55 protein-coding genes and 2 pseudogenes are annotated in these 56,323 nt (G+C 41.6%); 25 read left to right on the top strand and 32 right to left on the bottom strand.

The genetic code is table 11. The annotated features are described in order from the left end of the window. Positions 1–102, bottom strand: a pseudogene (locus PWQ49_RS02170) (dimethylamine corrinoid protein 3); the annotation flags it as partial. 303 nt (positions 103–405) lie between these two features. Between PWQ49_RS02170 and PWQ49_RS02165 the strand changes: the two are divergent. Genes PWQ49_RS02165 through PWQ49_RS02155 form a run of 3 tightly spaced genes read left to right on the top strand, consistent with a single transcriptional unit; the run spans position 406 to position 3,735 of the window. Continuing rightward, complete coding sequence (locus PWQ49_RS02165) at positions 406–1,137, top strand: winged helix-turn-helix domain-containing protein (RefSeq protein ID WP_300607175.1); 732 nt, start codon at positions 406–408, stop codon at positions 1,135–1,137. Positions 1,138–1,144: 7 nt separating this feature from the next. Continuing rightward, complete coding sequence (locus PWQ49_RS02160; protein WP_300607172.1) at positions 1,145–3,331, top strand: histidine kinase dimerization/phosphoacceptor domain -containing protein; 2,187 nt, start codon at positions 1,145–1,147, stop codon at positions 3,329–3,331. Between the two features lie 8 nt (positions 3,332–3,339). Further along, positions 3,340–3,735, top strand: a complete 396-nt coding sequence (locus tag PWQ49_RS02155) for a response regulator (RefSeq protein ID WP_300607169.1) — start codon at positions 3,340–3,342, stop codon at positions 3,733–3,735. A 5-nt stretch (positions 3,736–3,740) separates the two neighbouring features. Here the strand turns inward: PWQ49_RS02155 and PWQ49_RS02150 are convergent, their stop codons facing one another. From PWQ49_RS02150 to PWQ49_RS02100, 11 genes and pseudogenes are all read right to left on the bottom strand, one after another. Continuing rightward, positions 3,741–3,890, bottom strand: a complete 150-nt coding sequence (locus tag PWQ49_RS02150; protein ID WP_300607166.1) for a 30S ribosomal protein S27ae — start codon at positions 3,888–3,890, stop codon at positions 3,741–3,743. Positions 3,891–3,907: 17 nt separating this feature from the next. Continuing rightward, a complete protein-coding gene (locus tag PWQ49_RS02145; protein WP_300607163.1) occupies positions 3,908–4,231 on the bottom strand; it encodes a 30S ribosomal protein S24e in 324 nt (107 codons plus the stop codon). Then, the gene (locus PWQ49_RS02140; RefSeq protein WP_300607192.1) at positions 4,221–4,757 is read right to left on the bottom strand and encodes a GTP-dependent dephospho-CoA kinase family protein; all 537 of its coding nucleotides are present in this window, start codon (positions 4,755–4,757) and stop codon (positions 4,221–4,223) included. The genes PWQ49_RS02145 and PWQ49_RS02140 overlap by 11 nt, the downstream gene beginning before the upstream one ends. A gap of 41 nt (positions 4,758–4,798) precedes the next feature. After that, positions 4,799–4,984, bottom strand: coding sequence for a transcription elongation factor subunit Spt4 (gene spt4 / locus PWQ49_RS02135; protein WP_300607160.1), 186 nt, complete (start codon positions 4,982–4,984; stop codon positions 4,799–4,801). 18 nt (positions 4,985–5,002) lie between these two features. Further along, positions 5,003–5,569 (bottom strand): DNA-directed RNA polymerase, encoded by a 567-nt coding sequence (locus PWQ49_RS02130; RefSeq protein ID WP_300607157.1) that lies wholly within the window; start codon positions 5,567–5,569, stop codon positions 5,003–5,005. Between the two features lie 72 nt (positions 5,570–5,641). Beyond that, positions 5,642–6,010: pseudogene (locus PWQ49_RS02125) on the bottom strand (DNA-binding protein). Continuing rightward, positions 6,007–7,236 (bottom strand): translation initiation factor IF-2 subunit gamma, encoded by a 1,230-nt coding sequence (locus PWQ49_RS02120; protein ID WP_300607155.1) that lies wholly within the window; start codon positions 7,234–7,236, stop codon positions 6,007–6,009. Before PWQ49_RS02120 ends, PWQ49_RS02125 begins: the two are co-directional and overlap by 4 nt. Before the next feature lie 136 nt (positions 7,237–7,372). After that, complete coding sequence (locus PWQ49_RS02115; RefSeq protein WP_300607153.1) at positions 7,373–8,461, bottom strand: hypothetical protein; 1,089 nt, start codon at positions 8,459–8,461, stop codon at positions 7,373–7,375. Between the two features lie 11 nt (positions 8,462–8,472). Further along, positions 8,473–9,588 carry a hypothetical protein gene (locus tag PWQ49_RS02110; protein ID WP_300607151.1) on the bottom strand — a complete coding sequence of 372 codons (1,116 nt, stop codon included), beginning with the start codon at positions 9,586–9,588 and terminating at the stop codon, positions 8,473–8,475. Then, positions 9,585–11,966: an RND family transporter gene (locus tag PWQ49_RS02105; RefSeq protein ID WP_300607148.1), complete on the bottom strand. Its 2,382-nt coding sequence runs from the start codon at positions 11,964–11,966 to the stop codon at positions 9,585–9,587. Before PWQ49_RS02105 ends, PWQ49_RS02110 begins: the two co-directional genes overlap by 4 nt. Then, positions 11,963–12,343 (bottom strand): MarR family transcriptional regulator, encoded by a 381-nt coding sequence (locus PWQ49_RS02100; protein ID WP_300607145.1) that lies wholly within the window; start codon positions 12,341–12,343, stop codon positions 11,963–11,965. Before PWQ49_RS02100 ends, PWQ49_RS02105 begins: the two co-directional genes overlap by 4 nt. A gap of 342 nt (positions 12,344–12,685) precedes the next feature. On the opposite strand from PWQ49_RS02100, the gene xseA reads away from it, so the two are divergent. The 3 genes from xseA to PWQ49_RS02085 all read left to right on the top strand — a co-directional run bounded on the left by xseA (position 12,686) and on the right by PWQ49_RS02085 (position 15,578). Continuing rightward, positions 12,686–13,903: an exodeoxyribonuclease VII large subunit gene (gene xseA / locus PWQ49_RS02095; protein WP_300607142.1), complete on the top strand. Its 1,218-nt coding sequence runs from the start codon at positions 12,686–12,688 to the stop codon at positions 13,901–13,903. After that, positions 13,903–14,139 (top strand): exodeoxyribonuclease VII small subunit, encoded by a 237-nt coding sequence (locus PWQ49_RS02090; RefSeq protein WP_300607139.1) that lies wholly within the window; start codon positions 13,903–13,905, stop codon positions 14,137–14,139. Before xseA ends, PWQ49_RS02090 begins: the two co-directional genes overlap by 1 nt. Before the next feature lie 74 nt (positions 14,140–14,213). Further along, the gene (locus PWQ49_RS02085; RefSeq protein ID WP_300607136.1) at positions 14,214–15,578 is read left to right on the top strand and encodes an ATPase domain-containing protein; all 1,365 of its coding nucleotides are present in this window, start codon (positions 14,214–14,216) and stop codon (positions 15,576–15,578) included. Here PWQ49_RS02085 and PWQ49_RS02080 read toward each other — a convergent pair whose 3' ends face one another. Both PWQ49_RS02080 and PWQ49_RS02075 read right to left on the bottom strand, forming a co-directional pair. Continuing rightward, entirely contained in the window at positions 15,579–15,821 is a 243-nt protein-coding gene (locus PWQ49_RS02080; protein WP_300607134.1) for a MarR family transcriptional regulator, read from the bottom strand. A gap of 91 nt (positions 15,822–15,912) precedes the next feature. Then, positions 15,913–16,563 carry a YggS family pyridoxal phosphate-dependent enzyme gene (locus PWQ49_RS02075; protein WP_300607131.1) on the bottom strand — a complete coding sequence of 217 codons (651 nt, stop codon included), beginning with the start codon at positions 16,561–16,563 and terminating at the stop codon, positions 15,913–15,915. A gap of 451 nt (positions 16,564–17,014) precedes the next feature. Between PWQ49_RS02075 and PWQ49_RS02070 the strand changes: the two genes are divergently transcribed. Further along, complete coding sequence (locus PWQ49_RS02070; RefSeq protein WP_300607128.1) at positions 17,015–17,812, top strand: ATP-binding cassette domain-containing protein; 798 nt, start codon at positions 17,015–17,017, stop codon at positions 17,810–17,812. A gap of 172 nt (positions 17,813–17,984) precedes the next feature. After that, positions 17,985–18,542, top strand: a complete 558-nt coding sequence (locus PWQ49_RS02065; RefSeq protein WP_300607125.1) for a cytochrome c — start codon at positions 17,985–17,987, stop codon at positions 18,540–18,542. A gap of 281 nt (positions 18,543–18,823) precedes the next feature. Here the strand turns inward: PWQ49_RS02065 and PWQ49_RS02060 are convergent, their stop codons facing one another. From PWQ49_RS02060 to PWQ49_RS02040, 5 genes are all read right to left on the bottom strand, one after another. Next, entirely contained in the window at positions 18,824–19,114 is a 291-nt protein-coding gene (locus PWQ49_RS02060; protein ID WP_300607123.1) for a winged helix-turn-helix domain-containing protein, read from the bottom strand. Between the two features lie 40 nt (positions 19,115–19,154). Continuing rightward, on the bottom strand, positions 19,155–19,322 hold the full coding sequence (locus PWQ49_RS02055) for a hypothetical protein (protein ID WP_300607119.1): 168 nt from the start codon (positions 19,320–19,322) through the stop codon (positions 19,155–19,157). Positions 19,323–19,436: 114 nt separating this feature from the next. Beyond that, entirely contained in the window at positions 19,437–19,661 is a 225-nt protein-coding gene (locus tag PWQ49_RS02050; RefSeq protein ID WP_300607117.1) for a hypothetical protein, read from the bottom strand. 147 nt (positions 19,662–19,808) lie between these two features. Continuing rightward, the gene (locus PWQ49_RS02045; protein WP_300607113.1) at positions 19,809–20,300 is read right to left on the bottom strand and encodes a hypothetical protein; all 492 of its coding nucleotides are present in this window, start codon (positions 20,298–20,300) and stop codon (positions 19,809–19,811) included. Between the two features lie 329 nt (positions 20,301–20,629). Beyond that, entirely contained in the window at positions 20,630–22,081 is a 1,452-nt protein-coding gene (locus tag PWQ49_RS02040; protein ID WP_300607110.1) for a replication factor C large subunit, read from the bottom strand. Between the two features lie 80 nt (positions 22,082–22,161). On the opposite strand from PWQ49_RS02040, the gene mtxX reads away from it, so the two are divergent. The 6 genes from mtxX (at position 22,162) to PWQ49_RS02010 (ending at position 27,481) form a co-directional block, all read left to right on the top strand. Further along, the gene (gene mtxX, locus PWQ49_RS02035; RefSeq protein WP_300607106.1) at positions 22,162–23,004 is read left to right on the top strand and encodes a methanogenesis marker protein Mmp4/MtxX; all 843 of its coding nucleotides are present in this window, start codon (positions 22,162–22,164) and stop codon (positions 23,002–23,004) included. A gap of 3 nt (positions 23,005–23,007) precedes the next feature. Then, positions 23,008–23,595 (top strand): tetrahydromethanopterin S-methyltransferase subunit A, encoded by a 588-nt coding sequence (locus PWQ49_RS02030; protein WP_300607103.1) that lies wholly within the window; start codon positions 23,008–23,010, stop codon positions 23,593–23,595. A 14-nt stretch (positions 23,596–23,609) separates the two neighbouring features. Then, complete coding sequence (gene mtrH / locus PWQ49_RS02025; protein WP_300607101.1) at positions 23,610–24,542, top strand: tetrahydromethanopterin S-methyltransferase subunit H; 933 nt, start codon at positions 23,610–23,612, stop codon at positions 24,540–24,542. An 822-nt stretch (positions 24,543–25,364) separates the two neighbouring features. Continuing rightward, positions 25,365–26,150 carry a basic amino acid ABC transporter substrate-binding protein gene (locus PWQ49_RS02020; RefSeq protein ID WP_300607098.1) on the top strand — a complete coding sequence of 262 codons (786 nt, stop codon included), beginning with the start codon at positions 25,365–25,367 and terminating at the stop codon, positions 26,148–26,150. A 109-nt stretch (positions 26,151–26,259) separates the two neighbouring features. Continuing rightward, the gene (locus tag PWQ49_RS02015) at positions 26,260–26,775 is read left to right on the top strand and encodes an amino acid ABC transporter permease (protein ID WP_300607096.1); all 516 of its coding nucleotides are present in this window, start codon (positions 26,260–26,262) and stop codon (positions 26,773–26,775) included. After that, positions 26,759–27,481 (top strand): amino acid ABC transporter ATP-binding protein, encoded by a 723-nt coding sequence (locus PWQ49_RS02010; protein WP_300607093.1) that lies wholly within the window; start codon positions 26,759–26,761, stop codon positions 27,479–27,481. Before PWQ49_RS02015 ends, PWQ49_RS02010 begins: the two co-directional genes overlap by 17 nt. A 266-nt stretch (positions 27,482–27,747) precedes the next feature. Here PWQ49_RS02010 and ilvD read toward each other — a convergent pair whose 3' ends face one another. Further along, a complete protein-coding gene (gene ilvD / locus PWQ49_RS02005; RefSeq protein WP_300607090.1) occupies positions 27,748–29,409 on the bottom strand; it encodes a dihydroxy-acid dehydratase in 1,662 nt (553 codons plus the stop codon). Positions 29,410–29,468: 59 nt separating this feature from the next. Between ilvD and PWQ49_RS02000 the strand changes: the two genes are divergently transcribed. Then, the gene (locus PWQ49_RS02000; RefSeq protein ID WP_300607086.1) at positions 29,469–31,190 is read left to right on the top strand and encodes a radical SAM protein; all 1,722 of its coding nucleotides are present in this window, start codon (positions 29,469–29,471) and stop codon (positions 31,188–31,190) included. A gap of 206 nt (positions 31,191–31,396) precedes the next feature. Here PWQ49_RS02000 and PWQ49_RS01995 read toward each other — a convergent pair whose 3' ends face one another. Together PWQ49_RS01995 and PWQ49_RS01990 are read right to left on the bottom strand one after the other, a co-directional pair. Continuing rightward, complete coding sequence (locus PWQ49_RS01995; RefSeq protein ID WP_300607083.1) at positions 31,397–32,557, bottom strand: NDP-sugar synthase; 1,161 nt, start codon at positions 32,555–32,557, stop codon at positions 31,397–31,399. A 48-nt stretch (positions 32,558–32,605) separates the two neighbouring features. Next, positions 32,606–33,013, bottom strand: a complete 408-nt coding sequence (locus PWQ49_RS01990) for an OB-fold nucleic acid binding domain-containing protein (RefSeq protein WP_300607080.1) — start codon at positions 33,011–33,013, stop codon at positions 32,606–32,608. Positions 33,014–33,319: 306 nt separating this feature from the next. Here PWQ49_RS01990 and PWQ49_RS01985 point away from each other — a divergent pair, with 306 nt between their 5' ends. Further along, positions 33,320–35,404: a vitamin B12-dependent ribonucleotide reductase gene (locus tag PWQ49_RS01985; protein ID WP_300607077.1), complete on the top strand. Its 2,085-nt coding sequence runs from the start codon at positions 33,320–33,322 to the stop codon at positions 35,402–35,404. A gap of 334 nt (positions 35,405–35,738) precedes the next feature. Here the strand turns inward: PWQ49_RS01985 and clpB are convergent, their stop codons facing one another. The 3 genes from clpB to groES form a co-directional block, all read right to left on the bottom strand. After that, positions 35,739–38,354, bottom strand: coding sequence for an ATP-dependent chaperone ClpB (gene clpB, locus PWQ49_RS01980; RefSeq protein WP_300607074.1), 2,616 nt, complete (start codon positions 38,352–38,354; stop codon positions 35,739–35,741). A 153-nt stretch (positions 38,355–38,507) separates the two neighbouring features. Beyond that, the gene (gene groL, locus PWQ49_RS01975; protein WP_300607071.1) at positions 38,508–40,115 is read right to left on the bottom strand and encodes a chaperonin GroEL; all 1,608 of its coding nucleotides are present in this window, start codon (positions 40,113–40,115) and stop codon (positions 38,508–38,510) included. Between the two features lie 13 nt (positions 40,116–40,128). Continuing rightward, positions 40,129–40,404, bottom strand: coding sequence for a co-chaperone GroES (gene groES, locus PWQ49_RS01970; protein WP_300607069.1), 276 nt, complete (start codon positions 40,402–40,404; stop codon positions 40,129–40,131). 165 nt (positions 40,405–40,569) lie between these two features. On the opposite strand from groES, the gene PWQ49_RS01965 reads away from it, so the two are divergent. From PWQ49_RS01965 to PWQ49_RS01950, 4 genes are all read left to right on the top strand, one after another. Next, on the top strand, positions 40,570–40,977 hold the full coding sequence (locus PWQ49_RS01965; RefSeq protein WP_300607066.1) for an ArsR family transcriptional regulator: 408 nt from the start codon (positions 40,570–40,572) through the stop codon (positions 40,975–40,977). Positions 40,978–41,370: 393 nt separating this feature from the next. After that, positions 41,371–42,399, top strand: a complete 1,029-nt coding sequence (locus tag PWQ49_RS01960; RefSeq protein WP_300607063.1) for an AI-2E family transporter — start codon at positions 41,371–41,373, stop codon at positions 42,397–42,399. A 66-nt stretch (positions 42,400–42,465) separates the two neighbouring features. Next, positions 42,466–44,370: a threonine--tRNA ligase gene (locus PWQ49_RS01955; RefSeq protein WP_300607061.1), complete on the top strand. Its 1,905-nt coding sequence runs from the start codon at positions 42,466–42,468 to the stop codon at positions 44,368–44,370. Between the two features lie 21 nt (positions 44,371–44,391). Beyond that, positions 44,392–44,673 carry an acylphosphatase gene (locus PWQ49_RS01950; RefSeq protein ID WP_300607058.1) on the top strand — a complete coding sequence of 94 codons (282 nt, stop codon included), beginning with the start codon at positions 44,392–44,394 and terminating at the stop codon, positions 44,671–44,673. On the opposite strand, the gene ftsA is transcribed toward PWQ49_RS01950, so the two are convergent. Then, the gene (ftsA, locus tag PWQ49_RS01945) at positions 44,674–46,023 is read right to left on the bottom strand and encodes a coenzyme F390 synthetase (protein WP_300607056.1); all 1,350 of its coding nucleotides are present in this window, start codon (positions 46,021–46,023) and stop codon (positions 44,674–44,676) included. Between the two features lie 17 nt (positions 46,024–46,040). After that, positions 46,041–46,250, bottom strand: coding sequence for a hypothetical protein (locus tag PWQ49_RS01940; RefSeq protein WP_300607054.1), 210 nt, complete (start codon positions 46,248–46,250; stop codon positions 46,041–46,043). A 241-nt stretch (positions 46,251–46,491) separates the two neighbouring features. Here PWQ49_RS01940 and PWQ49_RS01935 point away from each other — a divergent pair, with 241 nt between their 5' ends. Further along, complete coding sequence (locus tag PWQ49_RS01935) at positions 46,492–46,827, top strand: toprim domain-containing protein (RefSeq protein WP_363321789.1); 336 nt, start codon at positions 46,492–46,494, stop codon at positions 46,825–46,827. Positions 46,828–46,843: 16 nt separating this feature from the next. On the opposite strand, the gene PWQ49_RS01930 is transcribed toward PWQ49_RS01935, so the two are convergent. Next, positions 46,844–47,005, bottom strand: a complete 162-nt coding sequence (locus PWQ49_RS01930; RefSeq protein ID WP_300607051.1) for a hypothetical protein — start codon at positions 47,003–47,005, stop codon at positions 46,844–46,846. 499 nt (positions 47,006–47,504) lie between these two features. Here PWQ49_RS01930 and oadA point away from each other — a divergent pair, with 499 nt between their 5' ends. Genes oadA through PWQ49_RS01910 form a run of 4 tightly spaced genes read left to right on the top strand, consistent with a single transcriptional unit; the run spans position 47,505 to position 52,301 of the window. Further along, positions 47,505–49,229, top strand: a complete 1,725-nt coding sequence (oadA, locus tag PWQ49_RS01925; RefSeq protein ID WP_300607048.1) for a sodium-extruding oxaloacetate decarboxylase subunit alpha — start codon at positions 47,505–47,507, stop codon at positions 49,227–49,229. A 21-nt stretch (positions 49,230–49,250) separates the two neighbouring features. Continuing rightward, complete coding sequence (locus tag PWQ49_RS01920) at positions 49,251–50,747, top strand: acetyl-CoA carboxylase biotin carboxylase subunit (RefSeq protein ID WP_300607045.1); 1,497 nt, start codon at positions 49,251–49,253, stop codon at positions 50,745–50,747. 40 nt (positions 50,748–50,787) lie between these two features. After that, a complete protein-coding gene (locus PWQ49_RS01915) occupies positions 50,788–51,756 on the top strand; it encodes a biotin--[acetyl-CoA-carboxylase] ligase (RefSeq protein ID WP_300607042.1) in 969 nt (322 codons plus the stop codon). 8 nt (positions 51,757–51,764) lie between these two features. Further along, a complete protein-coding gene (locus tag PWQ49_RS01910) occupies positions 51,765–52,301 on the top strand; it encodes an S-layer protein domain-containing protein (RefSeq protein WP_300607039.1) in 537 nt (178 codons plus the stop codon). Here PWQ49_RS01910 and PWQ49_RS01905 read toward each other — a convergent pair. From PWQ49_RS01905 to PWQ49_RS01890, 4 genes are read right to left on the bottom strand one after another with little or no spacing between them, the layout of a single operon-like run. After that, positions 52,291–53,208, bottom strand: coding sequence for a phosphoserine phosphatase (locus tag PWQ49_RS01905; protein ID WP_300607037.1), 918 nt, complete (start codon positions 53,206–53,208; stop codon positions 52,291–52,293). The two genes, PWQ49_RS01910 and PWQ49_RS01905, sit on opposite strands and share 11 nt — an antisense overlap. Beyond that, a complete protein-coding gene (locus tag PWQ49_RS01900; protein WP_300607034.1) occupies positions 53,205–53,846 on the bottom strand; it encodes a hypothetical protein in 642 nt (213 codons plus the stop codon). Before PWQ49_RS01900 ends, PWQ49_RS01905 begins: the two co-directional genes overlap by 4 nt. A gap of 15 nt (positions 53,847–53,861) precedes the next feature. Next, positions 53,862–54,152 (bottom strand): DUF424 family protein, encoded by a 291-nt coding sequence (locus tag PWQ49_RS01895; protein ID WP_300607031.1) that lies wholly within the window; start codon positions 54,150–54,152, stop codon positions 53,862–53,864. A 10-nt stretch (positions 54,153–54,162) separates the two neighbouring features. Beyond that, complete coding sequence (locus PWQ49_RS01890; RefSeq protein ID WP_300607187.1) at positions 54,163–56,292, bottom strand: minichromosome maintenance protein MCM; 2,130 nt, start codon at positions 56,290–56,292, stop codon at positions 54,163–54,165. Positions 56,293–56,323: the final 31 nt, after the last annotated feature.

Genomic DNA, 56,323 nt, shown 5'->3' with positions numbered 1-56,323 from the left:
TGCACTGAGTTTGCCACGGGCTTTCTCAACAGCTGCTATTACAGCATCTTTTTTACAGCTGACGATAGCATCTGCTAATTCTTTGTATAATTCTTCGTTTGTCGTATTACAACCTCCTTTCCATTTAAGATTGAAATTGGATCTTTGAAAAGATCACTAAAATCGAGATGTAGCAATTCATATATAACACAAATCTCATCGAATCTTCCAATGGCATTAGTATTTTCCAATTGCTTTAGTATATTCCAAAGATATTAGCTATATTTTATATGAAAAAATGAACATATGAAGGGAAAAGAAGATAAACAAAGCTTTCAAAACAATAGGAATCGTGATTAAATGAAATCTTCCCTGAGTGATACAATTTGGCTTTCGGAAAAAAGAAAACGCCTATTGTTACTATTAATGGAGGGACCACGTGACATAGAGCAGATCAAAAAGGCTCTTAATGTTACTTCAAAATCCATGATGCCACAGATTAAGATATTGATGGATCATAATCTCATTCAGGAAGAAGACAGGGTGTATTCCCTTTCAAACATTGGTAAAATCATAGTAGACAATATGAATCCATTGTTGAATACGATTGAAGTAATTGAAGAAAACCCTGAATATTGGGCCACAAGAGACTTGTCACCAATACCTGCAGAATTCAGGCAAAAGCTGGGTGAACTTGGGGACTGCATGGTGATTGAACCTGACATCAATCATTTGTTTGATCTTCCAGAGGAATTCACAGAGAACCTGGGCAAATCAGATAAAGTAAAAACTATGCTTTCTTACTTCCACCCACTCTATCCCAGAATATATCATGACATTCAAAAAAAAGGCATCAAATTAGATCTGATTTTCACAGAGAAGGTATATAATAGGATGATAGAAGAGTGTTATGAAAAAATTAACGACATGGCTAATGCGCAAAATACTAACCTCTATGTCCTGAGGAACGGCATAGGCACTACAATTACAGTAACAGATATGTTCATATATTTGTGCTTGTTTAACAAGAACGGTATATATGATCACAAGAAAATAATGAGCTTTGATGATACTACTATCCTTTGGGGGGAGCGTATTTTTGACCATTACAAATCAAAGGCTGAATTAATAAACAAGAGGTTAAAAGGCGGAGTATAAAAGCAACATGAAGTGGAAACGAGACAACATAACGTGGAAAAAAGTTCCACTGAAATCCAAACTCATGCTTTTTATCCTTGTAGGAGTTGTTTTAGTACTCATTTCTTCGACTGCTGTTATTGTCTCCACCGTAACCACCCAAGAAGAAGAATTGGCATATGAACAATCAATAGAAAAAGCACGTAGCTATGCCAACCAGTTTGATATTGATATGAGATCAAATCAGGCTATTGGGCAAACGATGGCATCATTTCTTAGCGAGTATGAATCTAATAATCGTGATGAAGTAAATAATATGTTACTTCGGCTTTTAAATGATAATCCCCATCTCGTCGGAACTTACGTATGTTATGAACCTAACGCTTTTGATGGGAACGATAGCCAATTTATAAACACATACGGCCATGATGAAACAGGAAGGTTTATCCCTTACTGGAACAGGCTGCATGGTCAAACCGTTCTTGATCCATTACTGAATTATGATACTCTTGATTATTATCAGGTACCAAAAAATACCAAAAATGCAGTTCTCACAGAACCCTATTACTATGAAGGAGTTTTTATTGTAAGTTTTGCATCACCCATCCTAAAAAATGGAGATTTTGTCGGAATTGCTGGAGTAGACATATCGCTTAACTATATTGACGAAATTGTCAATCAAGTAAAGGCTTTTGATAACGGGTATGCATTTATGACCGGAAGAACGGGCATTCTTATCTCCCATCCTACAAACAAAGACTGGATTGGTTCAAAAACACTTTATGATTTTAATGTCCCGGAAATTGATGCCATGGCAGAGGAAATCCGCAATGGAAACAGTGGATATATTAAAACCATTGATCCTATTACAAAAAAAAAGTGCGTCATGTTTTATGAACCTGTCAAGACTTCAAACTTTTCTTTCATACTCGTAGTACCTGAAGATGAGATGCTTGCTGGAGTTGATGCAGTAAGAGACCGGCTTATATTTATTTCCTTCATTTCAATAATTTTCATGGGTGCTATTGCGGCATTTATTAGCCGTACAGTTACACGCCCAATCAATGAAATTGTAGAAGATTTCAAATACATATCTGGTGCTGCTGTAAGAGGTAAACTAAACATCCGTGCAGATACCGATGTCGATATTGATTTCAAGAAAATACCGGAAGGTTTGAATGATATTATGGCAGCGCTCGAAAATGCTAAGCAATTAACAAAAGAGATGGAAAATGTTGTAAATAATAGCCCTGTTATTGTCTTCAAGTGGAAAGCCGAAAAGAACTGGCCAGTAGAATTTGTATCAGAGAACATATCACAATTTGGATACTCATCTGAAGATTTCAAAAATGGAAGTATCACCTATGGAGATATAGTCTTACCGGAAGATCTTGAAATCATTGAATCAAAACTTGCTGAAGCTATTGAAAATGGGGATGCTGAATTCACATATGAATATAGGATAATTACTAAGGATGGCGATATTCGATGGGTGGAAGAACGAACATTCATTGGAAGATACGGCGAAGGCCATGTCAAAGTATTGCAGGGCATAGTTGTAAACATCGATGAACGTAAGCGCGCGGAAGAAGCCCTTATCAGGATTGAAGACATACGCAAGAAAGAAATTCATCACCGTATTAAGAACAACCTGCAGGTCATTTCCACCCTCCTCTTCCTAGAATCTGAGAAATTCAAGGATGCAGATGTAATTGATTCATTCAAAAACAGCCGGGACAGAGTTAGAGCAATGGCACTAGTCCACGAAAAATTGTACCAGTCTGATGATATGGAAAGCATAGATTTCGCGGATTATAGCAAAAATCTTATCAATTATTTGTCTCAATCATATGTCCTCAGTACAAGTGATGTAAAGATAGAACTCGACATTGAGGATGCATTCCTCAGCGTTGATACTGCCGTGCCCCTTGGAATAATAATCAATGAACTGGTTTCAAATTCTTTGAAATATGCATTTGAGGATAACAAGGGACAAATCAAAATCAAACTTAATAAATCCGGCTCCAAGTATAAGTTAGTAGTATCTGACAACGGTGTGGGGTTGCCTGATGATTTCAATCTGGAAAATATGGACTCATTGGGACTGCAACTTGTCTACACGCTTGTAGAACAAATTGATGGAGAAATAAATCTGGATACAACAAATGGAACTAAATATACCATAACATTTAAAGAAGACAAACAAACCGGGTGATTCAAAATATGGCCAGAGAAAAAATCCTAGTAGTTGAAGATGAAAAAATTGTCGCACTGGGGATTAAACGTATGCTTAAGAATATGGGCTATATCGTCCCCAGCATTGCATCATCCGGAGAAGAAGCTATCAAAAAAGCAGAAATCACGTTCCCTGACCTAATACTGATGGATATTATGCTAAAAGGAGAAATTGACGGAATTTCCGCTGCAAAAATCATTTCCGATGATATGGACATCCCTGTTGTCTATCTTACAGCTTATTCGGATAACAAAATAATACAGAAAGCAAAAGAAACCAAACCCTATGGTTACATCACAAAACCATTTGAGGAAGCTGATCTTCAAATTACAATAGAGGCTGCGCTGAGCAAATATAAAGCAAAAAATAAAAAAGATAATTGATAAAATTATTTCTTAAACTCGGTGTAACCGCATTTACCACATGAAAGCCTGTCTTTATGATCTGCCAGAAAAACGCCTTCTCCACAGCGTGGGCAGAACGGATTGAGCCTTTCAATACTGTCTCCGCTTACTTTATAATAGTCTTTTACAGCCATTTAAACCACCTAATTCTTCATTCCTCTGGAGCGGCTTCTTCAGCTGCCTCCACTGGTTCTTCTTCCGGAAGCTCATTCCTCTTAAGGACGTATTCTTTTTCAATCTCTTTCATACGATCTTCGGAATCGTAAATTTTAGCATAACCGAGGACTTCTTCCTTACCATACAAGTTGTTAAGGCTCTGTATAATAACAAGCTGTGGGGAGCAATTTAACAGTGCAGCCATTTTGAGTTTGACATCTTTCCTGGAAGGTGTCGGACCTTCAAAAGTTACGTTGAAGTGCACCTCACGCCTGTTGAGAAGAGAATTAAACTTGTCTTCAGTGATATTAATATCCATAAAGTTTCCTCCGAATAGAATCCAATTGATTATCTTCCTGTTCGTTGATGATTTGATCCATTATCTGTTTCATTTCAAGCTTTTTAGAGGATGTGATTCTTACGAACATCATACCCTTATCAGGTTGTCCATACATGACTACAGAGTTATCCGGCGCCATGATTATAGCTGGCAACGCTGCAAGGTCCTCTTCGCCCTTTACAAATATACGATAGCGCTGGTCCGATGACATGGCATCGGCAAGGGCATCCAGCAAGTCTTCGGTGATGGTACCAGGCGGATTGTAAACTTCAAGTTCCTTAAATCCACTATATTTGGTACCCTTGATTACCTTTTCAGATGCAGGCCCGCGGTGTGTCCTGTCATCAATTATTAGTATATCCGGTACAATCCCAGATTTGAGCAAGTGGAAGGTAGTAACATCACCCACAGATATAAGTTTTGTGGGATTCCCAAGATCTTTCGAGATCTTATTAACTATAACGTCCCCGGGTCCTTCATACAAAACACCAAACTGCTTTCGCATAATTGGACGAAGCGATTCCGGAAGAGTCAAACAAAACAAGTTTATCGCACCTTTAATGCATACCTATCAGCTACATTGACACCAATTTTTTTAGCAATTTCAGACTTTTCCGGATCTATTATAATTACAAGCCCACTCCAGTCTGAACTGAGATTACTGGTACCACATATTGGACATGTTTGCCCCGAAATTATACGATGGCATTCTCTACAAACCTGATCTGCCATATCAATTCACTCCTAAATTTATTCTGCCTGCTCGGATTTGGGACGACGCTCTTCCTCGAGCCATTCTATTTTCCCGAGTGCATGCTGTCTCATTGTCAAACCAATTTTAGTCTCGCGAGGGTCACGTTCATTGATGCTTACAGCAACAATCCGGCTTCTTACACGATCACCCTCTGCAAGAGATCTGTTGCCGTTTTTGCTGATAAGCCTGCCGTTTTTTCCATCATAAGACATGAAATCATCAGTGATCTGGCTCACATGCAAAAGTCCGTCCATGGAACCTATACTCACAAAGGCCCCGAACTCAACGGTTTCCACAACTTCGCCTTCAATAACTTCCTGAAGAAGCGGAACAAAGACAATTGCTTCAAAAGTAACATCGTAATACACAGCCCCATCGCCTACAAGGATGCGTCCTTCACCTACTTCATCAATACCAGTAATTGCCACAACTGAACCGATGTTCTTGTCCACCCTCCCCTCAAGTTTAGCTTTCAGAGCATCTTTTACGCTATCTCTGATATCCTCCCCTAAAAGCGTGGGATCTACACGGACAGTATCAACAAGTTTCATCCTCTTATACATGACTACATCTCCACAATGATCTCAGACTATCTCAGATAACGCTCTCTTATATATCATTTTGGTATTGTGTATCTACCATGTTTGCTCCAGTCGATTTCTCTGCCGAAGACGAATAATAGGTACTTCACACTTTTGCAACCTTTTTTGCAGACCAATGTCATTTGTAAGAACGGGCAATTTCAACCTGGATGCCAGATCCAAAATAACATCATCAGCTACACCCGATTTATCTATTATATTACAACGCTTACAAAGGGAAAGAGCTACTTTGGAAGCTGCTTTTTGATCTCCATGAGAGCGTTTGATTAGCATATTGAGCTCATCAACAACTGCCGAAGGCACAATGAATTCATTATATCCCATGCGCTAGAGCTCGTCGAAAATGTCAACCCCAAATTGTACCGGGATCATCAATCCATTGGTATCTATAATTACTTTCAATCTTCAATTACCCCAACACCTATTAATCTCCAGCGTGAACCGACCCGACGGCTAATTGCAACAGTCGACCCAACTTCTGCACAAACAGGACGTTTCAGCTTTATTTCGGCAACGTCGCCCCTTGCACTTGTTACAACACCCACGGTTGTTGCAGTGCCTACATTTAGCATGAGAGGTTCACTGGTTTTGATTTTCCCGATATCGTCATCTCCATCTGAAACACCAACAACCCGCTCAAGCAGGTGAAGCCTCAGGGTAAATATATCGTAAGTTGGCGGTAGTGTTCCGGGAACACCTGCAACCTGCCCGGTTAATGAATCGCTTTTCGTGAGGTTTGGATCAAGACTTGTGCCTACCGCAAGCAGACCTCCCGGAGTGGCTTCTTTCACTGTTTCATTTCCTGCAACAATACGTTCGATTTTTGTGTAAATTGGATCCCAGTGAACAGCATTTTCGCTTTCCACTTTTATACCGGGACGGATTTCCAGTTCATCTCCTTCATGAAGGACACCTTCTGTAAGAGTTCCGCCAATTACGCCCCCTACCATTTTTTTGATGGAAGTTCCAGGCTTATTTATGTCAAAAGATCTGGCAATCAGCAATCTTGCATCTTTGTCAAGCTTATGTGAAGGTGTAGGAATGCGTTCTTCCATTGCATTTATCAGGACATCGATATTGATGTTTTGCTGTGCAGAAACTGGAATAATTGGAGCGTTTTCAGCAACAGTACCTTTCACAAATTCCTTAATCTGATGATAATTTTCAATAATCTTATCTTTTGAAACAAGATCAATCTTGTTTTGTACAATAATCAGATTCTCAATCCCAATGACATCCAAAGCCATTAGGTGTTCTTTTGTCTGTGGCTGAGGACAATCCTCATTTGCTGCAATAACAAGAATAGCTCCATCCATGATGGCTGCTCCTGAAAGCATAGTAGCCATCAATGTTTCGTGACCGGGGGCATCTACAAAAGAAACAGTTCTTACTTCTACTGTTTTTGTTCCACAGTACTCACACTTCTTTGATACGGTATAAGCCTGAGGTTCGGAACAAGACGGACATTTCCTGAAAGTAGTATCTGCATATCCAAGGCGGATGGATATACCTCGTTTCAACTCTTCGCTGTGTTTATCCGTCCATACACCGGACAGTGCACTTACCAAAGTGGTTTTTCCGTGGTCGACATGACCTACCATGCCGATATTAACACAAGGCTGACTCAATTTTCGCTTTCCTCCCTTCAGCGGGCTAGATAAAAATGTAGTATATAACTCTAATGCATCACTGGATATAATTAATAACGTAAATACCTTCCTGTTAAAACCGGAGTTAAGAACAAATAAAGGATTGCGAAAAGTATTACTCTTCGCCTTTCTCTTCTGATCCGAATCTTCTGTATGCAAAGTATGATCCTGCTGCAATAACTACCACAGCACCAATCAAAGCAAAAGCGTTTCTGATGGGAAAGCCTGTGCTTTTAGGCTCAACAATTTCTGTGCGTATTTTGATATTATCAGAGATCCGGCTGCGCCCATCCTTGTCATCATACCTGACTTCGCTGTTTATAGCGTATGGTTTTGCAATTGCCGTGTCATCCACCTTAAGCTTGAAGATAGCAACTGCGCTATCACCGGGTTCAAGGGTACCAAGATATGCCTGATCGTCAGTCGTACTGAAAGGATCAGCCGCGCTTATCCTGACAGTTGCATCTTCTGCAACTTCCTCTCCTATATTGGTGTAAGTCACATAAAGCATACCTTCCTCACCTGCTACAAGATGACTGCTTACATTTACAACCTCGAATTCCGCGGCATCTTTCACATAGATAGGGAAGGTTATGTTCTGTGATCCCACATCATACCATATCCCAACATCCATGTTTGTAATTCCTAGATCAGTTTCATCATCACCAGAGACTTCAATATTTTTCTGATAACCATAATACAGGCTCAGAAGCATGGGATATTCCCCCGCATGAGCGTTTTCCGATATTTCAATATTGAACTTAACCGGCGAACTGGTTTCATCTCCGGAAGCAAGAGTTCCTGCTTCCTGTGGACCAGATTTTACATCAATTGCCGGATCAAGAGAAGTAAGTACAGCAACAACACCAATTGCAGTTGTTCGCTGAGACTCATAAGACATCTCAGCCTGCTGGAGTTTTTGCTCCAGAGTATCCAGATCATCACCATCCGTTTCCGACCGGAATCCCGTAATAACACCCTTGTTCATCAAATTGATATTCAATACTACTGAATCCCCGCGATAGAACTCATCATCTCCCACAAGAGTAGCACTCAAATCTGGCCCACCATATACAGTATAGTAATTTTCATCAAACCTGAAATGCTCTGGAAGGGCATTATTTTCTGCTACAGATTCTGCCTGTGCAGGCATTACAAACAGAAAAATGCACAACATGAAAAAACATGTGTATATAAGTTTCATTTGCATAACGATCACTCCTCTTTGTCATCAGTATTGTCTTTTCTTTTTCGTATCGTATCAATAATAATATAGAAAGCCACAAGAAAAGTTCCAGCCAGAGATGCACGACCTATGTCAATACCCTCCTCGGAAGCACTCATAGGTACCTCCAGCTTTAGATTGTTTGAAAATGCGACATCACCGTTTTCATCAATATATCTGAGTTCGCTGTCAAGGCCATAATTCTTGACAACCGCTTCTGAGGACGTATCAATTGTAAATGAAGCAATTCTTGTTTCGCCTGGATCCATGTCACCCAGAGAAATCACAGATTTAGAAGTACTAAGGGGCGTCATGACTACTACCCTTGCAATAACGTCATGTGCAGGAAGTTCACCATCGTTTTTGTAGGTGACATTGATTGTAGAAGATTTGCCCGCAACCAGTTCCCCATCAATATCCTCAACTCTGAAAAGAGGAGCTTTCTTAATGGTTATTGGAATCGGGAGTGTCGTGTTTGCTTCCTTGTAGTAAACAGCATGATCCATATTGGGAAGTCCAATCTGCACAGTACTTCCTCCTGTCATCCGGACATCATTCTGGAACTCATAACTTACAGGCAGCATTAACACATAGTCTCCTGCAGGAATATCTTCTGAAATATATATTGTAAATGTAAGAAGCCGTGCGGGCAAATCTCCCGGAATTAGCTTTTCAAGAGTCTGGACACTTGTGAGCGGATCCACATCAATCATTTCCGTAGGGGAAACAAGTGTTGCCTTTATGCCATATGCAACCGTTCTTGCAGATTCATATTCAAGTTCGGCAAGTGCAAGCTTTTGTTCACTTTGACTGCCTTCAACACTGGTCACTGACTTAAAACCATGAAGTACACCCCTGTTTGAAAGCATTATTTTTAAATTTGCAGTTTCACCTCTTTCAAATTCAGTGTCACCGATAACTGAAGCATAGATATCAGGGACACCATAACCTTCGTAGTAGTTGGTCACATATCCATAAGAAGGCTGAATAAATTCTTTAGAGCTTACAGGTGTTACTGTAACGAACAATGCAGCTGACATGATCATAAATATCATGAAAGCATAGGAAATACTGAACATCCCGGATTTCCCGGATAAGATAGTCATTGGGCATCAACCCCTGCTTTTTTCTTAAGTTTGCTGTTAATTAATGATTCAAAAAATCCTGTTGTCCCTAACTTTCGCCTTTCCCTGAAATTATCCAGCAAGACAATAACCGGCGGGAATATGACGAAAGTGGCAAACAGTGCCAGTCCTACATCTATTACCGTAACTAACCCAAAATTGCTTATAAGCGAAAATGGAGATGCAATCAACGCACAGAAGCCAAACAGTGTTGTCAACCCTGAAGTTACGACGGCTTTTCCGATTTTCACACTGGCTTCGGACATTGCTTCCTCCGGACTGAAACCTTTCTCTCTTTCTTCGAAATAACGTTCCATCATGAGAACCGCATATTCTGACCCCACACCAAGAATGAGTGCCCCCAGTGTGGCGGTCATGGGGGTATATTCCAGACCGGAATAATACATAATGCCTCCATTCCACCCGATTACCACAAACATGGTTGCAACGGGAATAAAAGCCTTAAGCCAGTCTCTATAAATTAAAAGCAATCCCAAAAAAACAAGAGAAAGCCCTAAATAAGTCATGAAAACCCTGCCAGAAGTCAGCGCATCAAGCACTTCGATGAAAACAACCGAATGACCTGTTATCGTAACACTCATGCCGGGAGGCGCTGCCCTCCAATTGATGTCTTCACGAACGACGTTTGTAAGAGATTCAATACCTTCAAGGCCAAGATCCCCCATGGCATCACCTATATTCAGGTTCAGAAGGAGGATATTGTTGCCGTGGATGTAAGCATCCTGTGTATCTTCAGGAACCCTTGAAAGCAAATTATTAATTTCTGCTTCATCATTCGGAAGTTCGCCATTGTTCATGGATTTCAGAACAGAAACAATGCTATCTGAAGCGTAGATCTTATCCCTTGATTCCACTTCATGGCTGCTGAAATCATCAACCCATTGTAAGACAGCGGGATCCGTAACATCATCTGTTTTCACAATAACGTTAATCTGGTCATCACTACCGATAACATCACCATAATGCTTCAAATCCAAAAGGGCAGGCATATCCTGTGGAACAAACGTTTCCGTATCTGAGTTGATAGGAACCATTGGATCTACATACAGGCCATTTAAGCAGAGCAAAAACGCAATTAACAGTACAGGGAATGGGTGTTTTACAGCAAAGGAGGAAGTAGAATGCAGTACTTTTTCAAGTGCATCAGGTCCTTTCTGCTCCTTTCCTACAAGCCTCTGCTTTGATCTGAAACGACGAACCTTGAGCCGGTGGCGTAATGTATCGATCCTCTTTTTTTGATATTCATATTTCTTGCCAAAGGAGTCCAGAATGTAAAGCACTGTCACCCCTACGAAAAGAGAGGCAAGGAAGCACATTACTATGCCTATCAACAGCAGTTTGGCAAAATCCTGTATCATCGGAACACTTGATGTTAGAAGAGACAAGAAACCAAGGGCGGTTATGGTAAGTGCAATAAGAACCGCAGGACCCATGTGTTTGATGGTATCAACAACTGCTTCACGGGGAGTTTCACCGCGCTCAAGTTCTTCTTCTATCCTGTTATGGAACTGAATGGCATAATCTATTCCCAGACCTATAAGTACCGGAAAAGCAGCCATAGAAACCATTGTCAATGGGATTTCCAGGAAACCCATTGCTCCAAATGTGTAAACTATACCTAGAAGAACTATAGCAAGTGGCATGAGTCTCCAGCGCACATGACGGAATACCAGATAAAGCACAACGACCATTAAAAATGCGGACAACAGAAGCAAGAACCCCATACTTCCCATCATTTCATCATTCATTGCAACCTTAAATGCCGGATCTCCGGTTACAATTATCTCATAACCCGGAGGAAATTGTACAAGATCCGCAGAGAGTTCTACCTCCCGAAGAATATCCTGTTGCTGGACATCAGTGGAATCTCCTGCCATCTCTACATAAAGCAGAGCGTGAGTATCATCCGGCATCAGGGAACTGGGTACAGTATCCGCAATAGATGAGAGTTCTGATTTGCTTTCAGGAATAGCGTATCTCCCGTTCAGTTCCAGATTCCTCTTTTTCACCACAGAAGCCGGACTAATTGTACTCACAACACCAGGAATTCCCTGCGATGTACTTTCAAGCCTGTCAAGGGCTTTTAGCAATTCAACATCCTGAACAGAGTCCCCTTCAACCATCACTACAATGGCTTCTTTGCCGAAAAGATCCATATACAGATGATCATAATCCTGATACAGAGTAGACCCCTTATCAACAAATGTCTCAGTTCCTGATTTCATCTCTATGGACTGGGCACCCTGAATTGCTGTAATTACCAGTAATACGGCTATGATAAGAACCGGAAAACGATTGTCTTCTACAAAAACACCAAGTTTTTCAAAGAAATTTTTCATTCCAATCTTCTCCCGGAATCTTGTTTAAACGGCTTATTTTGCCCTTCCAAAAGCCGGGCTTCAATCCTGCGTTCAATTTCAACGATTTTTCTCATGCTGGACAGGAGTTCCTCATACTCCGAGTCATCAACATATTTTGTGACTTCTTCAACTATATTTTCAATCCATGTATCCAGAAATTCCAGATGTTGTCTCCCTTCAGAAGATAACGATATAAGACATTTTCTGTGGTCATCCGGGGCAATATTGCGAATGACAAAGCCAGCCTTTTCAAGAGAATCTATTATGCTTGTCACGCTGCTTTTGTTCAGGTTGAGATAGTGGGAAAGTGAGGTAGGCATCACCGGACCTTCTTTTGCAATAATAAGGAGAGCCATGCCCCTATTCTTAAAATATTCTAAATTTTCACATTTGTCGGGAATAAGAGACTCTATGATAGTGTGCTAAATTTTTCTGGATACAGGAAATGATTCCAGATTCAAAAGTGCAAGTTCTTTTTTGTTTTCCATCACATGCCTCAATTAGTTGGATTTTCAAACTATTAGAGTCCTAACACATATACTCTTATATAAATGTATGGTGGATGAATCCACCCCTGCAAAAATACGAATAGAGAAGGCAGCGCATCCCCAGATGATAAAATAAAATAGTTTCACGGAACTTGCACCAAAGTATAAAATATCACATGGTCTGATAATTTCCCTTTGGAGCAGAATATAATGGCCATTTACACCGTTTCCGAGCTGAATAAACACGTGCGGGAAGTTCTCACATACGAACCAACTCTGCAGCATGTGTGGTTGCAGGGGGAAGTTTCCAATCTCACCAAACACAGTTCGGGGCATTACTATTTTACACTGAAAGATGAAAACAGCCAGATCAGTTGTATCAGTTTCAGGTCCGTCAATCGTAGCCTTCGATTTGAACTTGAAAAGGATATGAAACTGCTTGTATTCGGTAATGTTGATCTATATACAGTAAGAGGACAGTACCAGTTTCAGGTTCTTGATATGCGGCCTGACGGGATAGGAGAACTGTACAAAGCCTACGAGCAATTGAAAAAGAGACTGGAAAAGGAGGGGCTTTTTGATCCCGCAAATAAACAACACCTGCCACCCTTTCCCCGAAAAGTGGGAGTTGCAACATCTCCCACCGGAGCAGCTGTTCATGATATTATTAATGTCCTCCAGAGGCGCTATCCCATGGAAATACTGCTTGCACCAACTATTGTGCAGGGAGAACAATCTGCCGACAGCATTGTCAAATCACTGGAAATGCTCGAGCGTGCAGGTGTGGACGTTATTATTCTGGGGAGAGGTGGAGGGTCCCTTGAGGATTTGTGGTCATTTAACGAGGAAAAAGTCGCACGTGCAATTTACTCATGCCGGATTCCAATAATTTCCGCAGTGGGACATGAGACCGATTACACAATTGCGGATTTTGTTGCTGATGTGAGAGCACCCACGCCTTCAGCTGCCGCCGAGATTGTAGCACCGGACAGGGAAGAAACAAGACGATGGATCAAAAAACTCGAAAAAACGCTTGATAATGAGATGATGCATCTGTTGCACACTCGTCGACAAACTCTGGAAAGTCTCAAAAGACATATTGAACCTTCCAAGCTGGAACGTCTTTACATGCAACAATGGCAGCACTTTGACGAGATTTCCGGGCGCTTGCTGGCAATTATGAGTTACAAAATAGAGAAAAAAAAGTCTATGCTTTCATCTGCTGCCGGACGATTGAATGCGGTCAGCCCATTGAGTACATTGGCAAGAGGTTACGGGATTGTGCGTGAAGAGGATGGAGCCATCATAAACACAATAACAAAGCTTGACAAAGGCAAATCCATAGAAGTGGTCCTTAAAGATGGGAAAGCCGGATGCATAGTAAAAAATGTTAAACATGAACTATTGAAAACTGATGGGGAAAGATAATGACAAACACAGATAACCCTGATGAACGTAGCTTTGAAGATCACCTCCATGAGCTTGAAGAGATCGTATCCCAACTCGAAGAAGGAGATCTATCACTGGAAGAAAGCATGGAAATGTTTGAACGAGGAATGCAACTTGCAGTGGCATGCAGCACCAAATTAAGCCAGATGGAACAAAGGATCAAAGTTCTTGTAGAAGAGGGTGAAAGGCTTCTGGAGAAATCATTGCAGGATTGAAAGAATGCAACCAATTCCAATGCATATCGAAACCAAGAAACTATAAGTAATCTTAATTTCATATGGAAAATGCAATGAGCGAACTGCAGAATGTCCCTTGTTATATCGAGGGAATGGACGATATCCTGGGGGGATTTAAGTCACCGGCCGTTATTCTCATCGCCGGTAGTGCAGGAGTTGGAAAAACAACAATGGCGCTTCAGATGCTGGCAAATGCCGCTAAAGCCGGAGAAAAAACCCTGTACATACCTCTTACTACAGAAAGTGGTGAGAGGTTCAAGCTCTTTCTTTCAACATTCAAATTCCTTGACGATTCAGTGGAAGTACACGAAGTTAATCGTGCCACCGCTGAAAAAGATCCGCTGAGCACACTTATTGATATCGGAAATGTTATCAATTCCGTAAACCCTGACAGGCTTGTCATTGATCCCATAACCCCAATTGGCTTTGGTTTTGTTGAACAAGAAAGAAGACGCTTTTTCTACACTCTTGATTCAATGATTCGGGAGTCAAATGCATTGACTTTGCTGACCGGTGAACTGGAAAAAGACGAAATACACAAAAATGTAACTAGCCACCTTGCGGATGGAATTATCTATCTTTCAAAATCCAGCCGTGATTCTTACTCATATCAGGAATTTGAAATTCTGAAAATGATGGGAGTGGAGCCACCATACAGTATCGGTTGCATGATACAGAAATTTAATTATTCTGTAAACCCCGAAAAATTCAGAGTATTCCCAGAGATAAGGGATAATGGGAAAATTGGCAAAGGAGAGGTCATATCTTCCGGAATAGAAGGCTTCGACGAGATGATTGCCAATAAACTGATATCAGGAAGCTCCATGCTTGTCGCAGGTGCGCCCGGCAGCGGGAAGTCAATCTTTGGATGGCAATTCATAAACAAAGGTCTTGAGAACGGGGAAAAATGTGTTATTCTTACTTTTTATGAAACAATTGATCAGATAATTGATAATGCTGCTTCCTTTGGATGGGATTTCACGAAATATATTGATTCAGGGGATTTGATTGTTGTAAGCGATGGTTTGCAGGACATCTGTTTTGCAAGGTATTCCAACATTATCAAGGATAATATTGAGCAATTCGATGTAAAACGTGTGATGATTGACGGGCTATCGAATCTTGAACTATCAATTCCAGATCCCATAAACCTCAGAAGCTCCCTTCATTCTCTCACAAATTATCTCAAAGCAAACGGTGTAACTTCACTTTTCACTACTGAGATGTCAGGTTCGGGATGGGAGAAAATAAATAGCCTCGAAGCATCTTTTATTATGGATATTTTGGTCATACTCAGGAATGCTGAAGAAGAAGGCACTTCAAAAAGGCTCCTTCAGGTAATGAAAGCACGGGGGATTCCCAGCGATCTTACATTGAAAGAGTATCAGATAGGCGAAAAAGGAATAACGTTAGAATAATCAGATATTCTGAATTTTCCTTTCAATCGCAGTTCCTTCTTCGGTGAGAGTATAGGAGCCATTGTTCTCAGAAAGAAGACCCTTCTCTTCAAGTTCGGAAACCATTTTTTCCACCGAAGGCTCTATCACATGCATGAATTTGGCAATCTGTTTTACATCCATCTCCCCTTTGGAACCCAAAAGTGTCAAAAGCTTCTGTCTGTTATTGTTTCCTGTAACAAAACCCATGAGTTCTTCTTCCATAAAATATCACCAATTATCGATATGAGCAGTATCCTATAAACCACTTGCTAAGGTTTTCTGATTAATAAAGAAATCTTCAGAAGGCTATTGCTTAGTATTTCCGATTACCAAAAATGGCTGAACCAATGCGCACCATCGTTGATCCTTCTTCGATGGCTATTCTGTAATCGCCTGACATTCCCATTGAGAGTTCCTGAATATCGATGTTGTCCCGTTTTTCCTTCTTAATCTCATCAAAAAGTGTTTTCATCTTCCTGAAATAGGATCGTGCTTCTTCAGGTGGTACAAATGGGGGTATACACATGAGACCTTTCACTTTAATATTTTTGAATGACGGAATTTCGGACACTACAGAACCTATTTCATCCAGATAAAAACCATATTTCTGCGGCTCTTCCCCTATATTTACCTGAAGAAATACTTCCTGAACCTTGCCAATAGCTTCGGCTTTAGTGTTAATGTCCTGTATAAGTTTCAGGGAATCAACTGACTGTATAACATCAAAAAGACGAACCGCCCTTTTAACCTTGTTAGACTGCAAATGACCAATAAGATGCCTTTCACAGGGAAGGATTTCAGCGCATTTGTCCTCAAATTCCTGAACCCTGTTCTCACCTATTATAGTAGCTCCGGCTCTGATGGATTGGTTAATCCTCTCAGGGTCGACTGTCTTGGTGACGCAGACGAGTTTTGTGTCCCCAATTTCCTTTAGGATTGCTTTTGTCTTTTCAGCGACTGTCATCGTGTTTCCAGAGATATTTTGTTGATAATAAGATGGGTTTTATGATCCAGATTTGAGGGGTTATGGAGCATGAATAGTGATTTGTATATAAAAAGGTTATTTGGATCTGGGCCTAAGATAACCAAAAAGAAATTCTTTCAGTGGGCGGTCTTTTTAGGTTCAACGTCAGACAAATATGTCATCGTTGCAATGCTAACATTTGAGCATAACGATTTTATTGTCATCGAGATAATCAAGACACTTGTACTCTTCGTTGGGTGCAAAATTAGTTAATGGCATGATTATAAATTAATTATATAAATCATCACGTGGGAGTTAATCGACTCAGGACACATGTGAGGATGATGCGTATGAGGAGAGTTTTTCTGTAGTGTAACTGCAAAGAAAAATAAAAGCACATACAACTATACCAATTAAAAGGTTAAAATATAGTGATGGTTATTTTTGTAGCATGGATTTGCAATCCCAATCTCCCTTAATTGAAATTCGCAATGTTTCCGTATCCAAACATGGAAAACTTATTCTTGATTCCCTGAATCTCCGGATTGAAATAGGAGAAAATGTTGCCATCATCGGTCCAAATGGCTCGGGAAAATCGTCTCTCATACGTTTGATTACAGGTGAATACCACCCTCTTTCTTCAAAGGCTGATTCTTCACTCAGGATTGCAGGTAGGGATAGATGGAACCTTTTTGAATTACGAAGCCTGTTGGGGATTGTATCGGATGATCTGGAAAATGAATACATGCGAAGTATTAAGGGAATTGATGTGGTCATCTCCGGCTTTTTCAGCAGTATCGGGCTTTACCAGAATCATGTTGTATTGCCGGAAATGAGGAAAAAGAGCTATGAAATACTGGATCTGCTTGACATCGGGCATCTCGCATTAAGGAATTTCACGGAACTTTCCGCAGGTGAAGCCCGCAGGCTCCTGATTGCCCGTGCACTTGTGCATGATCCGCAGGCTCTCGTGCTGGACGAACCAACAAATAGTCTTGATATGAAAGCAAAGCACAAATTCCGCATGACTCTTAAAAAAATAGCATCTAAGGGGAAAAACATCATCCTTGTAACCCACTCGCTGGAGGATCTTATTCCCGAGATAAATAGAGTAATTCTCCTTAAGGATGGAATGATTTTCTTTGATGGAACAAACAAAGAAGCACTTACTTCGGAAAAATTGTCAGAGGTTTTTGGCATTTCGATCAATGTTTCTTCAAGTGATGGCTATTTCCATGCATGGTGCTGATTATTGCTGTCAAGCAGCTTATGTTTGATCTGGTAATTAATTCTCCTGAGTCATATGAGTCGACAAAAGACCGTTCTGAAATTAAAAAAGCAAATACTGCTTAGATAGGTTTTTGTTCTTTAAGGTAGATTAAACTAATTAATAAATGTTTTAGATATGGTGGGGATATTAGTTGGCAAGAACAGAGATTATTATTTTGTTATTGATTGCAGTTGCACTAGTAATGGTTGGGATTATGAATCAGTTGCAGACTTCCAACGTTCCAGCCTACCAGCAATATGACTGGCAGGAGCCAGGATATATGTATCCGGAGAATTATGATCCTTATGTGGATTCAAACATTATTACAGAATTTGAATCCAATGGTGAGATGATCTATTACACGGGTTTTAATGAAAGAGGTCAGAAAATACCGATTACCGGAGGTCCTCACTGGCTATATGTTCATGGAGGAAGTTGCGTCAGTTGCCATGGAACCAATGGTAACGGTGGAGTTCCAATAATGATGGGGTACGTGATCCCTCCAGATATCAGATATGAAGTGTTAACTTCTGAAGATGAGCATGAAGATGAACATGAGGAGCATCCTCCATATACTGATGAAACAATTAAAAACGCTATAAGATATGGCGTAGATCCGGCGGGTGAACAACTGGATTATACAATGCCTAGATGGGATATGTCAGAACAGGATATGGACGATTTGATAGAATACTTGAAACAGCTATAATGCAGTGATCTAGCAGGCAAATACTGCAAAGTTTATCCCCTTAATAGTAGATGAAAGTAAGAGCAATGTGGAAATCCCTTTCCTCTGACTTCCACTACTATATTATTATTTTTATGAAAATATTAACAATGTTGTTTTGGCCATTAAAACACAAAGGGAATGGAATGAGTTTTGTTCCAGATTGGAAATTTGGAGCTCACATTAAATCTGTGATTTAATGGCATGTCAAGCCATTTTATTTTAACTTTATCGATACAGCTATGTCTGTAGCTGCAATTATCTTAAAAAAACTGCTTCAAATCATCAATATTAATAGAAATGTCAAAGTCCTTCAGCCGGAAAAATTTCTTGGCACGCATATCGTCATCTTCAAGACGAAGATCACTTTCCACAAACCCGGCTTTTTCAAGGCGTTTTAAGTGAAGATAGAGCACCTGGCGTGAAACATTCAGCTCTTTGGCAAGCTCATACACATACCATTCCCTTTCAGAAAGCATGCACAGAAGCTTAAGCCTAAGGGGATGGGAAATAGCTTCCCCTATCGATACTATCTGCTGCATTGTTTTTGTCATAGTGGTCAGTGTAATGGTCAGATGTCAGCTTGAATAAATATCAGATCTCTTCCAGCTTTTCCTTGATTTCCTCAACCGTCTTTTTAATTTCAGCAATATCCTTTTCCATTGCCACCAGCTTCTCATTGTTTTCCGTATTCATAAAACCGGATCGGCTGAGGAACGCAATGGCTATCCCCAAAATCAGCAAAATGAAAAGGATTTGCACAATATAATCCAAAACTCCAAATGTATTGTAATAGTGCATCATAGTTCTTTACAATATGTTTTTATTTTCATATTAATCTTTATCAATGCTTGTTTTGGTAAAGATACAGAGGTTTTATTCCAGTTTTTTCAGTATCTTATCCAGTGTTTCGCGATTGCTCTCTACCTGCCGTTCAATGCGTGAAAGGCGCTCATCCGGGCCATTATTGCTGCATGATCTGTTATTGAAGTACGAAGACACCGCCCAGATCAGGACAATCAATATTATCCAGTTAAATATCATGCCAAGGGCTCCAAAAATTCCGTATCCTCCATATCCTATTCCTCCATATCCCATCATGTTATCATTACCTCATCAAGAAAATATTACAGTATTTTAAGAAACTATAAAACTATAAACCATTACAGTTGGCAGATCCCTGTCATCAGAGGGGATAAATATTCCAAAGCAAATGACAGGGATCCACTGTTTTGTTCATTGTGTTTGTTAACGATAGATGCCGCCACCGCCGTAGCCCATCATTCTAGGACCATAGCCGTAACCATGCATCATGCCGTATCCCATTCCTCCGTATCCCTGTCCGTATCTAGCCGGGGCGTAATCATATGCCTGATATGTATGGGGGTTATCCGTCACTTCTCCTGTGAAAGCATCAATGTAGCTTTGTGTCACAACACCATCATCGTTTGTGTAATACACAACCCACCATCTACCCATCTGGTAAATGTTCTCTTCTATCACGTCAGGATTAATCTTATCCTTGGCTATATCATGGGCATCATCAACGCTTTCAACGTTCAAATCAGAATTGGTGGAATAGCCCTGGTTATATCCAGCTCCATATCCGGGGCATACTCCCCATCCGACTCCATAACCATATGCAGCCTGAACATCCTGGGTTTGCAACGTCAGGGCAACCATTCCGGCACCTGCCAGAAGAACCGCTCCTGCCAATAACAAATTTGCTGTTTTCTTCATTTCAATCACTTCGCTGTTTCTTCTTAGGTTGACTTGTGCATCATTATCTAGATATATGTAGCCTGCATGTTACACATGTATTTGAATGTATATATACCTTGTGCTGAAATAGTACACAACCAAATCACGGGATGCATGGTGCTGAACGAAAAGATAGCAAGATGTCGTTTTTGGTGTCAAGAATGCAAAAACATACCTATTAATGTATCATGCCAGCAACACAGATACCTATACTAATCGCATCGTAATCTGCTTTCATAAGCCCTGTTTAACACATTAAATGTTGAACAGATACCTAAAATATAGGTTTTCTGTAAAGATTAAAAAAGTCAGAAATCAAACAGTGTCTTCTGCGGCTTTTTCTGTGTCATTTTTTCTACTTTTGGAGCGGGTTCAGGATCGGGATCCGCGGCAAAACTCTCAAGGGAGCGAATAGACTGATTTACTTCCTTCTTTTCCTGAATAAAAGCATCGATGTCCTCTGCTTCCTTTTCACCCAGCCGTTTCAGGGATTCCTCATAAATCTTCTGGATTCTCTTGCCAACTTTCTTTCCCTTGAGATATGCTATCTCATCGGCATCAAGTTTGAGGATTGTTGCAACATCTACAGCACCCTCATCGTTTTCAACAATCCGACTATATAGTCTCATGGAATATCCCCGTGAATCCCTCATGGGCTCATGACAGTGACCTGAAATCTTTGCTGCAATGTTATCCCGCATGTCTCTTTTGGCACGCACTTGTCCCATTCTTCTCCAGAGAGAAGGGGGTTGCAGTTTTCTGAATCCCGAATGGGGATGCTTTTTTGATACGGCTACACCCCCGCTTAAAAGGAATGAAGCATATTTCCAGAGACCATAATTCTGTCGCAGTCTGACCCTGCCAAGATATCTATCGGCATGTGACAGGTTCCGGTATGCATTGGCAACATCCTCGTTCATGGTTTGGCCTTTATCAAGATACTGCATCGGGAGATTCTCATCCACCCACTGGATAAGGTCCTCGGGGGTTTCGTCAAGATCAAACGTAGCCTTATGGGCAGCAACCGGATCATTTTCATTGAATATTTTTGAGAGAACTTTGAAAATAGAATCCTTGGTGTCCCTTTCGGCGGTTGCAATGTCTTCAGGATGGATTTCAGTTTTTCCCGTGGCCACCGCTTGGAGATCCCTCAAAGCACTTCGCAGGTCTCCACCTGCCATTGATGCTATTTTTTCAAGGACGCCTGTACCGCACATGATCTTCTCTTCCTTGCAGATCTTCTTGAGTGCGAGAATAATGGAACGCTGCTGAAGCGAATTAAATTTGACTTCCTCGCAGAAGGTTCTGATTGATGGAGATATTCCATAGAGATCATTTGCGATAAGCACAATTGGCTGATCTGTTTTTTTTATAATATCAGCCATGGCACGTGTACCGCCCCTATCCGAAGAGCCATGCATATTGTCTGCTTCATCCAGTATTATAAGTCGCCTGTATTCACCGGTAAGTGTGGCCATTTGTGAAGCCGAACCTGCAACCCTCTCAAGAGCTGAGGCTGTTCTCTGGTCACTTGCGTTCATTTCGATGGTTTCCCAGCCGATTTGTGATGCAAGTGCAAGGGCTGCTGACGTTTTACCTACGCCGGGTGGTCCGTAAAGTATAACTGCCTTTTTCTCCGGTGTTCCTTGCTCCCATTCACAAGCCCATTTCCAGAGAAATTCCACAGCAGATTTGTTCCCAATTACATCCGCAAGGGTTTGCGGCCTGTACTTCTCTGCCCAATCCGTAGGTGCTGTCATCGTTAATCTCAGATACATAAAAGGGGAAAACTAATTAATGTTTGTGTTGTCTTCATTTTATTATTCTAAAGGTAATTCCAATGCAGGAAGGTACTGAAAAACTTCTGGATATTATACGTAACAAAGCACTCGCCACCAAAGCCCGTGTTGCGCTGGGAGTACGCAATCCAACTCCAAAATTAATCAGGAGTGCGGAAGACGCTATGAATAAGGGTTACGCTGAAGTCGTGCTCGTAGGTAATTCACGCGAAATATCCGAAATCGGCACATCCCTTGAAATTATTGATACGCTTGATCCGGAAACTTCGCTGGGAACCCTACTAGCATCAGGGGAATTTGATGCTGTTGTCAGGGGTACTGCCCGAGCATCCGGCACCCTTTCTCACCTGAAAAAAGTAATAGGTATTGAAAAACTGTATAGAGTAGCATTCCTGTTAACTGCAGATGGCACTCCTTTTTTCCTTGCTCCGGTGGGAATTGATGAAGGAAGTTCCATATCCGAAAAAATTGAACTCGTCAGGAGAAGTGTCGATTACATCCGCAGGTTTGAGGTAGAGCCTTCTGTTGGCGTGCTTTCTGGAGGCAGGATGGGAGATCTTGGAAGAGATCGGGAAGTTGACCGTACCCTCGCAGAAGGAGACTTTATTGCGAATAGGCTGCAGGAGATGGGTATCAAAGCCACACATTATACGATCCTCATAGAAGATGCTATTTCGGAATCCAATTTTATTCTTGCACCCAATGGGATTACAGGAAATTTGATGTTCCGCAGCCTTGTATTCTTAGGTGGCGGAGACGGTATAGGTGCTCCTGTACTGATGGATGATTATGTTTTTGTTGATACTTCAAGGGTAGGCGGACACTACACACTTGCCATTATGCTTGCCAGTGCTCTTGTAAAAAGCAGGGAAGAAGAGGTTTGAAAAATGGAGAATACAACTGCCACATGGCCTGTGGTGAGAGGGGATTGTGTTCCAGGAAATCCAGAATCCCGGATTGCAGTGGTGACCCTTGCAAGTCACATGGAACCCGATGTAAATGCAGCCATATGGGGAAGTTGCAAGACGGAGAATCTCGGGGCTGAGAAGATTGTTGCAAACGTGATTTCTAACTCCAATATCCGATACATTCTGCTTTGTGGATCTGAATCCCGCGGTCATCTTGCAGGACAAACGCTGCTTTCCCTTTACAAGAATGGCATTGATGAAAACGGTAGGATCATCGGTTCAGAGGGTGCCATTCCATTTATTGAGAATATTGATGAAGCCATGATAAAGAGGTTCCAGAGGCAGGTTACTTTCATCGAGAACATCGGGCTTTGCGATGGTGGTGAAATCAGCCGGATTATTGAGGAATACAAAAATAAGGGAGATCCCTTCCCTGAACCACCGATAATGTTCCAGCAGCCTTCCAGCAGGTGTCTCTTCTCCATGGATGAAGTCGATGCAGATGTTATTGTTGCGGAAAACGTCTTCATGGACACGTCATGTGGTCTGATATATGAGGTTGATTGAGGGAGATTTAAGAAATGTTCAGGTTCAAAAACAAGCAGGAAATTGCTAATATTGCAGGAGTGAAAATCGGGGGAAATCCCGGCGAACTTGCAACAGCCCTTGCAGGTACTATTTTTTATGAAGGACACAGCATTGTGGAGGATAAAAATGAGGGATTATTTAACCGCGTGAAAGCTGAGGATCTCATAAACACCCAGGCTTCTGCATCGGATGAAACCGGTAATCCTCACCTGGTTCATATTTTTGGCAATACTGCAACTGCCCTTACAAATTATGTGGATTTTGTTTCCGAAATTACCGATGCACCATTAATTATTGATTCACCGGATGCTGCTGCAAGGATGCAGGTGGCCGGTTATATGGAGGAAATCGGACTTGTGGACAGGGCTGTTTACAATTCAATTAATATGAGTATCACACCCAAGGAGCGCGATTTTCTTGCAGAGTCGGATATTGACAGTGCTATAATCCTTGGGTTTAATGCGGTTGATTCATCCTTTAAGGGGCGGATGGACATGCTTGAGAACGGCGGAGGGCTGCTTGACAAAGGATTACTTGAAATTGCAATTGAATGCGGAATCACCAATCGCCTGATAGATCCGGGGATTACTCCTATGGGCAACGGTTCAGGGATTAGCCTGAGGATTAGCCTTGCTGTTAAGGCAAAGTGGGGTCTTCCGGTGGGTTCGGGAATCCATAATGCACCATCCTCATGGAAATGGATTAAGGAAAAAAGGAAGGTTGATCCGCTTGCCTACAGGATGTGCGATGTGGGTTCTGCGGTTCTCCAGCAGGCGGCAGGCGGGAATTTTGTGCTTTACGGTCCGATTGAGAATGCGTCACTTGTGTTTCCCCTATGTGCGATGGCGGATATCATACTAACCGAGTCTGCACCTTTTGAGAATCTTACTTCTTCCCCCGACCATCCGTTCCACAAGCTTATCTAAGTAAAGGAATGGATATTTTAACATAAGCTTCATAAGATCGTTACTTTTATATTCTGATTAGCAGGGAACAAAAATGAAAGAGCTTACCATTTATGTTTCCGATGAATTGTATGGAAAGGCTGTTATTGGTTCCCCTGTCCAAATAAGTACATTGTTTCCCTTGAAAAGGCGGTGATTGATGCATCTGGCGCTCTGGTTGCAAGGAGCTTCAGGGAGGATTCAATATTACTTCTGGTCTGCATCAGGGACTCACGTCAATACCACAAATTCTTCAGGACAGGCAATTTTCACATATACAGGAACTGCAAGGGGGTTAAGATGCCATCATTGTAGATGAACTCTCAGTTCCGGGAGTAGCTATTTTGGATATCATACTGGAATCTCCGGCCACTAAAACATGGACCGAATATAAAATCCCTCAGTTCCCGACCATTGAACTCCCGGTAGCTGCAATATTTGGTTTGACATTCCTGTTCATGTACAGGAGAAATAAAAATTAAAATGAGGACTTAAACAGTTGGTAAAATGGGCATTTGATTCTTTTATCTGTTTTTAATTGAAAATGCTGTTTCCACCATGATATAAGAGAAGCTTCACTATTTGTTTTTGTAGAGGTTGATAGTCAATGATTAAGGAGATCATTTATAAATCGCCTTTAAAAATTCCTTCATTTATTATTACAAAAGCAAACCTTGGTAAAAGGAGCACTGACATAATATTTCTTTCATAGATTTCAATTGGATATCCCAATTTAAAAGGAAAACCTTAAATTGATTGATTCTTCTTGATTTAAGAAGTATTTAATTAACTAAAGGAGGCTTCATGACGAATAACTTTTTAAAAATTACTATGTTGGCACTTGTAATATTTGCAATTGCAGCTTCTGGTTGTACTGGAGATCAGACTGGAGATACCATAGAGGAAACAGAAGAAATACCACTTTATTATGTTGGAACTGAACCAACATTTCCCCCATTTGAGTATACCGATGAAACCGGTGAAATAATTGGATTTGATATTGATCTTATCAAGGCAATTGCCGCAGATCAGGGATTTGAGGTCGAAATACAGCCCATAGGTTTTGATGCATTGATCCCGGCTCTTCAGGGAGGCAATATAGACATAGCAGCATCAGGCATGACCATTACAGAGGAGCGCGAAAAAGAAGTTGATTTCAGTGCACCTTATATAAATGCGGGGCTTGCTCTTGCAGTCGCTGCAGATAATGACGAAATCCTCGGAGTAGATGATTTGCAGGGTAAAATCGCCGCTGTTCAGGTAGGTACAACCGGTTCCATGAAAGCACATGAATTGCTTGATGCCGGCATTCTTTCCGAAGTAAAAGAATTCTCAACTGTAGATGTAGTGATGATGGAATTGATTAGTGGAGGAGCAGACGTCGTTATCAATGATCTGCCAGTAACCGAGGCATATATAAAGCAACAGCCCGGTAAAATTAAAATTGTTGATGATAAATTAACAAGTGAATCCTATGGCTTTGCCGTAAAAGAGGGCAATAAGGAATTGCTTGACATGATCAACACTGGATTGCAAAATGTCATTGCAGACGGAACTTATGATGAACTGCTAGCAAAATACTTTGGCTAAATAAACCAAGCACATGGAATTAAAGAGCATTGACAAATGCTCTTATATTTTTTAATCAGGTGTTGTTGTGGATATACTCCAATCTTACTTTAATCACATAATTACAGTCATGCCCAGTTTGCTTCAAGGGGCAATAATAACTATTGAAGTAACCAGTTTATCCGTTTTTTTCGGAACAATTATAGGAATATTTATGGCATTAGGGAAGATGTCTTCCCGGAAAATCCTTAGGTTGCCAAGTATTATATATATTGATTTTATCCGTGGAACCCCACTCTTGGTGCAAATCCTGCTTTTCTACTATGGAATACCTGGTCTGATAAGCAATGTTACGGGTGAAGCGTTCAGAATAGATCCCATTCTTGCGGGAGTAATTGTTTGCAGTATCAATAGTGGTGCCTATGTCGCTGAAATTGTCAGGGCTGGAATCAAGGACTCCTCTCTCCTTGCAGTGATCGGCGTTCCTGAGCTCCTCAAAAGCGGGCAATTATATGTTGCAACGACGTTTGCTTCTTTTCCGGTGTATATTGGAGTTGCACTTGTGTATCTTGTAATGACCCTTACGATATCGCGTATGATTAACTGGCTGGAAAGGAGGTGGGGCATAGTTGATAAAAGTAAATGATTTACACAAGTACTTTGGAAAAAATGAAGTTCTCAAGGGAATTTCTACATATATTGAGAAAAGTGAAGTTGTCTGTGTAATTGGCCCTTCGGGTTCAGGTAAGAGTACTTTTTTAAGGTGTCTGAATCTCCTAGAAACGCCAACTTCAGGAAAGATTTGGATTGATGGAGAAGAAATTACTGATCCATCCACTGATATTAACAAAATACGCGAAGAAGTCGGAATGGTATTTCAGAGGTTTAATCTATTCCCCCACATGAATGTTCTCAAAAATATTGCTCTTGCCCCTGTTATTGTAAGAGGTTTGAGTGAAGAGGAAGCAAACCAAAGATCTATGGACTTGCTGAAAAAGGTGGGGCTTGAGGAAAAGGCAGGAGAGTTCCCCGACTCGCTTTCCGGAGGACAGCAACAACGGGTTGCAATTGCCAGAGCGCTTGCAATGCAACCAAAAATTATGCTCTTTGATGAACCCACTTCTGCACTTGACCCGGAAATGGTCGGTGAAGTCCTTGCAGTCATGAAATCACTCGCAAAGGAGGGTATGACTATGATTGTTGTTACTCATGAAATGGGTTTTGCCCGTGAAGTCGGTGACAGGGTTTTATTTATGGATGATGGTGTAATTGTTGAAGAGGGCAGACCCGAAGATGTCTTTGGTAATACAAAGCATGAGCGTACAAAAGTTTTCTTGAGCAAGGTACTCTGAGATGTCATATTTCTAAATACAATAATTCTTAGTTATGATCTAGTCGATCAAACCGGATCCAACTAAACATGAATAGAAATAATACCTTTCTTGAAAGGAGGGTTGAAATCAAGAGTATCTTGACTTATCAGCTCTTGGGATTAATTCAATTGATAACGTTTAATTCAACAAGGAGTTAAAAATCAGAGCATTATGCTAGCTAAAAAAGTTCTATAATGCCAACCATTAACAATCCAAACAAACCTCCGATAACCACCATCAGGGACTCAGTCCCTGATAGCGCCTTTGTTTGCTGAACTTACGCTCTGCCTGTAACGTGCAAGATAGCCCTTGACCGGTTTGACAAGAGGCTTGAAATTTGCACTTCTTTTTTCAATTTCATCTTCCGGGACTGCAAGATCCAGTCTTCTTCCAGGGATGTCAATCTCGATTATGTCGCCTTCCTGGACCAGTCCTATTGGACCGCCTTCGATGGCTTCCGGGGAAATATGGCCGATGCATGGTCCGCGTGTACCGCCTGAGAACCTTCCGTCGGTCACAAGCGCAACTGAATCCGCAAGCCCCATACCTGCAATTGCCGAGGTTGGCGATAGCATCTCCCGCATTCCGGGTCCCCCTTTTGGCCCTTCATACCGAATGACGACTACGTCACCTGGTTTAATTTTTTCTGCAAGGATAGCTTCCATTGCATCTTCCTCACTTTCGAAAACCCTTGCAGGCCCGCTATGCCTGAGCATCTTTGGGTCTACTGCAGACTGTTTGATAACCGCTCCATCAGGTGCAAGGCTGCCCTTGAGTACTGCAATCCCACCTTCATTATGCAGCGGGTTTTCAAGAGTTGCAATAATGCGCTTGTTAGTCTCCGGGTTAATGATCACGAATTCATCAAGATTTTCACCAATGGTTTTTCCGGTAACTGACTTCTCGTCAAGGTTAAGTCTGGATTTGAGACGCTGCATGATGGCCTGCACCCCTCCCGCGCGGTCGAAGTCCAGCATGTGGTTTTCACCCCCGGGTCGCAGGTTTATGAGGTGAGGAGTAGTCCTGCTGAGCCTGTCGAAGGTTTCAAGCGAGAGTTCAATATCGAAAGCGTGTGCAATTGCTGGAAGGTGAAGGGTTGTGTTGGTGCTTCCGCCCACCGCCATGTCAACCATGATGGCATTCTCAAAAGACCTGGAAGTTACAATATCGCGGGCGGTTGTACCTTCCCTGACAAGTCCAACTATACGCTCACCTGACATTTTTGAAATATGGATTTTCTTTGCATCCACCGCATGTGCCGTAGCACATCCCGGCAGGCTCAGCCCGAGAGCTTCACTCATGCAGGCCATGGTATTGGCAGTAAACATACCGGCACATGATCCGGCCCCTGCACAGGACACATCCTCAAGCATCTTGAGATATTCAGCCGATGCTTTACCTGTCCTTTTTTCCCCGACCCCCTCAAAAACTGATACCAAGTCCCTAGGCTGGTCATCTGCATATCCGGGAAGCATGGGTCCTCCGGTAACAACGATGGTGGGGAGATCCAGCCTTCCGGCGGCCATGAGGTGACCGGGAGTAATCTTATCACAGGCGGTTATCATTACCATCCCGTCAAGCTGGTGACCTTCGATCATAAGTTCGATAGAATCTTCAATGGCTTCACGGCTTGGAAGAGAATACTTCATTCCCGCATGTCCCATTGCAATACCGTCACAGATTCCTATTGTATTAAATTCAAATGGAACACCTCCGGCATTACGGATGCCGTCCTTGACCGCGCGTGCTATTTTGTCAAGATGGATATGTCCGGGCACAATTTCCGTCCAGGAGTTTACGACAGCTATGAACGGCTTGTCCATTTCAGAGTCTGTAACACCTGTAGCTTTAAGGAGAGACCTATTGGGAGCTCTCTCATCACCTTTTTTGATCATGTCGCTTCTCATTTGCAGCCCTCACGTGTCTATGAGCTATGACAGTATAATTAATATAAGTATGCTTTCTTATGTCAACCAATATCAAGGACAGGATTTTCACCATGAGATCAGTCATAATTGATGGATACGTTGACGAACCAGCCTGCTTTGGAGTTCCTCCATACATTTCTCCTTACATCCGTTATATCGCAGGAGCACTTGTAGAATCCGGCCAAAAAACCAATGACATATTATATTTCACAATCGACCAGCTTCGTATACCCGGCTCTTCGGATTTTTCTGTAATCAAAGAAGCCGATCTTGTAATTATCCTGTCCGGCGTCACGGTTCCCGGCAAATATCTCCGCTCAACACCAATCACTCCTTCCGAAATTGATTATCTTTGCAAAAACTCAAAAGGTATCAAAATAATCGGAGGACCTATAAAACTGGGTTACAGTAAGGAAGGTGGGCAGAAAGCCACATATCTCACATTTCCGGATGATAGCTATCTGGCTTCCGGGGACATTGAAGCTTTTATCAAAGACCTCTTTGACGAATCTGGAAAACTTGTCGATCCCGCTTCAATTGATTCACGCCTTAGAACAAACGATGAAATAGCCAGATGGTCGCAAAAAGGTGCCTTCATAATTGAAAAACATCCAGATTACCCAAATGTCATGTGTGAGATAGAAACCTACAGGGGGTGTGGGAGGAATGTGCACTGTTCTTTCTGTACCGAAGCCTCTTATGGCTATTCGGATTACAGGAAAATCGAAGATGTAATCTCCGAAGTTGCGCAGCTTTATCATTTTGGTGCAAGATTTTTCAGGATTGGCAGGCAACCAGATATATTCTCGTACCAGTCAAAAGATATTGGGGAATCGGTCAGGCAGCCGGATGCCGAAGCACTGGAATCACTCTACAGTGGTATAAGGGCTGTTGCGCCTGAACTTAAGGTGCTGCACATGGATAATGCCAATCCTCTTACAATTGCCACATTTCCCAATGAGTGCAGGGAAATCATGAAAACCATTGTGAAATATCACACCAGCGGTGATGTTGCAGCCATGGGAATGGAGAGTGCCGATCCGACGGTTATCAAAGCTAACAATTTGAAAGCATATCCCAAACAGGTTTTCGAAGCCATTAAGCTGATGAATGAAATTGGGGCTAAAAGGGGTACTTCCGGTTTACCGGAACTTCTGCCAGGTCTTAATTTCGTTCACGGACTTCCCGGCGAGAGCAAGAAGACGTTCCAACTGAATTTTGATTTTTTAAAAAATGTGCTGAACAGCGGTCTCTTGCTGCGAAGGATCAATATCAGGCAGGTGATGAGTTTCCCATCAACACCACTGGAAAATATGGAACTCCCATTATATCCGAAACAGTTCTCAAAATACAGGGATAAAGTTCGCAAAGAAATTGATCTCCCGATGCTCAGGAAAGTTATACCGAAGGGGATTGTGCTCAAAGACGTCCTGTGCGAGGTTGTGAATAAAGGAAAGAGTGGTTTCTGGACATCAGGACGACAGATGGGAACTTATCCTATATTAGTACAGATTCCTGAAAAACTACCACTCTGGCAATATAGAGATGTAATAGTTACAGGGCACGGTTTCCGTTCAATAACAGGAGTTCCGTATCCTCTTGATATCAACACCGCATCCGGTAGGTTGATGAAAGAAGCTGGACTTCCAGCCCCGGAAGTAGCTGCAATACTCAGGATGCGACCGTTCAAAAATAAGGATGATGTTTTAATGAAAGTACCCGGAATTTCAGGTTACTCATCTCTCATATCCGTGGATTAATCAGGCAAATCACCAAACGTTATCTCTAACCTGTTATAAGTATTTGCAGTTAATTTCTGATTAAAATTTCCTTTGCTTCATTACGACATTCTTAAATATGGATTCTCGTTGCAATTGGCACTTTACTGGTAGTATATATTTTGAGAAGGCGTTTCTGAAAGGGAGAACAACCCCTTTCAAAATATTCTGATTAATTGTTATCTCAATTATTCATAATCCGGGTTAAGGAGAGTTTTCTTTACTCGGGTTCCACTTTTAATCGTAAGTTCCGGCCAGATCTTCACATCGGAGTGAACCGTAACTTCATTTCCGATATTAACACGTGGACCGATTACGGTGCCGTTTTCCAGACTGCAGTCCTGTCCAACAACTGTATTGTTGTCTATCACGGATCCGGAAACATTGCAGTTTTTCCCGATGATAACATCGCTATATATGTAGGATGACAGTATCCTGCAACCATCCATTATAACACAATTGGAATCGATTGTAGTATAGGGTCCAATCAAGACATTGTCTCCAATGGTAGTATTCTCCCCGAGAATCACGGGACCAACCACGGTACTGTTAGAACCTATCACAACATTGTTGCTAATCTTAAGCGGGCCGACAATACGTGCATTTTTGGCATTGAAATGCCCTTCGATAGAAGTGCCTGGCATGGTTTCAAGCATCCAGCGCTGTGCCTGCCTGTAAGCCTGTGGGTTACCAACATCGGTCCAGTGTCCTCTTACCAGAAGACCATTAATTGTAATGTCTTCTTCGAGGAATTTGGGGAACAGATCCTTTGCAAAGTCAAACTGTTTACCTTGAGGAATCCAGTCAAAAATTTCAGGCTGGCACATATATATGCCCGTACTGGCAAGGTTGCTGAATATTTCGCCCGGCCCGGGTTTTTCAAGAAATCTTCGGATCCGGTTACAGACATCCATGTCTGCAATACCAAATTCCCTCGGATCGTCAATAGAAAGCAATCCTATAGTAACCATCGCATTATTGTTTTCGTGGAAGCGATACATATTCCGGAGCTCCAAATCCATTACATGATCTCCAGCAACTACAAGAAACGGTTCTTCTGCGAGATACTCTTCGGCGTTTTTCACACTACCGGCAGTCCCAAGCTTTTCTTCCTCATAAACGTAATCAATGTGTACCCCAAAAATAGTGCCATCGCCTAGCCGCTCTTCAATTTTCTCGGCCATGTACCCCAATGTGATTACGATCTCGCTAAACCCTTCCTTTGAAAGGTGTTCTATAAGGTGTACAAGGGATGGCTTATTAATAATAGGAATATTTGGTTTTGGTCGGTCAAAAGTTAAGGGCCTGAGGCGTGTTCCCTCCCCTCCGCACATTATACAGGCTTTCATATTTTTAGTGATGTCCGTACTCCTTAAAAATAATACCGATCATGTTACTTAAAGGAGAACAATATCGTTTTTGTTTTCTACCACAAGTTCTTTTTCCCCTTTATATTCATCCAGTCTCCCTGTAATTTTTAGCATATCTCCTTCAAAGACCAGATTATTGATCTCCCCGGCTCCCTCTTTTCCGGGGATAAAGACTTTGATTAACCATGAATCATAGTCGATTGTCAAAATAAGATGCTCTCCGGTTCTTGTAAGTGTTTTGTCATAAACAATACCTTCAATGGTTACTATCTCGCCAATTTCCGTATTTTCAGAGAGGGGCTGGTGGATTTTCCCATTAATATTATTTGGAAAAATTGTTACATAGGCAACTGCAAGGGAGAGTACCGCCATAAGGAGCAGGATTACAACTATCTTTTCTTCCTTTTCCAGAAAACCACCTCTGCAAAAAATCAATACTAAAAACATCCAAGTTAATTTTAGATACATACGATATTTTAATACCATTTTATAAAACACTTGCGTGCAATTGGGATAATAAAAACAAAAAAGAAAAAATAAGTGTTCATGCAGGTGCATCCAGTCCTGTCAAATACCGAGATTTTCGAATATTCATGGTGTGTCATAAACACTATTATAGAGCAAGAAGAAACGATATTTCAGATCCCGTGTATGAAGGACCCTGTTTTCATGCGGAATGTGTTATTAGAACAAATAAGTACTTTAATCCAAAAAGACAATAAATCCTAATGGGGATCGCGAGTGGAAAAAATAAGGAAGAGGGGCGGAAGGATTGTCAATTTTGATCCTGAAAAGGTTGCCAAAGCCATACATCAGGCAATTCTGGCAGTCGGCGAGCTGGATGGAAAACTTGCCGGAACAATCGCGGATCAGGTAGTGCAGCGGATTGAAGATAAATTCGGGGACAATACACCCGATGCTGAGGATGTACAGAACATTGTTGAAGAAGTCCTTATTTTGAACGGTCATGCAAAAGTTGCCAAGGCATATATCCTGTACCAACAGAAAAAAACCGAGGAAAGGGATGCCAAGAAACTTCTTGGAGTTGAAACGGACGAGTTGAAACTCTCGCTCAATGCCATAAGGGTACTGGAAAGAAGGTACTTGCTCAAAGACGAATCTGGAAGGATTGCGGAGACCCCTGCTGCAATGTTCAGAAGGGTGGCACGGGCAATAGCCTTAGTTGATGAGATATATGGAGGGGATGTGAAGCAAACCGAAAAAAACTTCTACGAGATGATGACAAAACTGGAATTTTTGCCCAATTCACCCACAATTATGAATGCCGGCACAAAAATAGGACAATTAAGTGCATGTTTTGTTCTGCCTGTTGAAGATACTCTGAAGGATATTTTCGAAACTCTTAAAAATATGAGCATTATACACCAATCAGGAGGAGGGACCGGGTTCTCTTTTTCGCGATTACGCCCAAAGGGTGATATAGTGCAGTCTACCAAAGGCGTGGCATCCGGTCCTCTGTCTTTCATGACTATTTTTGATCAGGCAACCGAAGTTATAAAACAGGGAGGCAGGAGAAGGGGCGCAAATATGGGCATCCTGAGGGTTGACCACCCAGACATAATCGAGTTTATAACATCCAAGGAGAAGGAAGGCTTCCTCAAAAATTTCAACATTTCTGTGGGCGTAACTGACGAGTTCATGAAAGCGGTAGAGGAGGACCGGGAATACGAACTTATCAATCCCCGAACCGGAGAAATAACGCAGAAACTTAGGGCAAAAGATGTATTCGACCTTATAATCACCATGGTCTGGCGAACCGGAGATCCGGGTATGTTATTCCTGGATGAGATCAACAGGAAACATCCACTGTCCCATATCGGAACCATTGAAAGTACAAATCCGTGTGGGGAAATTCCCTTGCTGCCTTATGAATCCTGTAACCTCGGTTCTATCAACCTGTCAGCAATGGTTGATGATGGCGGGATTGACTGGGACAAACTCAGAAAAACAGTTCGCAAAGGTGTGCATTTCCTTGACAACGTCATAGATGCCAACAGGTATCCGCTGGAAGAGGTCGATACTATCACAAAGCAGAACCGCAAAATCGGACTTGGCGTCATGGGTTTTGCAGAGATGCTTGCAAAACTCTCAATTCCCTATGATTCCGAAGAAGCCATAGGAATTGCGAAGCAGAGTATGAAATTCATCCGTGAGGAATCCGTAAAAAAATCGGTGGAACTTGGAGCAGAAAGGGGAAGTTTCCCGAACTTTGGGGAAAGCGATCTTGCCAAGGAGCACAAGACCATGCGGAATGCCACCCTGAACACCGTTGCGCCCACGGGGACCCTAAGCATCATCGCTGGAACAAGTTCCGGTATAGAACCCATTTTTGCCATCTCCTTTGTGCGAAATGTCATGGGTACCCAGCTACTGGAAGTTAATCCCGTGTTTGAGGAGATTGCCAAGAAGAGGGGATTCTACAACACCGATCTCATGATTAAGATTTCCAGATCCGGCTCCATCCAGGAACTCCCGGAAATCCCTGAAGATGTAAAACGGGTATTTGTCACAGCCCTTGACATCGCCCCGGAGTGGCATGTGAGGATGCAGGCAGCTTTCCAGGAATATGTGGACAATGCCGTTGCCAAGACCGTCAACCTCCCGGCAGATGCCACTCTTGACGATGTGAGGAAGATCTATATGCTAGCCTACAAGCTGAAATGCAAGGGAATCACTGTCTACCGTTACGGTAGCAAGGATGAACAGGTGCTGGTTCTCGGCGGGCTGACCGGAATAAAGCCGAAAAGTGTCGTGGCTGAATCGGAGTTTTCAGGGGATTGTTTAAGAGGAGAGTGTGAGGGGTAAAACTGCGGCACATGCACCATGCAGATCCAAAAAAGCCCATTTAAATCAAGAAGGTGCAAAACCAAAATATACCATTCATTCTGAACGGAAGTTGGATATCTTCTCTTAAGATCGATAAAGAGATCTTCCCAGAACATTGTTCAAACAATTGGTGTATTTTTACCATACGCCATAATAAAAATTGATTAAAATATAAAAATCGTATGAAACAAGTAAAACTTAAATGATGTCGCACAATCTTGACAGTCGCGTCAAAGTTATGCTTATTGTTTATACAAGGATACCTACAGAGCTCAATTACTTCAGTTAGTACTCAAAAATAAAAAGGGAGAAATCAGTTATGCTCCTCTCCCTTTTTAACTTCAAAGGTAAGCCCACGATCCTTTGCATCGACGACAACGGTATCCGATTCCATGACCTCTCCACTGATAATGAGCTTCGCAATTGCAGTTTCCAGCTCGTTCTGGATGACCCTCTTAAGCGGTCTTGCACCATAGGTCTCGCTGTAACCTGTATCAGCGAGGTATTTCTTGGCAGAGGGAGTGATCTCCAACCCAAACCTGCGTTCTTTCAGCCTCTGGATCAGGTCATTGACTTTGATGTCTACTATGTTGATCAGTTGCTCCTTTGTCAGTGGACGGAATATTGCGATCTCGTCAATACGGTTGAGAAACTCGGGACGGAAATACTTACTTAGTTCGTTCAGAGCGATTTCTTGCATCTTGGCATAGTCTTCCACTTTTTCCTCTTTGTCTTGAGTTAACAGGTATTCCACTAATATGTTGGAAGTCATGATGACAATTGTATTCTTGAAATCCACAGTTCTTCCCTTTGAATCGGTTAGACGACCGTCATCCAGCATCTGCAGCATGATATTGAATACATCATGGTGTGCCTTTTCAATTTCATCAAACAACACAACGGAATATGGATGCCTTCTTACAGCTTCGGTAAGCTGACCTCCCTCTTCATGACCTACATAACCCGGAGGTGCTCCTATCAATCTTGCAACGGTGTGTTTCTCCATGTACTCTGACATATCGATACGTATCATGTTATCCTCGCTGTCAAAGAGCTCCGCAGCAAGGGCTTTTGCAAGCTCGGTCTTACCCACACCAGTAGGACCAAGGAAAATAAAGCTTCCAATCGGTCTGCGTGGATCCTTAATGCCTGCATGTGCACGAATCACTGCATCCGCAACTGCCTTCACAGCCTCATCCTGTCCAATAACCCTGCGGTGCAGCCTCTCTTCTAGATGAATGAGTTTTTCCTTTTCGTTTTCCATTAGTTTGGTGATTGGGATTTTCGTCCACTCGCTAACAACCTTGGCGACATCTTCCTCGTTAACCTCTTCCTTGAGGAGCATACTTGATTGTCTTTCCTTCAGCTTTGCCTCCTCTTCTGCATATTCATGTTGAAGGGGCACAAGTTCTCCGTATTTCAGGCGGGACGCGAGCTCAAAATCACCTTCATTCTCGGCAAGCTCGAGTTTGGTTTTCGTTTCATCAATCTTCTCCTTTAGAGCGTTTAGGCGTGCAATGATCTGTTTTTCATTTTCCCAGCGGGTACGCATTGCATCGGATTCAGCTCTGATTTCTGCAATTTCCTTCTCAAGGTTTTGCAGCCGTTCCTTTGATGCAGCGTCCTTTTCCGCCTTCAGAGCTTCCTTCTCAATTTCAAGCTGGAGAAGTTTTCTGTCTGCTTCATCGAGTTCAGCAGGTTTACTGTCAATGGCCGTCTTGACCTTGGCTGCAGCTTCGTCCAGCAGGTCAATAGCTTTATCCGGTAGGAAACGATCGGTAATATAACGGTCACTCAATACAGCTGCTGCCACGATTGCACTGTCTTTCAGGCGTACCCCATGATGGACTTCATACTTTTCCTTAAGCCCTCTGAGGATGGAGATAGTGGCTTCCACATCCGGTGGTTCGACTATCACAGGCATGAACCTACGCTCAAGGGCAGCGTCTTTTTCAATATACTTGCGATATTCATCAAGGGTTGTAGCACCTATACAGTGCAATTCTCCGCGTGCGAGCATGGGTTTGAGCAGGTTACCTGCGTCCATTGCACCTTCAGTTGCACCTGCACCCACAATTGTGTGCAGCTCATCTATGAACAGGATAATCTGGCCATCGGAGTCGGCTACTTCTTTAAGAACAGCTTTCAACCTTTCCTCAAATTCCCCACGGAATTTGGCTCCTGCAATAAGTGCACCCATATCAAGGGCTACAATTCTCTTGTTTTTCATTGCATCAGGAACGTCTTTCTTTGCAATACGTTGTGCAAGTCCCTCAACAATTGCGGTTTTACCTACACCCGGATCTCCGATAAGAACCGGGTTGTTTTTCCTGCGCCTAGACAGAATTTCAATAGTACGGCGGATCTCGTGATCCCTGCCTATAACCGGATCAAGCTTGCCTTGTGAAGCAAGTTCGGTAAAGTCGATTCCATATTTTTCCAGCGGTTTGTATGTATCTTCGGGATTTTCGGAAGTCACGCGGCGATTTCCCCTTACATCTTTGATAGCTTCAAGAAGTGCTTTTTCATTCACCCCTGCTTCTTCAAGCAGGCGCTTGCTTACGCCGTCTTTCTCTTTAACAAGCGCAAGCAAGATATGTTCAACACTGACGAACTCATCCTTCATCTTCTTAGCCAGGGAAGTGGCATTGTCAAGCACCCGGATTACACGCTGAGTAAAATATACATTCTCGCTGCCCGGCCCTGAAACCTGCGGTAATTGTGATATGTGATCTTCCAGTTTGTCCTGCAACTCGTGAGGCTGGGCACCCACCTTTTCCAGCAACGAAGGAACCAATCCCCCCCTCTGTTCCAGTAATGCAAGGAAAAGATGCTCCGAATCTATCTGCTGATTGTAATATCTTGCAGCAATTGTTCTTGAAGCCTGAATTGCTTCCTGTGCTTTTTGTGTGAATTGGTTAATATCCATTATACCACTCCCTTTTAAAATAGTCCTAAGCCTTTATCTGTTTTTTTATTGATCTGTATTTTTATAATTCTCCTACAATGGAGATTGCGGATATAAAATTCCCAAATTTAACGATGGATGCCTGCTATAGAAGCAGGCATCCTCAAAACTGCCTTAAAGGATTATAGCAGCAGTCTTTTCGTCCTTCTCTTCATCAAATTCCGTTACAATGGCCTCGGTGGTAAGAACCATTCCTGCAATGGATGCTGCGTTTTGCAGCCCGCTTCTTACCACCTTTGTTGGGTCAATAACCCCAGCTTCAAAGAGATTCTCAAAGGTGTCGGTCTTGGCATTGTAACCATATTCAGGATCTTCTGCGCGGATACGGGCAACAATCTCAGCGCCTTCCCTACCTGCATTGTGTGCTATCTGCCTTATGGGTGCTTCAAGGGCCTTCCTGACAATTCCGACACCAATCATCTGATCGGAATCTAAGTCAAGTTCATCAAGAACCTTTGCGGAGTGGAACAGACTTATTCCGCCACCTGCAACAACACCTTCTTCAACAGCTGCCTTTGTTGCATTGAGAGCATCGTCGATCCGCATTTTCTTCTCTTCAAGTTCGGTCTCGGTTGCAGCACCTACTTTGATGACTGCAACTCCGCCTCCCAGTTTTGCAAGCCTCTTCTTAAGCTCCTTTTTCTTGTACTCGGAATCAGAGATGTTGATCTGAGATTCAATCGTTTTCATACGCTGCTCAATGGCGGCTTTTTCACCTTTGCCTTCGACAATAGTGGTCTTTTGCTTGTCAACAGTAACCTTGCGTGCACTTCCAAGCATAGCGTCAGTTACATCTTCAAGTTTCATTCCCTTTGCGTCACTTATTACAGTAGCACCAGTGAGAACCGCAATATCCTCAAGCATTTCCTTGCGGTCATCGCCAAATCCAGGAGCTTTCACTGCACAGACCTTTATTGAACCGCGAATGATGTTCAATATAAGAGCTGCCTGCGCATCACCTTCTACATCATCTGCGATAATAACAAGTCCTCTTCCATCGCGTGCCACTTTTTCCAGAATTGGTACGATCTGGTTCACGCTACTGATTTTCTTATCGGTAAGCAAGATGTAGGGATTTTCAAGTTCACAGACCATCTTTTCATGATCTGTTGCCATGTAAGGAGAGACATATCCCCTGTCAAACTGCATACCTTCAACTACTTCCAGAGTTGTGTCAATTGTTTTTGAGTCGTCAACCGTAATTACACCATTGTAACCGACTTTCTCCATGGCATTGGCAATAAGTTTCCCGATCTCTTCGTCATTGTTAGCGGAAACGGTGGCAACCTGCTCGATCTTCTCTCTATCTTTAACTTCCTTGCTCAGAGATTTCAGATGCTCGACGATCTTACCGGTTGCAATTTCGATACCCTTCTTTACTTCTATAGGGTTTGAACCGGCAGTAATGTTACGCATACCTTCTCTGATCATTGATTGTGCAAGTACAGTAGCCGTAGTGGTACCGTCACCGGTATTATCCTGTGTTTTGGAAGCAACTTCCCTTACTAATTTTGCACCCATGTTCTCGAACTTATTCTTCAGTTCAATTTCTTTTGCAATAGTTACTCCATCATTAGTTACTATAGGGTTGGATGACTTATCAAGTACCACATTCCTACCCTTTGGTCCTAACGTCACCTTTACAGTATTAGCTACCTTGTCAATCCCTTCAAGAAGCGATTGTCTTGCATTTTCATCAAACATTATCTGCTTGGTACTCATGGAAACTCACCCCTTAATCCTCAATTTTTGCAAGAATATCTTTAAAATCTACGAAAATGTGTTTCTCCCCATCGATGTCAAATTCATCAGACCGGAATCCTCCATAGATTACATGGTCACCTTCTTTTAATGGAAGCTCTTTTCCATCTTCAAAAGTACCGACAGCAATTACAGTCCCTTCTTTTCTCTCTTTCTGTGCACTCTCGGGGATGTAGATGCCTCCCGGAGTAATTTCCTCTTCTTTAATCGGTTTTATTAAAACACGTTCCCCAATCGGTTTTATGCTCATGTCATACCTCCTATATCGGAGCATTGAAATTGTAGTTTTTCAAACACAAATAGTATTTATTCTATTTAAAACTTATGTGTTGTATTCATTTGATATGCATAAAATAGATATCATATCTATTTTTAACAGACGGATTTATATATAATTACTACATATTTTGGAACTATGTCCAGACAGATAATCCTTGTAGATCTGGAAAAACCACGGGAAAAAAATCTCGAAAATGACATCTATTGGCTTTGTAATAGCTTCGGTTTATCGTCTGGAAGGGATGTGGAGAACATGGCTACACGAATAGTCATGAGTCTGCTTGATAAGGTATCCGAGAAAGAGCGCATATCTTCTGAAATGATCGCCAATGCCCTTGGCGTCAATCCTTCAAGGGTAAATCACCATTTAAGGAACCTCATTAATTCCGGCCTTATTTACCGTGAAAAACGAAAATTATACCTTCGTGGCGGTAGTCTCAAGGCAGCTGTACAAGAAATGCGCAAGGATTCAGAACGAATCTTCGATGAACTCGAGGCAATAGCAGCTGAAATAGATCAGGAAAAGGGTATCCAGAACAGATAAGTTTCAAAATAATGCGTTGTAGACCTTTGCGCCTATTTGAAATACATACCCTTATGAGTTCACATCCTAAATCGCAATATCTTTTAGAATGCATCAAAAATATAGAAATAAGCGCTGTGAGACGGAGTCGTGATGGCAAAAATCCCATATGAAAAATAGGCTAAAAAAGAAAAGGTATAAACATACTTATGCTTTCTAGTATTATGCCACTATTGGTGAGTTTTTTTAGTCGATTAGAATTGAAGAGAATATTCTGAATTAACCCGAAGAATAGTGAAATATTAATAATGTTAGGGTTTATCAGTATACAATAATAATGGGTACCATTATAGAATATAATGGGCGTCAGGGGTTACAATGCTTTTTCGAAAACCAGATGGCTTGGCCATCCTTATGTCCAATAAATGGAAAATAATAATAGCTCTGCTTTTGCTTATCTTGTTTTTATCCCTTGCAACCATTTTACTTCCTCTAGGAGACGGCATTGTTCTTGGGTTGGTATTTGCGTATATTTGCCGTCCCATCTATATCAAGCTCAAAAGATGGGATCATATTGGAGCATTTATTGCTACAATGTTTATTGTTACGCCTCTTGTTATCATCATAGGAATTGGAATTGTGGAAATTTTCAGGCAATTTATGTTTATTGTTGAAAATCAGACAGAATATATCCGTATTTTATCTGACATCGTAAGACAGGTTGTACCGGAAGCTTATTCAGCTAAGGTAAACGAAGTTATCTGGAGTTCTTCAATTTCAATTTTATCATTCATAAGCCAATTAGGTTTTATTTCCTATGCCCGGGGAATTGCGATGCTTATGATAAATCTCATAGTGGCTATTTTTGTCTGCTATTTTTTGCTCCAAGATGGAGAACAGGTTTACAAGTCATTCATAAAAATTGTTCCTGATGAATTACAGGATCTAATGGAAGAATACCTAAAAGAACTGGACACTATTCTGGGCGGTATTTTTATTGGAAATGCCTATGCAGCACTGACGGTAAGTACAATTTCAGTAGTTGTCTTTTATGCTTTTGGATTATCCCACATTCTCGCTCTTGCTACACTGGTATTTATCGCATCCGTAATCCCTTTCTTTGCAGGATACATGATTCTTATTGCACTTTCAATTATCAGGTACTTTGAATTTGGATTGCAGTCTGCAATTGTCTTCTTCATAGTATCAAGCATCATTATTTATGCACCGCCTGAACTTTTCCTGAGGCCTTATCTTGTCAGCCTGAAGTCCCAGATTCACCCGATCGTTCTTATGGTAGTATTCTTAGGTGGTGGTTTTGTAGGCGGTGTTGCCGGATTCTTTGCAGCTCCTATGATACTCGGAGCCTTAATTGCAGCCTATCGCGTTTACACAAATACGGAAACAAAAGAAAGCACTTTCACAGAAGAACTGTCTGCATAAGCTTTTGTGTTGAAAAAGGTTAATAAGGATTATTTCATTCTACAGACCAAATCATAAGGTGAGTTCATGAAGCTTTTGCTGATCCATTCCGATTATATCGAATATGAAGTTAAGAAAAGCACGCCTATTGCTGAAGAGATTGAAGAGTCATTCAAAAGAGGCAGGCTTGATGAGGCACTTGCAGCTTTTATTGCCGTAGAATCACGCGATGAGGAATCGCCTTCATCCGTTGTGGAAAAGGCAATCTCTTCGATAGTTGATGCAGCTTCACAGGTAAAGGTTGAAAATATCATGCTTTATCCTTATGCTCATCTTAGTTCTGAGTTATCATCTCCCAAAGTTGCTATTTCTGTTCTGAAAGCAATAGAAAAACGTCTTTCAGAACAATTCAATGTCAAAAGGGCACCATTTGGTTGGTATAAGGCATTCAGCATTAGCTGTAAAGGTCACCCTCTCTCTGAACTTTCAAGAACAATTTACCCTGAAACTGCCAAAAAAGAAGATAAGACTCCAGAGTGCGGGGAAGTTCAGGAAATTGTTTCTGAAGCACTCAAGGCCGAGAGCACTGCCAAATCCTACTGGCATGTTTTAACCCCCGACGGTGTACTCCACGATATAGAAGACTTTGATCTTTCAGGTCATGAAAACCTGAGAAAATTTGTAGATTATGAAATTTCCAAGAGCCGTACAGTTGAAAAAGCACCACCACACGTTGAATTGATGCGCAGGCTTGAACTGGCGGATTACGAGCCCGGCTCAGATTCAGGAAATATGCGTTACTATCCAAAAGGCAGGCTTATGAAATCCCTGCTTGAGAGATTCGTACTTGAAGAATCCATTGCATACGGTGCAATGGAAGTTGAGACTCCATTAATGTACGACATGAACCATCCTACATTAAAGAAGTATCTGGACAGATTCCCTGCCAGACAGTATTCAATCGAATCGGATAAGCACCAGCTGTTCCTGAGATTTGCAGCATGTTTTGGTCAGTTCCTTATGAATCATGACATGACCATTTCCCATCGCAACCTTCCGTTGAAAATGGTTGAACTGACACGTTACAGTTTTAGAAAAGAACAAAGAGGAGAACTTGTAGGCTTGAGGCGTTTGAGGGCTTTCACAATGCCTGATATGCATACTCTCTGTGCAAATATGGATAATGCGGTGGAACAATTTGGGGAACAATATTCCATGTGCATTGACGTTCTGAATCGCATCGGCATCAGCGTGGATGATTTTGAAGTCGCTATCAGGTTTACCCGTGATTTCTATGAACAAAACAAGGATTTCATCACAGAACTTGCACGCAAGGTTAACAAGCCTGTGCTTGTAGAAATGTGGGACACCCGTTTCTTCTACTTTGTTCTGAAATTCGAATTTAATTTCGTGGATGCTATCAGCAAAGCAAGTGCTCTTTCCACCGTTCAGATAGATGTGGAGAACGCCGAACGTTATGACATTAACTATATAGATACAAACGGCGATGCAAAGAGGCCTATAATTCTTCATTGCTCACCAAGTGGTGCAATTGAGCGTTGTATTTACTCATTACTTGAAAAAGCAGCCATGGAAGCGGAGAAGGGCAGGGTACCGATGCTTCCTGTATGGCTGTCACCTACTCAGGTCAGGATAATCCCAATAGGGGATCAGCATCTTGAATTTGCGAAAGATATTGCTTCACGACTTGAATGTCGTGTGGACATTGATGACAGAGACGACTCCATCGGTAAGAAGATAAGAAATGCAGGAATGGAATGGATACCGTATGTGGTGGTTATCGGAGATCGTGAGATGGAAAGTGGGATGCTTAACGTAACTGTAAGGGCAAAATCCAAGCCAAAGAAACCTATGAAAGTCCAGATGTCAGTGGACGAACTAAATGAGAAACTCTGGAATGAAATTGCAGGTATGCCTTTCCAGAGATTGCCACTGGATCAGATGCTTTCCAGAAGACCAAAGTTCGTGTGATATATCTTGGAAGGGGTATTTATGGAAAATCTGGAGCGGGCAGAAATCTATATATCCGGCAGGGTTCAGGGCGTATATTTCAGAGCCTTTACTCAGGAGAAGGCTTTTAACCTCGGGATTTCCGGATATGTAATGAATCTCCCGGATGGGCGTGTTTTTACGGTAGCTGAAGGCACCCATGATGCAATTGTTGCCTTTATTTCGGATTTAAAAACAGGTCCTACAATGGCCAATGTGACCGATATAGAAATCTCGTGCTCTGAAGGAACTGGGGAATTTTCAGGTTTTTCCATTCGAAGATAATTAACGGTAATCCGCAATTCTTACGGGACGGCCTTTTGGCTTTCGGGCCTCTATTTCTCCAGCTTTAACAAGATCCAGATCAAGAACAAGTTTTCCTTTATTGTACATTTCCCGAAGAGAGGGTTTGTATTCAAAAGCACCTTTAAGGAAATTATCTTCAACAAGTTCCCTGTCACAAAGTCTTTTGTTAAGACATTCCAGAATTAGCTTTAAAGATGTTATACCATTTCCTTTATCGTAAAGGAACGATTCATATTCTCCTGTAAGATAATCCATATTTTCCCTCTGGAAAATCCCTCTTTCAACGTCCACACGGCTAAATGGAGTGTTTGCTATCCAGAAAGTTTCTGCTTCACGTTCAGGATTCATAATACGCATGTGCGTTCTTCCGCAGGCACACTTATCCCTTGCGAGAACTGCTGTAGTGTCCTCAGTATCATAATTGATGAGTAAAGTGCCACATTTTTCTCCCGGACTGAGGAGAGTTGTAAGTATTATCCTGCCACATTCGCCATCTTTGACATACTCACCGCTTTCAGGATCGTAAACATCAAGATGCACAAGATCTTCCGATACATGTAGGCCGTTCTTTATATTGCATTCACCGCACATTGTTCCTTCAGTACTTCCGTAAGTATTGTAAACAGGACAACCCCATATTTCTTCAAGATACTTTCTTGATTCATCAGCGAAACTTTCTCCACCAACTACAAGTTTCTGGATACTTGTTTTCTTTGGATCAATCCCTTCCTGCCCCAGCCTTCTTGCAAGCCTCAAAAGTTTGAAAACACTGGCTACAATCCCAGTAGGCTGATAGCTTTTGATTATGCGGGAAGGAAATGTACATTTTCCTTCAGGGATAATCGTCATGCCAAGGTCACGTGCAGCAAGAGTCATCGTTTTGGCACCGATATTCATACCATATGAAGCGCACATAATTATCCTGTCAGCTTTCCCAAACCCCTGTGACGTAAAACTTCTGGAATATTTCTCAGCATACCTCATCCAATCCTGCCAGGTAAAGAAAAAAGATTTTGGCGTTCCGCTTGTACCGCTTGTTTCATGGACGGTAAATATATCACTCCAGTCTGAACTCAGGAAATTGAAATTATTTGTCTTTGGAGGCTGGTTATTCTTAATGAGTTCTCCCGACACTATAGGCAACTCAAGCAGGTCCTCATGGCTCTTTATGCTTGAAGGTGACATATTGTGGTGTTCAAACCATTTCCTGTAAAAAGGCGATTTTTCGGCAGCATACTTTACAGTGTAGCTGATTTTTTCTTCAATGATGGCATCAAGTTCCCCGCGGTTGATTGTCTCAATCATGGGATTGTAATAAATGGGGTTCATAGTTGCAAGAGATAAACTTATTGGTTCTTCGTTTCTTCATAGATCTCGTACTCGACATCGCCGACATACTGCTCAAGCTTGTTTATTTTTAGAGCATCCCTTAATTCCTCAAGGCAGTCGACACATATGTGTGAGTTACCAACTATTATACCTTCCTTTACGTCTTCTTCCACTCCGCCTTCGATTTCAAATTCCATGCAATCTTCTCCACAGAACATGCACTTCAAAAAAACCCTCCATATACCCTAATATAATGATCTTGAATTATTCTTATATATCAATTGCGAATGACATTAATTTTAGGCAAAGATCTTTTTAAGGAATCTGCTGTAAGTTGTAATAATGCATCGCTTTTCTGATCGTGAACACCATTGCACTCCGACAACTTCAATCAGAGCTACAAGAAGACGCCTTGAAATCCTTGAAGAGTTGCTAGATGATTTATCGACACGCTCCTAGGAAGGCACTATTATTGTGGTAGAAGGAAAAAGGGATGTTGCTTCCCTCAGAAAATTGGGCATAATGGGTCCCATAGAAACTTCAACCCATATACCGGTTCTGGAGCTTTCAGTAAAGCTGGTTGAAAAGGGAAAAGAGATCATAATATTGACTGACTGGGACCGCAGAGGAGATTTGCTGAGTTCAAAAATATCATCTGATCTTCAATATCTTGGTTTGAAAGTTGATACGGATTTCCGCATGACGTTATCTTCCCTTGTTAAAAAAGAAATAAAAGACGTGGAGAGTCTCTATTCTTACATGAAAAAAATGCGGTCATGTGTGAATAAAGATGAAACTTATTGAATTGAATCTTTTAAAATCATCTTTTTGCATTTGTTGCAATAATATAAGCGTATGGTGCTATTTTCATGACTTTGATATTTATATTATGCTTTTCACTTTCAGCAACTTCCAATGCAGGACTTCTCGATGATCTTGAAGATTCTATTGCAATACAAGTCCCATTTATGCAATTTCCCATCCTTAATCAAAAGTCTTTTTGTAAATGAAGTAGAGTATTTACATATTTGGTTCAATAACGGTTTTGCAATATCATTAAAGTCCTGACCGAAAATGCAAAAGTAGTGTGGATTTTGAGGAGAACACTGTCGAAGATAAAATCGATGCAACTTTGCTGCTGAAAATTGATGAAAGTAGACCTGATAACATCCTGACTTCCTAATCATCAATGGATACTTTCATTGACGCATACGAAATGAGTGAAATTACGGTTGAAGCAAATAGATTCAAAAACAAAATTTCATCGATCTTAGGAACTGCAGCAACGAGACTATCACAATTTGCGAGTTGTTTCTTAACATTATTTCAAGTGTTTAGGCATCCATTTTTTTCTTTTTCATTTATATACTTCCACCAGAAAGTACATAAAAGTTAATGCTCAATTAGGTACAATTTAATCTGCTAAATTCTAGCCATTAACCATTTTATCTTGCTTATGTGCTAAAAAAGAGAGGTATTCCATGAAGGTCAAAATAACTGAAACAATTCTGAGGGACGCACATCAGTCGCTTCTTGCAACAAGAATGCGAACCCGCAACATGCTTCCCATAATTGAAAAGTTGGATGAGGTTGGTTACTATTCCCTTGAAATGTGGGGAGGTGCAACATTTGACACTTGCATCCGATACCTCAACGAGGACCCATGGGAACGTCTCCGGGAACTAAAAAAACACATGAATAATACCTATGCTCAAATGCTATTAAGAGGGCAGAACCTTGTAGGCTACAGGCATTATTCGGACGATATTGTAGAAAAATTCGTGATTAAGGCTTATGAAAACGGTATTGATATCTTCCGCATATTTGATGCGGTAAATGATATCAGAAACATGGAAACTTCCATAAAGGTAGCTAAAAAACAGGGTGCTCATGTTCAGGGAACTATCTGCTACACTATCAGCCCGGTTCACACTGTGGAAAAGTACGTTGCTTTTGCTACTGAACTTGCGGAAATGGAATGTGATTCTATCTGTATCAAAGACATGGCAGGGCTCCTTGCTCCACATGAAGCCTATGAACTCATAAGTGCACTCAAAAAGGAAGTGGGTTTGCCAGTGGCCCTGCATTGTCACTGTACTTCCGGAATGGCCCCGATGAGCTACATGGCATCCTGTGAAGCCGGTGTTGATATTCTCGATACCGCACTTTCACCATTAGCTGGCGGAACGTCCCAGCCACCAACCGAATCAACTGTTGCAGCCCTTAAAAATACAAAATTCGATACAGGAATAGATCTGAAACCCCTTAGTGAAGCTGCTGCTTATTTTAAAGCTATCAAGGATGAATACAAGGGAATACTTGATCCTATATCCGAACAGGTTGACACCAATGTTCTGGTATACCAGATTCCAGGGGGCATGCTGTCCAACCTTGTATCCCAGTTAAAAGAACAAAACGCCCTTGATAAATATGATGCAGTTCTCGAAGAAATGCCACGTGTGCGTGAAGAACTTGGATACCCTCCGCTTGTAACCCCTACCAGCCAGATAGTAGGTACTCAGGCTGTACTCAACGTTCTCATGGGAGAACGCTACAAAGTAATTCCCAAGGAAGTCAAGGATTATGTGCGCGGACTCTATGGAAGACCCCCTGCTCCTATCAGTGAGGAAATGATAACTACCATCATTGGTGATGAAAAACCAATTACAGTTAGACCTGCAGATCTTCTCGAACCCGAATACGAAAAAATCAAAAAAGAAGCCGAAGAGATGGGAATTGTTAGCAAGGAAGAAGATATTCTTACCTATGCTCTTTATCCATCCATTGCTCCTAAATTCCTGCGTGGTGAAGCTGAGGAAGAAATCCTTGCCCCGGTTCCAGTTGCGAACACTACCGCAGCACCGGCTGAAGTTGCCATACCAACCCACTTTAAAGTTGAAGTTGACAGTGAAATATTTGATGTCCATGTTGAACCAATTGATGGTGCCATTACAGTAACCCAAAGTGCTGTCCAGAAACCTGCAACTATTTCCGAAGGAGCAGTCACAAGCCACATGCAAGGCATGGTACTTTCCATCGATGTATTGGTTGGAGACGTCGTTCAGGAAGGTGACAAGATATGTGTGATTGAAGCCATGAAGATGGAAAATACTATCCATTCACCCCATAATGGCACCGTTAAGGAAATTCTTGTTTCCGAAGGTGACACAGTTACCACTGATGAAGTATTGATGATAATCGAATGAGCAGCAATTTGAGGAATAAATATGTTCAACAAGGTACTTGTTGCAAACAGAGGCGAAATTGCTATCAGGATTATGCGCGCCTGTAAAGAACTGGATATTGCCACTGTTGCAGTTTACTCTGAAGCCGATAGCAATGCTCTCTTTACCAAATATGCAGATGAGGCATATTTAATTGGTCCGGCTCCAACTTCCAAAAGTTATCTCAACATGGATGCAATCTTTGATGTAGCAAAAAAGACAGGTGCTGAAGGAATTCATCCGGGATACGGTTTTCTTTCGGAAAATGCAACCTTTGCAAGAAGGTGTGAAGAGGAGGGAATTACCTTCATTGGTCCTTCCAGTGAAGTCATCAAACAAATGGGGAGTAAAATAGCGGCACGTGAAGCCATGATAAAAGCCGGTGTCCCAGTTGTGCCTAGTAATGGCAAACCAATAGAAGATTATGAATCGGCACAAAAAGTTGCAGATAAACTTGGATATCCGCTTATGATCAAAGCATCCGCTGGTGGCGGCGGTATTGGTATGAAAGTAGTTAATTCCGATGAGGAACTAAAAAATTCCATATCATCCATTAGATCAGTAGCAAAATCTGCATTTGGTGATTCCACTGTTTTCATTGAGAAATACCTTGACGAACCCCGACACATCGAGATGCAAATACTTGCCGACAGCCATGGTAATTGTCTCTATCTCTCTGACAGGGAATGTTCCATCCAGCGGAGACACCAAAAGCTGATTGAAGAAGCACCATCACCTATTATGACTCCAGAACTCCGTGCAGAAATGGGCAATACTGCGATCAAAGCTGCTAAGTCAATTGGTTATGAGAACGCAGGTACAGTGGAATTCCTTTACTCAAAAGGAGATTACTATTTCCTTGAAGTTAACACACGTCTTCAGGTAGAACATGGTATCACCGAGCTTGTGACTGGTATTGATATTGTGAAAGAGCAGCTGAAAGTTGCCTGTGGAGAAGAACTATCTATCAGACAGGAAGATATCAAGATAAACGGTTCAGCAATCGAATGCAGGATAAATGCAGAAGATCCTCTCAATGATTTCAATCCTTCACCCGGAAAAATACTTCGCTACAGATCTGCAGGCGGTCCAGGAGTCAGAGTTGACAGCGGAGTGCATGTTGGTTATACTATTACTCCATTCTATGATTCCATGATCTCCAAGCTCCAGACATGGGGTAGAGACAGGGACGAAGCAATTGCAAGGATGAAGCGTGCTCTTTTTGAGTATGTTGTGGTTGGTGTCAAAACCAATATCCCATTCCACCGTGCAGTGATGTCACATGAAGAATTCATAAAAGGGAACCTAACAACTCACTTCATTGACGATTACAACATCCTTGATATTGTTGCTGAAAATGCTGAATGTCAACGCAGAGAATCTGATACCCTCGCAATGGCTCTTGAAGATAACAGTAAAAAAGTAGCTGCAATCAGCGCTGCTGTTAGTTCCTATATCAATGCAGCAAAATCCGCTAATATGAAAAACAAGAACGAATGATTTTTTAATCTTGCAAATCATATTACAATAGGGGATTTTCTTGCAAGAAAAAATGTTAGAGGTCATCAGGATACTGAAAGATGCTAACAAACAAACGGTATCCGGGGTTGAAATAGGAAATTCTATTGGCGTTTCCAAAACAATGGTCTGGAAATATGTCCAGACACTCCAGCAACGTGGATATTTAATAGAGTCTATTCCAGGAAATGGTTATGTCCTTCAAGCAGAACCGGATCTTCTTTATCCGGAATTAATTACATATGGTCTTGATACAAATTTAATCGGCAAAAAAATAGTTTACTATGAAAAAGTCCAGTCAACAAATGATGTTGCCAAAGAAATCGGCAGTGAAGCTTCAGATGGAACTGTTGTAATTGCAGAAATTCAGAACAGTGGACGTGGTCGCAGGGGTTGTGACTGGTGTTCTCCCAAAGGTGGTATATGGATGTCTGTAATCCTAAAGCCTTCAATACCCCCTTCCCATGCATCACGATTAACCCTTATGGCAGGAGTTGCAGTGGCAGAAACACTTCGAAAAGTTGGCATTAATGCCTCCTTGAAGTGGCCTAATGATGTGTTGGTAAATGGTAAGAAAATCTGTGGCATTCTCACCGAAATGGAAGCAGAGGCAGAGAGCATTAATTACATAGTTATTGGTATTGGTATCAATGGCAATATGGATCTTGAATCCTTCCCGGAAGATTTGAGGGAGACTTCCACAACGATCAAATATGAGCTTGGGAAAAAGATAGATCGTATTTCATTTGTCCAGTCTCTTCTTTCTGTTCTTGAACAAGAGTACATAAAGTTCAACACAGGGACCTTTGACAATATACTGAATAGCTGGATAGGACTTGCTGATACACTTGGAAAGCATGTCCGTCTTCTAACCCCTACAAAAATGTATGAGGGAAAAGCAATTGGAATATCCGAGGATGGCGGTCTGATTCTTGAAATGGAAGATGGTTCAAAAGAAACGCTAATCTCAGGTCGATGTATATATGTCTGAGGATTGATATGAAGACAAAAACTATAGCACTACTTTGTTTTTTTGTAATTAGCCTATATTCGTTTTCTTTTACCACTTTTGCAGAAGAATTTGTTCTTGAGAATGGAACTTCACTAAACATCCGTACAGGACACACAAAGCAATTGCAACAAAATTATTCCCTTACGGTAAAATATGTAAATTTAGAAAATAATAGAGTGTGGATTTCACTACAGAGAGACGGTGTGTCCGTAAAAGAAGACATACTTGGAGAAAATGAAACACTTGATTACGTACGTGATAACAATACCATTTTAAGTATAACCCTAAAGCAAATCTATTATGGTTCGGAAGGTGAGCTTGTATCCTTCGAACCAATTTTTCAGTATATAGATCCTGAATTACCGCCTGATCCTGATTATGATAATGATACTGTTATTTCAAATGATATGCAAAATAACAGTACAAACTCCGAAAACCCCGGAGTCATACCGGGGTTTGGAATTACATCTACAATCCTGTGCCTGACTGGAATATACCTTAAATGGTGCCGGATTAAAGCTTAAGATCCCCTTTATCCATCAAAATCTTAAGGTCTTCCAAACTCATTTTACCGGTTTTCTCAAGACGTTCTTTTGCAGCACTGTGCTGTTCATCCTTCTTCATCTCGTCTTTTTCCAGTTGTATTTCGTTAAGTTTGTCAAGATAAACACCAAGGTCTTCCCTGAGGGATTCGATCTTCTTCTTCAGTGGATCGATCTTGTCCCTTATAGGAGATAGCACTGCATAGGTCTCTTTCATCTGTGAGTGGCACAAGTCAGCTTCTTTTCGGATTTCATCAATCTGGTTGTATAAATCTATCATCTTAAGGTGATATTTCTGCGACTCCTCCGCAAGCTCCTTGATATGGTTACCAAGTTCATATCCTTGTTTTTCAACTTCTTTTGCACTATCATATACACTCATGACTTCCTTATGAAGGCCATCGGCAATAAGTGCAGCTTCGAGTCTTTTTTCAAGCTGTATAATTCTTTCAAAAACATCTTTCTCATGTTTGAGTGGGATGTCTGCATTCAGAAATGTTTCCACTTCCTTGGTATATGCTTTGGCAAGAGATTCTACGCTTCCCTTTGATTCCTGATTGTATCGGTCGCGTTTTTCCTTGAAACTTGAAATATCTCCTGTAAGTTTGTCTTTCTGTTTCAGAACAACTTGTCTTTTTCCTTTTATCTCAGAAATCCTGGCATTGACTTTATCCCTTGCCTCCTTTTCTTTCCGGGCAAGAGCTGCAAGTTCCCTAACCTTTGCGTTCAATTCGTCTCTCTTTTCTTTGAGCTCACTTATATTGGTACGGTGTAACTTAAGCTCCCTGAACACATTCTTTAGGATCTTTTCGTTATGAGCTATCTCATTACGGAATTTATTCACCGTTTCCTTGAGTTCCCTTTCAGTCATTGAGGCCGGATCTTTCATACATTCTCCTCCGACTTCTGCATTTCTTCAAGTTGTTTTTCCCAATAATTGCGAGCCTCGGTATGACTTGCAATGCGCCTTTGAAGCCAGTTATATCGAGGTTCATCCTTTTTGAGTTCTTCAACCATGTTTTTATACTCTTTGGAAAAACCATTCTGGTTTGTTTCGAGGGAAAGAAGCTCGATTGTGGCTTCTTCTGCTCCTTTGATTTTTTCAACTAAATGGATTACCTGCTCTTTTGTTTCTCCAACTGCTATAGAGTTAATCTTGTCCAGAAGATTTCTGCGTAATTCGGCCTCTGAATCAGGTTCTTTTAGCCTTTTGAGTTCCTCGATGTCATCATGAATTGAATGGATGAGTCTGTCTTCAATAGTACCAGGCTCCAAATTTTCAAGCAATTTCTTTGCCTGATAGTATAGCTGCTGCCTTTTCTCCCTGAGGACATCCATTCTCTGCATGGCATCTTCATGTTCCTTTTTGGCAGCAGCAACTTTTTCTTTTAATTCCTTTACTCTTCCTTCAAGGGAACTAAATTCAGCGTTATATTCATTGATCAGACGGTCATGTTTTTCAATGACTGCTTTGATTAACCCTTCCTTATCAAGTGTTTTAATTGCACTTTCTTTATTTTCACTCATTTTTTTCCCTTTGCCTTATACTCTGTATATCTGGACGTGGGGAACGCCATCAATAATTATTACGGTGCCATGATCAACCATGCCACATTTTATTGCACATTTAATAACTTTTTCTCCGAAAAGATTGGCATTTGTAGTACATTTGAGTTCTTCGATTAGTTTTTCTTCAGACACAATGTCGCCCATATAGAAACTTTCCGTTATTTCAACGCAAATTTTATCTTTCTTGAGCTTGGATCCGATTAGCTCTTTATCACAGGCTGCGAGTACCATCCCATCTCCATGTTTGTGGATTTTTAAATACATGTTTATCCCCTTAAACAATCTTAATATGTTTTTTATCCGGCGACATAAGGTCTCCTTTCTGCCTCATTTTCCTTATGAGTTCTTCTGCCTGGTCCCTGCTTATGTTTTCTGCTTCGGCAGCCACATATACTTCTTCAAGAGGTGCTTTTCCTCCGGGGTTACGATCTCCCACATCCCGAATCACATCCATCAGGACATGAATCTTGTCACGCTGGCTCTTACTGGTACCTGTGGCAATGACATCAACATCAAAAGCACCTGTATCGGGATCAACACCAACCTGTTTCATGCAGGACATGCTGATTCTGGTTGTCCGTTTTGCATCCTCAAGGGTTATTTTATTACTCAACCTTATTCTTGCACTGGCTTCGGCAAGCCTCACAAGAGCTTCAAGTTGTCTTGCAGTAACTGGAACCGGAGAGTCCTTGTTTTCGCCCATTTTCCTCAGATCAAGATAATAGTTAACCAAGTGTTCCCGTGCTTCGTCTTCCATAACCGGAAAAATATTACGGCGCGCATAGGCTACATATTTCCTAAGCATTTCGTTTTCAATGGGGGGAAGAATAATTTTCATCTGCTCTCCTACTTGTTTTTCTGTAATCTCTGATGCAGGATCCCTACTCATCTGTTCATTGAGTTCTCCTGCAAAGTGGGAACGAAGAATATGTTTTGCTATATCCCCGTCTCTCTTTGATTCGGGAACATCAAGCAGGATAAAAATAAGATCAAATCTTGATATCAGGGCAGGAGGCATATTAATCTGCTCTGCAAGCCCCTCGTAACGATCAAATCTTCCGTATTTAGGATTTGCAGCTCCAAGTAGTGCACATCGTGACTTGAGTGTGGCAAGAATTCCCGCTTTTGCAACGGATATTGTTTGCTGTTCCATTGCTTCGTGGAGGGCACTTTTATCTTCCCTGCTCATCTTATCCATTTCATCCACTGCAGCAATACCCATGTCAGCCATCACAAGTGCACCGGCTTCAAGAGTCCAGCGCCCATCTCCCAAATCATCACGCACGGCAGCCGCAGTCAAACCACTTGATGACGCGCTCTTCCCTGATGCAAATACACCTCTGGGTGATATTTTAACCATGTATCGAAGCAACTGACTTTTTGCGATACCAGGGTCTCCAACAAGAAGCACATGGATATCTCCACGAACCCTTGACCCATCTGGCATCACCTTCGGAACACCGGAAAAGAGCTGCAGAGCAAGTGCTTCCTTAATATCCTCATATCCAAAAATTGAAGGTGCTATAGATTTAATAATCTTTTCATAAAGATGAGGATCCTTGCTCAATTGAATTATTTCCTTTTCGTCTTTTGGGCTAATGTTAAGTTCGTCAAACTCACGATCAACATATTCAAGGGAATTACAATGAAGCACCAGATCGTAAAATAGGGATTTTCCTTCCCTGAGAGTTCGCTGGTGAGAGCGCAGTATTCCGTTTATAACTACCCGATCACCAGGTTTGACGATGCCCGCAATTTCATCTTCCACATCCACATCAATGCTCTGTGGTTGGTTTCCACCCTTCAGGCTTTCGGGTGATTCCTGGATCTGGAGTTTCTGAGCGTCAACAAAAGTAGATTTATCAATCAGAAGCTTGAAAGGTCCACGGCGTTCACAACTTACATTCTCACATTCTTTTGGCTCAACAAATTTAGTACCTGTTTGTGGAATATTGAATATATGCTCGCAGTTAGTGCACAAGAAGGCAGCATCTGTGATCTTTGGCCTTACTTCCGTAGCCTTTCGGATCATTCCTTCTACTGCGATGAATTTGAGAAGGTGTTTGCTTCGCAGGTCACGGATCGGGATCTTGTGGGGCAGGTTTTCAAAACGAACTTTGACATCTTTTAGATCCATTTCTTCTTCAGAATCAGATCCGCTTATTGGAATGTCGACAAAATGTATCTTAAGCTCCTGCCTGAGTGCTTCTTCAGCAGCTGGTATTATTTCATCAGGATTTTGAAGCAGTTCTGTTGCAAGCTCAGATACCGATTTGACCAAGTTATCATAATTTACAGAAACACTTTTAGTCTCAGGATAATTATCTACTAATCGAAGAATATCTTCTTCATTATATGTTTTTAAAAATTGCCTGAACTTGTTTACCCACTTTTCCTCAATCATTTTTAACCCCTGTACCAGCATTATCGTTCAT

The sequence above is a fragment of the Methanohalophilus sp. genome, from assembly GCF_030156785.1.
GTDB lineage: Archaea > Halobacteriota > Methanosarcinia > Methanosarcinales > Methanosarcinaceae > Methanohalophilus.
This window is presented reverse-complemented; position numbering and strand designations above follow the sequence as displayed.

Coding starts and splice junctions, on each gene's coding strand:
- PWQ49_RS02165 (WP_300607175.1), top strand. CDS start 406: ATGGAGGGACCACGTGACATAGAGCAGATCAAAAAGGCTCTTAATGTT.
- PWQ49_RS02160 (WP_300607172.1), top strand. CDS start 1,145: ATGAAGTGGAAACGAGACAACATAACGTGGAAAAAAGTTCCACTGAAA.
- PWQ49_RS02155 (WP_300607169.1), top strand. CDS start 3,340: ATGGCCAGAGAAAAAATCCTAGTAGTTGAAGATGAAAAAATTGTCGCA.
- PWQ49_RS02150 (WP_300607166.1), bottom strand. CDS start 3,890: ATGGCTGTAAAAGACTATTATAAAGTAAGCGGAGACAGTATTGAAAGG.
- PWQ49_RS02145 (WP_300607163.1), bottom strand. CDS start 4,231: ATGGATATTAATATCACTGAAGACAAGTTTAATTCTCTTCTCAACAGG.
- PWQ49_RS02140 (WP_300607192.1), bottom strand. CDS start 4,757: ATGCGAAAGCAGTTTGGTGTTTTGTATGAAGGACCCGGGGACGTTATA.
- spt4 (WP_300607160.1), bottom strand. CDS start 4,984: ATGGCAGATCAGGTTTGTAGAGAATGCCATCGTATAATTTCGGGGCAA.
- PWQ49_RS02130 (WP_300607157.1), bottom strand. CDS start 5,569: ATGTATAAGAGGATGAAACTTGTTGATACTGTCCGTGTAGATCCCACG.
- PWQ49_RS02115 (WP_300607153.1), bottom strand. CDS start 8,461: ATGAAACTTATATACACATGTTTTTTCATGTTGTGCATTTTTCTGTTT.
- PWQ49_RS02110 (WP_300607151.1), bottom strand. CDS start 9,588: ATGACTATCTTATCCGGGAAATCCGGGATGTTCAGTATTTCCTATGCT.
- PWQ49_RS02105 (WP_300607148.1), bottom strand. CDS start 11,966: ATGAAAAATTTCTTTGAAAAACTTGGTGTTTTTGTAGAAGACAATCGT.
- PWQ49_RS02100 (WP_300607145.1), bottom strand. CDS start 12,343: ATGGCTCTCCTTATTATTGCAAAAGAAGGTCCGGTGATGCCTACCTCA.
- xseA (WP_300607142.1), top strand. CDS start 12,686: ATGGCCATTTACACCGTTTCCGAGCTGAATAAACACGTGCGGGAAGTT.
- PWQ49_RS02090 (WP_300607139.1), top strand. CDS start 13,903: ATGACAAACACAGATAACCCTGATGAACGTAGCTTTGAAGATCACCTC.
- PWQ49_RS02085 (WP_300607136.1), top strand. CDS start 14,214: ATGAGCGAACTGCAGAATGTCCCTTGTTATATCGAGGGAATGGACGAT.
- PWQ49_RS02080 (WP_300607134.1), bottom strand. CDS start 15,821: ATGGAAGAAGAACTCATGGGTTTTGTTACAGGAAACAATAACAGACAG.
- PWQ49_RS02075 (WP_300607131.1), bottom strand. CDS start 16,563: ATGACAGTCGCTGAAAAGACAAAAGCAATCCTAAAGGAAATTGGGGAC.
- PWQ49_RS02070 (WP_300607128.1), top strand. CDS start 17,015: ATGGATTTGCAATCCCAATCTCCCTTAATTGAAATTCGCAATGTTTCC.
- PWQ49_RS02060 (WP_300607123.1), bottom strand. CDS start 19,114: ATGACAAAAACAATGCAGCAGATAGTATCGATAGGGGAAGCTATTTCC.
- PWQ49_RS02050 (WP_300607117.1), bottom strand. CDS start 19,661: ATGATGGGATATGGAGGAATAGGATATGGAGGATACGGAATTTTTGGA.
- PWQ49_RS02045 (WP_300607113.1), bottom strand. CDS start 20,300: ATGAAGAAAACAGCAAATTTGTTATTGGCAGGAGCGGTTCTTCTGGCA.
- PWQ49_RS02040 (WP_300607110.1), bottom strand. CDS start 22,081: ATGACAGCACCTACGGATTGGGCAGAGAAGTACAGGCCGCAAACCCTT.
- mtxX (WP_300607106.1), top strand. CDS start 22,162: ATGCAGGAAGGTACTGAAAAACTTCTGGATATTATACGTAACAAAGCA.
- PWQ49_RS02030 (WP_300607103.1), top strand. CDS start 23,008: ATGGAGAATACAACTGCCACATGGCCTGTGGTGAGAGGGGATTGTGTT.
- mtrH (WP_300607101.1), top strand. CDS start 23,610: ATGTTCAGGTTCAAAAACAAGCAGGAAATTGCTAATATTGCAGGAGTG.
- PWQ49_RS02020 (WP_300607098.1), top strand. CDS start 25,365: ATGACGAATAACTTTTTAAAAATTACTATGTTGGCACTTGTAATATTT.
- PWQ49_RS02015 (WP_300607096.1), top strand. CDS start 26,260: ATGCCCAGTTTGCTTCAAGGGGCAATAATAACTATTGAAGTAACCAGT.
- ilvD (WP_300607090.1), bottom strand. CDS start 29,409: ATGAGAAGCGACATGATCAAAAAAGGTGATGAGAGAGCTCCCAATAGG.
- PWQ49_RS02000 (WP_300607086.1), top strand. CDS start 29,469: ATGTCAACCAATATCAAGGACAGGATTTTCACCATGAGATCAGTCATA.
- PWQ49_RS01995 (WP_300607083.1), bottom strand. CDS start 32,557: ATGAAAGCCTGTATAATGTGCGGAGGGGAGGGAACACGCCTCAGGCCC.
- clpB (WP_300607074.1), bottom strand. CDS start 38,354: ATGGATATTAACCAATTCACACAAAAAGCACAGGAAGCAATTCAGGCT.
- groL (WP_300607071.1), bottom strand. CDS start 40,115: ATGAGTACCAAGCAGATAATGTTTGATGAAAATGCAAGACAATCGCTT.
- groES (WP_300607069.1), bottom strand. CDS start 40,404: ATGAGCATAAAACCGATTGGGGAACGTGTTTTAATAAAACCGATTAAA.
- PWQ49_RS01965 (WP_300607066.1), top strand. CDS start 40,570: ATGTCCAGACAGATAATCCTTGTAGATCTGGAAAAACCACGGGAAAAA.
- PWQ49_RS01960 (WP_300607063.1), top strand. CDS start 41,371: ATGTCCAATAAATGGAAAATAATAATAGCTCTGCTTTTGCTTATCTTG.
- PWQ49_RS01955 (WP_300607061.1), top strand. CDS start 42,466: ATGAAGCTTTTGCTGATCCATTCCGATTATATCGAATATGAAGTTAAG.
- PWQ49_RS01950 (WP_300607058.1), top strand. CDS start 44,392: ATGGAAAATCTGGAGCGGGCAGAAATCTATATATCCGGCAGGGTTCAG.
- ftsA (WP_300607056.1), bottom strand. CDS start 46,023: ATGAACCCCATTTATTACAATCCCATGATTGAGACAATCAACCGCGGG.
- PWQ49_RS01930 (WP_300607051.1), bottom strand. CDS start 47,005: ATGGGAAATTGCATAAATGGGACTTGTATTGCAATAGAATCTTCAAGA.
- oadA (WP_300607048.1), top strand. CDS start 47,505: ATGAAGGTCAAAATAACTGAAACAATTCTGAGGGACGCACATCAGTCG.
- PWQ49_RS01920 (WP_300607045.1), top strand. CDS start 49,251: ATGTTCAACAAGGTACTTGTTGCAAACAGAGGCGAAATTGCTATCAGG.
- PWQ49_RS01910 (WP_300607039.1), top strand. CDS start 51,765: ATGAAGACAAAAACTATAGCACTACTTTGTTTTTTTGTAATTAGCCTA.
- PWQ49_RS01905 (WP_300607037.1), bottom strand. CDS start 53,208: ATGAAAGATCCGGCCTCAATGACTGAAAGGGAACTCAAGGAAACGGTG.
- PWQ49_RS01900 (WP_300607034.1), bottom strand. CDS start 53,846: ATGAGTGAAAATAAAGAAAGTGCAATTAAAACACTTGATAAGGAAGGG.
- PWQ49_RS01895 (WP_300607031.1), bottom strand. CDS start 54,152: ATGTATTTAAAAATCCACAAACATGGAGATGGGATGGTACTCGCAGCC.
- PWQ49_RS01890 (WP_300607187.1), bottom strand. CDS start 56,292: ATGATTGAGGAAAAGTGGGTAAACAAGTTCAGGCAATTTTTAAAAACA.